A 40512-nucleotide genomic window follows, 5' to 3' on the forward strand; every position below is an offset into this window, starting at 1 on the left:
TCCCCGTCCTACCCCGGCGGACCCGCCCAGCAGTACCCCGCACAGCCGCCGGCGCCGCCCGCGCCCGCCGGTCCGTACGCGCAGCCGCAGCCCGCGCCCGGTCTGGACTGGGGCCAGGCACAGTCCGGCGCCTACGCGTCACCGATGCCGTCCCAGCCCTCGTACGCGCAGCCGGGATACCCGCAGCCGGCCGAGTCGTACGGCCAGGTGCCCGGTTATCCGACGCCGGATCCGTACGCGGTGCCCGGTGCCGCCGCGTCCGCGCCTGCTGCCCCCGCCCACGTGCCGACGCACGCGGCGCCCGCGGCTCCGGTGGCCTACCCGCCCGGCTCCGGCGTCTACCAGCAGCAGCCTCCCGCGCCGCCGTATCAGCAACAGCAGCAGCAACAACCGCAGCAGGGAGTGTCGTACCCGTCGTACGCGCCGCCCCCGCAGCCTCCGTCCTACCCGGCCGAGCCGTCCTACCCGGCCTACACGCCGCAGCCGCCCCAGCCTCAGCAGGCGCAGCCCCCGCAGCCGCCCCAGCCGCCGCAGCCGATCGCGTATCCGCAGCCGCCGTTTCCGCAGGCTCCGGGCGGCCCGCCGATCGCCGCGCCCGCGGGTGGAAGCGCGCGCCCGAACAACGCCTTCGCGCTCACCGGCGCGCTCACCTCGATCGTTCCCGTCGTCGGCCTGGTGTTCTCGATCATCGGCCTGGCGAAGGCGAAGCTGCTCGGCGGCATCGGACGGCGCGTCGCGGTCCTCGGCGTGACGCTGTCGCTGGTCTTCAGCGTCGCGTGGGGCGCCGCCGGGGTCTACATACTCCGGGTCGCGGACTCCCACGGCGCCGATCCCGGCTGTGTCGCGGCGATCGGCGACTATCTGACTTACAGCCAGGAGCTCGGGACGGACGCCGAGGCCATGGGCAAGACCTCCTACGGCACGAAGCAGTTCACCGCCGCGGTCAAGGCCTACGAGTCCGACCTCCAGGTGCTCATCGGCAGGTTCCAGGCCGACGCCGCCCAGGCCGGCCACACCGACGCCCGCACCTCGATCACGTCCCTGGTCGGCGACCTGCAGCAGCTCAAGACCATGATGGGCGACCTGGAGACCGGGAACTTCTCGGACGTCGGCAGCCTCGGCGACATCTCGACGCTCAACGGCAAGCTGCTCAGCGACTACCAGCACACACAGAGCATCTGCAGCGGCTACGCCCACGGCTGACGCCGGGGCCGCGTCCTCGGCCCCGCGATGCTCAGTTCCGCTCGGCCACTAGGCCGTGCTGGTAGGCGAAGCGCACCGCCTGCGCCCGGTCGCGCGCGCCGGTCTTCGCGAAGACGTGGTTGACGTGCGTCTTGACGGTCGCCTCGGAGACGAAAAGCTCCCGGGCGATCTCCGGGTTCGACTTCCCGGCCGCGATCAGCCGCAGCACGTCCACCTCACGCGCGGTCAGACCGTTGGGCGCGCCAACGGTTCCGGCACCGGGTGCGCCGCCGGAACCGGGGCCGGTCGCGCCGGACCCGGGCATCGGCCCGTCCGCGCCCGCGCCGCCCAGCGCCGCGATCAGCTTGCGCTGCACCGCCTCGTCGAGCACCGACTGGCCGTTCGCCGCGGCCTGCACGGCCCGCGCGATCTGGCCGCGGTCCGCGTCCTTGGTCAGGTAGCCGAGCGCACCGGCCCGCAGCGCGCCCTGGATCGAGCCGTCGTCGGCGTACGTCGTGAGCACGACCACGCGCGTACCCGGATGCTCGGCGGCCACCCGCCGGGTCGCGGCGATGCCGTCCATCCCCGGCATGTGCAGGTCCATCAGCACCACGTCCGGAGCGTGCTCGGCCACCAGCTCCAGCGCGTGCGCCCCGTCCCGGGCCTGGCCGACCACCTCGATCCCGGGCGTCAGATCCAGCAGTGTCGCCAATCCCTCGCGCACCGCAGCCTGATCGTCCGCCACCAGAACCCGAATTGACTCGCCCACCATGGAGCCGAGGATATCGGCCGCCGCCGCGGCCGGGCCCATCCGTCCGCGAGTCCGTCCGCGGGGCCGCCGCGCACCGCGTCAGCCGTGCAGACGCAGCGTCACCTGCCAGCCGGTCCGCGCCCGGCCGTCCTCGTCAGGGCCGCCGGCGCCCCCGAACTCCTCGCCCGGCGCGAGCGGTCCGGCCTCGAGGGTGCCCCCGATCAGCTCCGCCCGCTCCTTGAGTCCGGACAGGCCGTATCCGCCGCCTGAGTCGGCCAGTGCCGTCGGCGGGGCGGTGGGCGCGCCGTTGGCCACGCTCAGCTCCACCCGTCCGTCGCCGAACAGCAGCCGGATCCGCACCGGCGCGCCCGGCGCGTGCTTGCGCACGTTGGTCAGCGACTCCTGCGCGGCCCGGTACACCGTCAGGCCCGCGTCGGCGGCCAGCGGGCGCGGCAGACCGCTGATCTTCACCTCGGTGTCCGCGCCGGTGTCGCCCTCGTACGCGTCGGCCAGCGCGTGGAGCAGCTCCGGCATCGGCGGCGCGTCCTCGCGCAGCGCGGCGATGGCCCGCCTGGTCTCGATCAGTCCCTCCCGGGCGATCCGGCGCGACTTGGCGACGTAGTCGTGCGCCTTCGCCACACTGGCTTCGCCGCCCGCCTCGAGCAGCGCGTCCGCCGCCTCGAGCTGTACCGTCAACGCGGCCAGCGAGTGCGCGAGCACGTCGTGGATCTCGCGCGCGATCCGGCTGCGTTCGGCCAGCGCGGCGGCGTGCGCCTGCTCGTGGTTGGCTCGCTCGGTCTCGGCCAGCAACTGCTCCGCGCTCTCCGCGCGCAGGATGTAGGAGCGCCGCCCGACGCCGAGGCCGTACATGCCCGCGAGCATGCTGGCGTAGCCCAGGCCTGTGGTGCCGAAGTGGTGCCAGCCCTGGGTGGCCGCGCTGACCAGCAGCACCGCCTCGAACCAGCCCACCACCAGGGCCGCGCGCAGGGCCGGCCAGCGCACCGAGACGACCACGCTTGCGATGGCCGGGAAGACTGGGCTCACTCCGACGTACTGCGTCAGCACGCCGGTCAGCAGCGCTCCGCCGGTGCCGAGCACGAGCAGTCCGCTCAGCGCCAGGTAGGGAGACCAGCGCCAGGGCATGCCCCAGCCCAGCACCCAGGCGCCCCAGCCCAGCACGCACAGCGCGCTGACCACCCCGGCGAGCAGGCCGATGCCGTGCCAGCCGCCCTGGCCCACGTCGTTGAACTGGATCAGCGCCAACAGCAGCAGGACCACGAAGCGGACCGCGACCTCGGCCGGGCGCCGCTCCTGCGGGCCGCCGGGCAGCCCGCGCGCGCCCGGGAGCATGTCCTGGATCGAGCGCAGGCGGTGGTCCCGGTCCAGCAGATCGCTCCAACGCACGGCCCGCTACCCGACTTCGCCCGAGAAACCTGCCCCCATGCGCCCACCATACCGGGAGGCCTCTATCAGTACGATGATCTGTCGGGCGCCCGCGGCGGCCGGCCTGCGAGTGGGGGCGCTCGGATTCATGCTCAGAGACTAGGACGGCGGGTCGGGCCCGGGATCCACCCCCGGGTGGAGACGCGGGTGGAAATCAGTCGGACGGCAGCCCGCAGTCGAGGTCAGGGCTTGGCCGGCTTGTCCGGCTTCTCGGCCTTGCCCGCGGCGATCTCGGTGCCGGCCGTGTCGGTGTCCGCGTCCGGCGTGCTTGCGCCTGCCGTGCCCGTGTCCGCGGTGTCCGTGCCCGTGTCCGTCGGACCCGTCATGTGCGCCACGTCCACCGCGGACCGGCGCTGCCACGGCATCAGCGGCAGCGCCAGGAAGCCCTCGGCCCTGGCGTAGGCCACCCCGATCCGCGGCAGGTCGGCCGAGCGCGCGTAGAGCACGAAGCGCGGCTCCCAGATCGGGCGGTACTTCGCGTTCGCCCGGTAGAGCGACTCGATCTGCCACCAGCGGGAGAAGAACAGCAGCACACTGCGCCACAGCCGCAGCACCGGCCCGGCGCCCAGCTTCGAGCCGCGCTCGAACACCGCCCGGAACATGGCGAAGTTGAGTGAGACGTGCGCCACCCCGAACGCGGCGGCGTTCTGCAGCAGCTCGATCACCATGAACTCGACCAGGCCGTTGTCGCTGTCCTTGTCCCGGCGCATCAGGTCCAGCGAGAGCCCGTCCTTGCCCCACGGGACGTAGGACAGCAGCGCGCGCAGCCGGCCGTCGGGACCGAAGCACTCGATCATCAGACAGTCGCCGTCGGCCGGGTCGCCCAGCCGGTTGAGCGCCATGGAGAACCCGCGTTCCGGCTGGCCGTAGCGCCAGTGGTCGGCCGCGGCGCCGAGGATCCCCATCTCCTCGACCGGGATGTCCCGGTGCCGCCGGATCCGCGCGGTGTACCCGGAGCGCTTGACCTTGTTCACGGCCTGGCGCACCGTGCGCATCGCCCGTCCGTCCAGGGTGAAGTCGGAGACCTCCACGATCGCCTCGTCGCCGAGTTCGAGCGCGGTCAGCCCATGCCGCGAGTAGATCTCCCCGGCCTGCTCGCTGGCGCCCGCCACCGCCGGGGACCAGGCGTGCTCCGCGGCCTCGCGCAGCCACAGCTCGATCGCGCCCGGCCACGCCTCGGCGTCGCCCAGCGGATCGCCCGAGGCCAGCGACACGCCGCCGACGGCCCGGTAGGCGATCGCGGCCTTGCCGCTCGGCGAGAAGATCACCGACTTGTCCCGGCGCAGCGCGAAGTAGCCCAGCGAATCCGGGTCGGGTTCGCGTGCCAGCAGTTCCCGCAGCTGCTGCTCGTCCTGCTCGGAACGGCGCACCTGGCCGCGCGGCGAGCGGAACAGGGCGTAGACCACGGTCAGGAACAGCACCAGGCTCATCGCGTTGATCAGCACGTCCAGCCAGTGCGGGCTGTTGATGCCGAGCCCGGAGACGTCCTGCTTGTCCACGGTCGCCAGCCGCAGCAGCACGTACTCGATCCGGTCGGCCATCGCGCTGTCGCCGACCGTGCCGAACCAGGTCAGCATGGCCGTGCCGATCGCCGTGGCCACGGCCGCGCCGCAGACCAGCACGGCGAAGGCGGTCTTCGGGTTCGAATCCTCGCCCTTGGCGTAGAAGTCCTTCCTGGCCAGGATCAGCAGGAGCAGCAGGGCCACGGTCACGGCGGTGGCGACCCAGTTCATCCAGTGCGTCCGGTACCCGTTCTCACTCAGCCAGTACGCGTCGGCGACGCAGGTGAAGGCGACCAGCATGGTGGTGCAGACCCAGGCGACGTGCTTGCGCCGCCGCAGCGTGACGGCCAGGAACACCGCGAGCGCGGCCGAGACCAGGCTCGCGGTGAACAGGAACGGGGTGAAGAAGTGCCCGCCGAAGCCGCCGTCGTGTTCGTGCCGGTGCACCTCGCGGCCGATGGTGTAGGAGAGCACGGCGATCAGGTCGACCAGCACCACCAGCCGCAGGTACCAGACCACGATCTTGCCGGGCAGGCTGAGCGGCCCGGGCCCCCGGTTCGCCTCGGCGAACGTCTTCGTCGTGCCCGCTGCCATGCGCTGTTCTTCCGCCTCGTCCGTAGCCCGATCCCCGGCCTCTATCGTGCTCCATCGCGGGGGGATGGAGCCAATCGGCACGCCTCGGATTCGGCACCGGCCGCCCGCGACGCTGACAACCGTTGTCATTATCATATCTCAAGGTACTGTCACTCCTCGGGTACACTCGCCCGTATGGCAGACGGGCACGATGATCACGACGGTCACCACGGGCACGGCCGCGCCGGCCACGGGCACGGCGGCGGGCACGACCACGGCGCCGCGGTGACCGCGCAGACCGACCGCCGCTACCTGCTCTGGGCCCTGGGCCTGATCCTCGGCTACATGGCGGTGGAGGTGGCCGTCGGCATCACGGCGAGCTCGCTCGCGCTGATCTCCGACGCCGGCCACATGCTCACCGACGCCTTCTCGCTGGTGCTCGCCATCGTCGCGATGCGCCTGGCCGCCCGGCCCGCCTACGGCCGCTGGACCTTCGGGTTCAAGCGGGCCGAGATCCTCTCCGCCCAGGCCAACGGCATCACGCTGCTGGTGCTCGTGGGCATCTTCGTCTACGAGGCGATCACCCGCCTCATCAACCCGCCCGCGGTGGACGGCGCCCAGGTCCTCGTCGTCGCCATCGCCGGGATCGCGGTCAACGCCGCGGCCGCGCTGCTGATCAGCCGGGCGAACCGGGACAGCCTCAACGTCGAGGGCGCCTTCCAGCACATCCTCAACGACGCCTGGGCCTTCATCGCCACCGCCCTGTCCGGCCTGGTCGTGCTGCTCACCGGCTTCGACCGGGCCGACGCGCTGGCCTCGCTGGTGGTGGCCGGACTGATGGCGCGGGCGGGCTACGGGCTGGTGCGCGAGTCCTGGAAGATCTTCCTGGAGGCCGCACCCGAGGGCGTGGACCCGGCCGCCGTGGCCGGCGGCATGCGCGGGCTCGACGGCGTGGTCCAGGTGCACGACCTGCACGTGTGGACGATCACCTCGGGCTTCCCCGCGCTCTCGGCGCACGTGCTCGTCTCCCCGGGCCACGACTGCCACAGCGTCCGGCTCGAGCTCGAGGCGCTGGTGCGCAAGGAATACGGCATCGAACACACCACGCTCCAGGTGGACCACACGGCCTCCGACATACTCACCATCGGCCGCGGCGCCCTCGACACCGGCGGCCGCCCGGAGGGTCACTGCACCTGACGGTGCGTGTGCCTGACCGCCCGTGACCGCCCGTGTCGGCACGGTCGCGGAACGCGCCCTTTCGCGGCCCCCGAGCAGGCGGAAACGGTTTTCATGGGAACCTCATTCAATATCAAAGGGGTCAAATTCGACACCGACGTCCCTGGTAGATAACGGAACGGTAACCTTGGCGCCCTGGTCTTGCCCGAATGGGGATCATTGGGAGAAAGTCAGTTCACCGGCCTTGGTCACGAGTTGTCCAGATTCGCCGGTCTGACTTCCGGACCATGAAGGTGGTCCCAGACGGCGACGTCGGGCGGCCAAGGGAGGGCGTGCACGTGATCGAGTTCCCCGAGGACTGGCGCGCGGGTTCTTCGTCCCCCGAACCGGGCGGCCAGCCCGGCGGGTGGCGCGCGGCCGGCGCCACGGCCGAGGCGGAGGTCTGGCTGCGCCGCGAGCTGGCCTTCCTACACCGGGTGGAGCGGCGGATCCTGCGGCGGGAGCGGTGGCGTCGGGAGGCCTGGCGAGGAGTCGTCGTCGCCTGCATACTCGCTGTGTTCAGTCTCTGCTGGTACCTCGCCGCGGTCTCCACCGACGGCTCCTCCAGCGCCTCCTGCTCCGGCAAGGCGACCACGACCGCCTCCACCGCACAGGGCTCCACCGGCAAGAGCGGTTCCACCGGCACGACCGGTTCCACCGGCACGGCAGGTTCCACCGGCAAGAGCTCGGGTACCGCAGCATCCTGCGGCTCCTAGTCCCGTCAGGGTTCGTCCTCGCGACGGATCACCGCGGATCGGTTCCAGCTCCGGTTCCAGTTCCGCAGGGTTCTGCCGCGCCCCCGGAGGGTGCACGGCCGCTCGGGTTGCTCCGTACGGGTGTCCAGGCGGCCGAGTCGTCACTCGTACGGGTGCCTGACAGGACTAGCGGCCCTCGCGTAAGGTCATCGACGTATCGAGAAAAGCTTGTACGAGGCATGATGATCGCAGTGAACGGCTAAACTGACCTCGACTCAGTCCACCTGTCCGGCCCAGGGCGTGGGTCCCCGGACACAGGGCGCGGGCAGCGACCGGCGCCCTGCCGGACACGACAGACAACTGAATCAGGGTGGACGCGAAGGCCCCGCACGGGTGGCATCGGCGTCTCAACGGTATGGCAAGGCCGCTGGGGAAGGCGAACCTCGTCCGTACGCCGTGGAGTAGACGCAGTTGCTATCTAAGGAGTCCGACGTGCCGACCCGTGTCACTCGTGGAGTGCTGTACATCCACTCGGCGCCCCGTGCGCTGTGCCCGCACGTCGAGTGGGCAGTCGCCGGGGTACTCGGCGTGCGCGTGAGCCTGGACTGGACCCGGCAACCCGCTTCGCCGGCGCTCTGGCGCTCCGAGCTGTCCTGGGAAGCCCAGCCCGGCACCGCCACCCGGCTGACCTCTGCCCTGCGCGGCTGGGAGCAGCTGCGCTTCGAGGTCACCGAGGAGCCCTCGCAGGGCGCCGAGGGGGAACGTTACTCCTCCACCCCCGAACTCGGGGTGTTCCACGCGGTGACGGGTGTCCACGGCGACATCATGATCACCGAGGACCGCCTGCGCACCGCCATGCTGCACGCGGCGCGCGGAGCGGACCTGCTGGAGGAGCTGAGCGCGCTGCTCGGCCGCCCCTGGGACGACGAGCTCGAGCCCTTCCGCTGCGCCGGAGACGGCGCGCCCGTGCGCTGGCTCCACCAGGTCGGTTAGGCCGGCCGGCCGACAGCCGCGCCCGTCGGCACGCGGGTCCGGGGCGCGGCGGCTCGCGGCACGTGGCCGCGAGCGACCGCGCTGGCTTCCGGTCCCTCCGGCGCCGTTCGCCGAAGCGGGTCCGGCGTCCGGCCTACTTCACCTTCACGCCCATCCGCTGGCCGCGTTCGGCCAGGGTCTGGGCCGCGGCGGGGGACAGGCCGATGCGTTCGCCCAGTTCGGCGAAGGTCAGCCGGTCGAACCGGCGCGGGTCGGTGAGCTCGGCCGCCGCCAGCGCCTGGTACGCGGCGGCGCGCTCGGCCGCGGCGCGGAACGCCTCGGCCAGTTTCGTGGCTCGTTCGAGCAGCTCGCCGGGGTCGGCGATGTCCTCGAGTCCGAAGAACCGGGCCCGGTCGGGCTCCGGCACGGCAGGGTCGAACAGCAAGGGGACCGGGCTGGACTTGGGCTGCTGCTTCACTCGTCCACAGTCTCACGCCTGAGCGGTCCCGTTCAACGACACGGTGGTGAACGTCCGCGCTCACCGCCCCGCGTCGTCCCGCCCCCGCTCCGACCTGGACCGGCCGAGCCCCGGGGGCGCTCGCCGTGCCTCGCCCGGCGCGCCGTACCGCGGCGCCACCCGCCCCGGGGGCCGCGCCCGGCCCAGCGTCCCGGCCGCCTCGGTTCGCCTCAGCCCTCCCGCATCAGGCGCCGGACCAGGCCGGGGACCTCGTCGGGCGCCCCCAGCATCAGGTCCGCGAGGTCGCCCAGCGGGTCGCCCTCCGCGTTGGCCACGGCCACCCGGACCGCGGTGAAGCGCGGAGTGCGCTCGGCCCGCTCCGCCAGGGCCTCGAAGCCGGGTCGGTCGCCCAGGTCGTCGCCGAAGAACCAGCCGCCCACCAGCTCCGGACGGGCCGCCAGGGCGTCGCGCACCACCGCGCCCTTGTCCCGCTGCACCGGCGGCTTGAGCTCGACCACCATCCGCCCGCGCTGCACCTTGAGCCCGTGTGCCCGGGCGTACTGCTCGACCCACTCGTCCGCCGCGTCGCCCAAGTCGGGCGAGTTACGGAAATGCACCGCGCAGGACAGGCCCTTGTCCTCGATCAGCGCCCCGGGCAGATCACGGGTCGCCTCGAGCACGGCCTCGCGCATCACCTCGCGGTACGGCGCGGCCTCGGGCAGCGTGTGCACGGTGGCGCCGCCGTCGGCGGAGAATTCGAGCCCGTAGAGGCCGTGCAGCTCCGGGACGCCGCTCGGCGCCGCCCCGTCGTCGGAGTCCGCCTCGCCGCCCGGCTCCACGCCGCCGAACTGGCGGGCCAGGAACGACACCGGCCTGGCCGAGACCACGGCGCAGTAGCCGCTGCGCCCGGCCAGTTCAGCGAGGGCCTGCGGCGCGTCCGGCACCGGGCCGACCTTCTCCGGATCCGGGCCGATGGCGCTGAGCGTGCCGTCGAAGTCGAAGAAGAACGCGGTGCGGCGCAGCTGTTCCCTGTTCATCAGACCCCTCATGCTGCGTATGGATCACGGCGGATGCAGCCGGGTCCACGGTATACGCGGGAACGGCGGTACTACGAACCCGCCGCGCCGTCCCCGGCCGTACTACGGGCGTGCGCCGACGTACCTACCCCGGCGCGCCGCCGTTGCACCCCGGCGCCGTGGATCCGGCCGAACCGGGCGAACCGGCCGAACCCCGGTCCGACCGATCCACCCGTCGGCCGGCCCGGCTACCGCCCGGCCTCCATCGCGTCCTGCGGCTTGGGCTTCGGCAGGGTCCGCAGCAGGTTCTGGGCCACCGGGTTGCGGATCAGCTTCGCCGGCGAGGTGCGGCCGCGGCAGAAGTCGGCGAACAGGCGGAAGGCCACCGGAATCAGGGTCACCACGCGGTGGAAGAAGGCCGGGTGGCGCTCGAACAGCGCCAGCATCGAGCGTCCGGCCTGCATCTCCACGCCCAGCATGTGCTCGACCGCCGCGGCGTACCCGGCGTCGGACGCGCCGCCCTCCTGCTCGGTGCGGCCCCGGCGGGCCAGCTCGGCGGCGCTGGTTCCGGCCAGGGCGCCGGAGCGCAGCGCGAACGAGATGCCCTCGCGGGTCCACGGCTCGAGCAGTCCGGCCGCGTCCCCGGCCACCAGCACCCGGCCCCGGCTGAGCGGCGAGCCCTCCTCGCGGCAGCGGGTCAGGTGGCCCGAGTCCGACACGGTGGGGAAGCCCTCGAGCCCGAGCCGCCGGATGAAGTCGCGGTAGTAGGTGCGCGTCGCCTCGCCGTCGCCGCGGGCCGATATGACCCCGACCGTGAGCACGTCGCCCTTCGGGAACACCCAGCCGTAGGACCCGGGCAGCGGCCCCCAGTCCACCAGCACCCGGTTCGCCCAGTGCGCGGCCACGGCCTGCGGCACCTGGATCTCCGCCTCGAGCCCCAGGTCGACCTGCTCGCAGCGCACCCCCACGTAGCGCCCGATCCGGCTGGCCGAGCCGTCCGCGCCCACCACCGCGCGGGCGCGCACACTCGAGCCGTCGGCCAGGTTCAACGTCACCGGAGCGGCGGGTCCAGGTTGGTCCACGGAGCTGACGGTGGCTCCGGTGCGCAGCACCGCTCCGGCCTCCACCGCCGCCTTGGCCAGTGCCAGGTCGAACTCCGCCCGGTTGACCAGAACCAGCAGGTCGCCCGCCTTGTCCCGGCGGGTGCGCTCCTTGGTGCCGTCATGGGTGAAGGTGATCGCGTCGATCCGCTGGCGTACCGGGACGTCGAAGCCCTCCGGCAGCGCGCGGCGGGAGTAGCCGATCAGGCCTCCGCCGCAGGTCTTGTAGCGCGGCAGCTCGGATTTCTCCAGCAGCAGCACGCGCTCGGCCCCGGCCTGCGCGGCGGCGCGCGCTGCGTTGGAGCCGGCGGGTCCGGCCCCGACCACCACCACATCCCACAGGTCGCGGTCCGCCGAGCTGCTGAGGTCCTTCGGTGCTTCGATCACGGGTGAAGGGTAATCGGCCTGCGGCGAGGTGCGCAGCTTGACGACGGACGGTCGGTTAAGGTCACCGACTGTGACGCTTACCCGGGCGGCCGCCGGCGTGTGGCACTACATCCGGCGCGCTCCGGCGACGTTCTGCTGGCTGGTGATCCTGACCATCACCACGTACATCATCAGCCGCGTCAACCCGGCGTTCCGCGACCACTTCCTGCGCCAGCGCTCCACCAACCTGCACGAACTCGGCCGCAACCCGATCAGGGTGCTGGTCAGCAGCGCCATGTGGATCGACGGCGGCGGCCTGTGGATGTACTACCTGCTCTACAACGTCTTCCACGTCCCGGTCGAGCGGATGCTCGGCACCGCGCGCTGGTTCGTGGTGGTGGTCTCGGCGCACGTGGGCGCGACGTACCTGAGCGAGGGCGTCGTCTACTGGGAGGTCAGCCGCGGCTACATGTCCTCTCGCGCGATCTTCACCCTCGACGTGGGGGTCAGCTACGCGCTGGCAGGCGTGCAGGGGGTGCTCGCGTACCTGATCGTGCAGCCGTGGTGCTACCTGTACGCCGGGCTGCTGCTGACGTACTACGGCTACAACCTGGTCGTCAACGACACCTTCACCGACCTCGGCCACTTCAGCGCGCTGCTGATCGGGTTCGCCTGCTTCCCGCTGACCCGGATCACCGACTACCGCTGGGACCCGCTCGCCGTCTACCGGTGGCTGCGCGAGAAGGTGCGCGGGCGCGGCGCGGGCAGGGCCGAGGCCGGAGCGAAAACGCCTGGGTAACGGGCGTATTACGTCACGTACGCTGATCGATGTGACATCTCCCTCCACCTCGAGCCGCGGAATCGGCGTCGCCCTCGGCGCGACGTCCTCCGCCTGTTTCAGTGCGTCCGGCACCTTCGCCAAGGCACTCACGGACGCCGGTCTCAGCCCGCTCGAGGCGGTCTGGCTGCGGGTGGTCGGCGCATGCGTGGTGCTGCTCGCGGTGCTGTTGCGGCTGCGCGGCCCGGCGGCGTTCGCGCCGCTGTGGCGGGACCGCACGATACGCCGTTCGGTGATCGTCTTCGGCCTGGTCGTGGTGGCGTCGTGCCAGGGCCTGTACTTCGTGGCGGCCAGCCGGCTGCCGGTGGGCATCGCCATCCTGCTCGAGTTCACCGGGCCGGTCCTGGTGGTGGGCTACCTGCGGCTGATCCGCCGTCAGCACGTGCGCCCCGCCGCGTATCTCGGCATCGGCCTGGCCATGGTCGGCCTGTGCTGCGTGGTGGAGATCTGGACCGGCGTGCGCCTCGACGCCTTCGGCCTGGTCTGCGGCCTCGGCGCGGCGGCCGGCAACGCGACCTACTTCGTGCTGCTGGACAGGATGACGGGCACCGTCGACGCGCTCAGCCTGACCTCCGGCGGCATGGTCGTGGGCGCGATCGCGCTGGCGCCCCTGGCCACGCCGTGGGACGCCCCCTGGCACCTGCTCGCCCACCCGGTCGCCATCGGCTCGAGCCGGGTGGAGGGCTGGCTGGTCGTGCTGCTGCTGGTGATGATCAGCACCGTGGTCTCGTACGTCATCGGCGGCATGGCCGTCCAGCGCCTGTCCGCCCCCGTCGCCGCCGGCGTCTCCTACGTCGAACCCGTCACCGCCTGCGTCCTCGCCTGGATCCTGCTCGGCGAGCGCCTCAACACCGTCCAGATCACCGGCGGCGTCGTGGTCCTGCTCGGCGCCTACATAGCCCAGAGCGCAGCTCAGGCCCGCCCCGAAGCCCCCGCCGCCACCTGGGTCGAACTCGTCCCCACCAACGCACTCCTTACGTCAGCCCCCGACGAGGCCGAGCCCAGCCACGCCTAACGCAATGGCGTGCGACGTGGTGGCGCCTCGTCACCCTGGCCGCGCTTGTCACCCCCGAACCGCCGGGACCGGCCGGGCGAACGGCGTGTCGCGCGTGGTCAGCATGCCGTGGTCGAAGGCGGCGCGCAGCACGACGTCGAGGACTCGGTCGGCATCGGCCGCGTAGTGGCCCGACGCCCAGGCCATGTTCGCCTCGATGACCGCGGGACGCCGCGCGCCGTCCTCGGATCGCAGGATCCCCACGTCGACCACAACGGCCGAGGGCAGCCTCGCCGCGGTCGCCCGCAGCAGGTCGTCGGCGAAGTCGAGGGCCAGGGCCGTGTCCGCGTTAGCCGGGTCGAGCGGGGCGATGTCCAGGTCGCCGTCGGTGGCGTAGCGGCTGCCGGTGTGGATGGCGCCGTCGAGCACGAACAGCCGGTACTCCACAAGGAACCTGACGACGTCGGAAACGAGCACGGGCAGGTCGTCGTCCACGGCGTCCGGACCGGGCAGCTTCGAGCCGTCGGCGTAGACCTTGGCCGGGAACTGCTTGTCGGCCGGCGGCTTGACGAACACCGGCCGCCTGATCGTGCGCGCCTCGGCGATCGAGGCCAGCCGGACGTCGCGGGCCAGGAACGCCGGGTCGAGCGAGGGCAGGAAGTCCTCCGGCGGCTGAAGCAACGCCAGGTTCAACTCGGCTCCGACCGCATCGGCGAACAGCGGGCCGGCATACAGGTGCGCGGCCCCGTGCCCCCGCAGGTGCTCAGGCACCCGCCACGTCGAGAGCGTCTCAATGCGCAGCCCGCGCCGCGCCGCGGCTTCCGACAGCACACGTGCGGTGTCGTTGAAGCGCGGCGGGAACACCAGAACCGGGAGCGAGGCCATGGCGCCCATCATCGCCAACGAGACCGCTCGGCACCCACTGATTTTGCCGACGCGCCCCGACCAAGGCGGGGTTGATCGGCCGCTACGCGTCGGCGAGCATGACTGCCATGGACACCGAGCAGCAGTGGCGTGTGCAGTTCGACGCAGAGATCACCTTCAGCAACGGCGGCGGCTTGCAGACCCAGGGATTCCGGCTCGACATCGAAGGCACCGAAATCACCGACGACGCCCTGGCCGAGTACCTGGTGCGCCACCTCGGGCTGCTCATGGTCGACCAGGTGCGGATCTCGAACAAGGTCCTGCTGCCCGAGGCGCACAAGGGTTCTCGAGGCGGCCCTTCGCAGGTTGATTGAGCAGCAGACCGCTGCCGAAGCTGCCGAAGCCTCTGACGTTCGAGGGTGGCTCACATCCCTGAATTTTGATCTGCCGGATGGACCTAAAGGCGGGCTGACCTGCGCTCAGCGCTGGGATCCGCCCGTGGTTCGAGGTACATCAGCGCTCCCATGGCGGCCACGTTAAGCAGGATTCCTGCCTGCAGAATGATCTCCGGCGCGAGACCCGTGCCCGGGTCGTTCGAGGCCATGGCCCAGACCAGGGGGACCGTTTGCCCCGCGGTGCCGGCGACGGCCCAGAGCATCCAGAGCGCGGCGAGTCCAAGACGCGTTTCGCGCGTGCGGCCGGCTGACCGCTTCAGCCGGCCGACCCGTACAGACCGCAGCGCAAGCCAGCATGCGCTGCCGGGAAGCAGGAGGGCGACGCCGACATACAGCGCACTGCCCGAGTCGAACCAGCCCGCCCCAGCCCGCGCGCTCGGGACAAGCCTGACGGCGCCGTATCGAGCGAGCCAGCGGGAGACGGCGATGCCGGCGAGGGCGAGCGAGAAAAGCAAGACGAAGCCGTTGGGAACGCTGGTGTGCTCCACCGCCTCGCCCCAGAGTCCCCACCAGGCAAAGAGGCCGACCAGCGCCAAGGCCGTCCACGTGCCCCCGCCCGGGCGGGCAAGAGCTGCGACGGAAGCGTTGTCGTGATCGAGCATGTGATGCCCTCCCCTTGAATCAAGGGAAGAGTACTCGTAAACGCGGCAACGACAGCGGGAGCTTGCCCAACCGCCCCCTTACCGGCAGGTGAGTGGCACGAAAACCACTTGGCGGAGCTTGCGCCCGTCCGTAGCCTCATGTGCCGGTGGCCCGTCGTCTAGCGGCCTAGGATGACCAACGCTCCTTCGGGAGATTGGTAGGCGTGGGTTCGAATCCCGCCGGCGTCACCATCTCGACGCGTGAGCGTTCACTTCTCACGGGCCCACGGCTGGATCGGAAGCATCCTGTGGAACGTATCGAGGCTGAGTTGTTCACGGACGGCGGCAACAACGCCGTCGTACGGCTGCCGGGTCGGCGCTTCCCCGGTGTGCTCGTCCAGGGCGATACGCTCGCGCAGCTTCGAGCCGACTTGGCCGAGGTGCAGGAGGCCATCGCGGCCGGCGATGTCGACGATGCTCGCGAGTCGCTGGCGCTCGTGCTGCACGACGTGGACGGCTTGCTTGAGCGCTACAGCGGAGCTCTGGAAGAGCACGGGCTGCCGCTGCCGTTCTTCAACCACCCTCGTTGACCGTGTCGCGGCGTTCGACACGTCAGGCCACCCCGTCCGGGGTGGCCTGATCTGCGTCTGGGCTAGGTGGGCGCTACTGGGTTCGAACCAGTGACATCTGCCTTGTAAGGGCAGCGCTCTACCGCTGAGCTAAGCGCCCGGGGTGGCCGGTGCAAGGCCCCAGTGTAGCGGCACGGGCACGGGGGTCGGCCACGTGAGTTTCCCGAGTGTCCGGGATGTGGACGGGCGGGGGTCTATATCCGGACTTTGCCCGGGCCCGGGGCCCAGTGCAGGCCCCAGCCGTAGGCGGCGTCGATCTCGCTCTGGTAGCCGCCGAAGTACTTGGTCTCGGTGCGCAGGGCGAACTCGGGGCCGGAGCGCTGGATCAGGACGGCGGCGCAGCTCTTGGCCTTTGTGGTGCCCTGGCCGTCGAGGCGCAGGCCAAGGGCGGGGCCGTTGGTGGGGTAGAGGGTGAGCGCGGCGCCGACCTTGGTCAGGTCGTCCGAGCCGCCGGCGAGCAGGACGAAGATCAGCACGCGCTGGAAGTGGGCGCTGTGGTCCATGTTGACGAACAGGTTCTCGCCGGTGGACGAACCGGTCCGGTCGTCGCGGTCGAGGCGGATGTAGGGGGGCCGGGCGAAGTCGCCGTTGCGCTGGCCGGCGGCCTGGACCACGCCGCGCTGGCCGTCGGTGAACTGGTAGAGGCAGCCGAGGTCGAGGTCCACCTTCGGGCCGCGGGCCACGCCCGGGGCGGGGGTGGGCTCGATCCTGCGGCGGAACGGGCCGCGTCCCGCGCTCTCGTCCGGGCCGGACCAGCGCAGGTTCACCCGCAGCGTGCCGGAGGCCGCGCCGAGGCGCGAGAGCGGTATCTCGCCGGCCGCGGCGCTCAGCCGCACCCGGTCGAACGGCGCCTGACCGCCGGAGTTCCAGTCGATCCCGGACACGCGACCCCACCTTCGGTGATCGAACTCTGCTTCCCCGGCGCGCCGGGCCCAGGTTCAGTATGCCCCGCGCCCGGGCGCGCAGACCCGGATCCGGGCAGAGCGCTGATTCGACGGGGGCGGCACCGAGGCGTGCGTGTGTCGAGCGGTGCGTGTGCCGAGGCGTGCGTGGGTCGAGCGGTGCGCGTGTCTCAGACGTGCGCCGAGCTTCAGACGTGCGCCGAGCTTGAGTACGGCGGCCCCGGGGGGACCCGGAGCCGCCGTGGATGAACAGCCGTGCGCGACCGCCCCTCCACCGCGCGGTGCGGTGGGAAACGGGGAGCGGGCGGGTACGGCCGACGAGCTGGTGCGTTCGCCTCTGTGCTAGCCCGCCGCGCCGGCCAACGCCTCGCGGTAAGCCTCGAGCGGCCTCGCCTCGCTGATCGGGTTGACCAGCGACCAGCGCAGCACACCGTCCGGGTCGATCAGGAAGCTGCCCCGTCCGGCGCAGCCGCGGGCCTCGTCGAACACGCCGTAGGTGCGGGCCGCGCCGCCGTGCGGCCAGAAGTCGGACAGCAGCGCGAAGCCGAAGCCCTCCTGGTCCGCGTAGCCGCGCAGGGCGTGCATCGGGTCGCAGGAGACGGCCACCAACCGCACCCGGTCCCCGTCGAACTCCGCTCCGGCATCGCGCAGTGCGGCGAGCTCGCTGCCGCACACGCTGGAGAAGGCGAACGGGTAGAACACCACCAGCGTCGAGCGGCCGTCCGGCGCCTTACCGCCGACTTCCACCGCGGCCCCGTGCTGGTCCTTGAGCACGAACCGGGGCGCCGGTGCGCCCGCCGACAAGCTCACCGCTTGCCCACCCGGGCCTTGGGTGCCACGAGCCGGGTGCCCGCCCAGTCCCGGCCCGCCGAGACGGAGCTGGTCTGGGTGAGCCCGGCCGTGGGCGCGGCCTCGCCGATGTCGCTCGGTTCGATGTGACCGTCACGCCCCGCCTTCGGGGTGAGCAGCCAGATATGGCCGCCGTCGGCCAGCGAGGTGAGGGCGTCCACCAGGACGTCCACCAGATCGCCGTCATCCTCGCGGTACCAGAGCAGGACGGCGTCGGCGACGTCCTCGTAGTCCTCGTCGAAGAGCTCGCCGCCGGTGACCGCCTCGATCTCGGAGCGCAGCTCCTCGTCGCAGTCCTCGTCGTAGCCGATCTCCTGGACCACCTGACCGGACGTGAACCCGAGGCGGCGTGCCGCCTGGTACTCACCGTCCGTCTCCGCGCGGTCCGCGGTGGCGCTCACGAAGGTGTTCCTCCCCGTCTGGGTGCCGGGCGTCGCGTCCTGCGCGGCCCGGATGCTGTTTTCATCCACCCGGCTAGTCCACACGGGCAACGCCCAGGACGCAAGTACCCCGCACCCGTTGCGCTCACAATGCGGTCACCAACCGGGCCTGGTGTGGATCCGCCGGGCCGATACGGCCACCTGCTGCGGGCTCGAGACGGCCGGGGAGTGGCTCGGCACCGCGGGGCTGAGCGGGGCGTGGACGGGCGCCGGATGGGCGGCGGCCGTCGGATGCTCGACCACGGCGTCCGGGCCCGGGTAGAGCAGTCGGGTGGTCCCGTCGCGGAACTGGACCAGATAGGGCGGCGCGCCGTCGAGGCCGCGCACTTCCAGGATCTCGCCGAGATGTTCGGTGGTGCCGAGGTGGTTGGTGTGGATGTGGAGGGTGTCGCCGATCGCTGCACGCATATGAGCCGCCTCTCGCGCGCGTTGGTTCCATGTACGGGCCGTTCGGGGTGGTGCGTGGTACGTGGTGCGGGGTGATGCCGCGTGGTGCGGGGTGGCGCCGGGTGGTGTCCCGGCTGCCTCCAGTGTCGGGGCACCGGCCGCGGGGCGCGCGCTGCGCGCAGTGACCGGGTGGTCACGCCCTGCCAGAACCCTTCCTCCTAGAAAACATCCCAACCCGGCCATTGCCAACACTTCGCCAACACTTCGCCGTCGACCGGTCCAAAGCCCGCGCGCCGCGGCGGGTTCCGCCGAGGAAACAAGGACGTCCGACAATCGGACTCGACGGGCGTCGAAGCCGCCATTCGGGGTGGCATGTGACCCGATAAGGGTCGGTTACCCCCCGGTAGAGATGACGGGGGCTGCTCGTCCGTACGACCATGGGGAGGAACGAGGTACCGAACAGTAGGACGCACGCGGCGGCCCGATCGCCGACTCGCGCGTTTCGCGATCACTTCTAAGGACGAACGTGGCTAGCGGACGAGAGCGCTTCTCGATCATCAGTGACGGCCTGCCGAGCCAGTTGCCGGACATCGACCAGGCCGAGACCGGCGAATGGATCGACTCCCTGGACGCGGTCGTCAACGAACAGGGGCGTCAGCGTGCCCGCTACCTGATGCTGCGTCTGCTCGAGCGCGCCCGCGAGCACCAGGTGGGTGTTCCCGGCCTGCGCTCGACCGACTTCATCAACACGATCCCGCCCGAGCGCGAGCCGTGGTTCCCCGGCGACGAGGACATCGAGCGCCGCATCCGCGCGTACATCCGCTGGAACGCGGCCATCATGGTCTCCCGGGCGAACCGGCCGGGCATGGGCGTGGGCGGGCACATCGCCACGTACGCCTCGGCCGCCTCGCTCTACGAGGTCGGCTTCAACCACTTCTTCCGCGGCAAGGACCACGGCGAGGCCGGCGACCAGATCTACTTCCAGGGCCACGCCGCCCCCGGCATCTACTCCCGCGCGTTCCTCGAGGGCCGTCTGACCGAGGCGCACCTCGACGGCTTCCGCCAGGAGCACAGCCACACCCCGGGCCTGCCGTCCTACCCGCACCCGCGGCTGATGCCGGACTTCTGGGAGTTCCCCACGGTGTCCATGGGCCTCGGCCCGATCGGCGCGATCTACCAGGCGCGGTACAACAAGTACCTGTACAACCGCGGCCTGTCCGACACCTCGCGCTCGCACGTGTGGGCCTTCCTCGGCGACGGCGAGACGGACGAGCCCGAGTCGCTCGGCGCGCTGTCCATCGCCGCGCGCGAGGAGCTCGACAACCTCACCTTCGTGATCAACTGCAACCTGCAGCGGCTCGACGGCCCGGTGCGCGGCAACGGTAAGATCATCCAGGAGCTCGAGTCCACCTTCCGGGGCGCGGGCTGGAACGTGATCAAGGTCATCTGGGGCCGCGACTGGGACCAGCTGCTGGCCCAGGACGTCGACGGCACCCTGGTGAACAAGATGAACACCACCCCGGACGGCCAGTTCCAGACCTACTCGGTCGAGTCCGGCGCGTACATCCGGGAGAACTTCTTCGGCGGCGACGCCCGCCTGCGCAAGATGGTCGCCGGGATGAACGACGACGACCTGCGCCACCTCTCCCGCGGCGGCCACGACTACCGCAAGGTCTACGCGGCGTTCAAGGCGGCCCGCGAGCACGTGGGCCAGCCCACCGTGATCCTGGCCCACACCATCAAGGGCTGGACGCTGGGCAAGGACTTCGAGGGCCGCAACGCCACGCACCAGATGAAGAAGCTGACCAAGGCCGAGCTCAAGGAGTTCCGCGACCGGCTGCACCTGCCGATCACGGACGAGCAGCTGGCCGCGGACCTGCCGCCGTACTTCCACCCGGGCGCCGACTCGGAGGAAGTGCAGTACATGAAGGAGCGCCGCGCGGCGCTGGGCGGCTACCTGCCCTCGCGCACGGTCAAGCCCAAGGCGCTCAAGCTCCCGGGCGACGCGGTCTACGCGGACCTGAAGAAGGGTTCCGGCAAGCAGTCGGTGGCCACCACCATGGCCTTCGTCCGCCTGCTCAAGGACCTGATGAAGGACAAGGAGATCGGCGCCCACTTCGTGCCGATCATCCCGGACGAGGCGCGCACCTTCGGCATGGACTCGCTCTTCCCGACGGCGAAGATCTACTCGCCGCACGGGCAGACCTACGAGGCCGTGGACCGCGAGCTGCTGCTGTCCTACAAGGAGTCGAAGCAGGGCCAGATCCTGCACGAGGGCATCAGCGAGGCCGGCGCCACCGCGTCCCTGATCGCGGCCGGCACCTCGTACGCGACGCACGGGGTGCAGTCGATCCCGATCTACATCTTCTACTCGATGTTCGGCTTCCAGCGCACCGGCGACCAGTTCTGGCAGTTCGCCGACCAGATGGGCCGTGGCTTCGTGCTCGGCGCCACCGCCGGACGCACCACGCTCGCCGGTGAGGGCCTGCAGCACGCCGACGGCCACTCGCACCTGATCGCCTCGACCAACCCGGCCGTGGTGGCCTACGACCCGGCGTTCGGGTTCGAGATCAGCCACATCGTGCAGGACGGTCTGCGCCGGATGTACGGCTCGAGCGCCGAGCACCCGCACGGCGAGGACGTGTTCTACTACGTCACGCTCTACAACGAGCCGGGCGTCCAGCCCGCCGAGCCGGCCGGGATCGACGTGGACGGCCTGCTCAAGGGCCTCTACCGGTACCAGGTCGCGCCCCAGGGCCCGGCCGACCGCCCGCGCGCGCAGCTGCTCGCCTCCGGTGTGGGCCTGCCCTGGATCCTCAAGGCCCAGCAGCTGCTGGCCGAGGAGTGGGGTGTGGCCGCGGACGTGTGGTCGGCCACCTCGTGGAACGAGCTGCGGCGCGAGGCGCTGGCCGTGGACGAGCACAACTTCCTGCACCCGGAGGAGCCGGCCCGTACCCCGTACGTGACCGAGACCCTCGCCGCCACCGACGGCCCGGTGGTCGCGGTGTCCGACTGGATGCGCGCGGTGCCGGACCAGATCGCCCAGTGGGTGCCGAACGACTACACCTCGCTCGGTGCGGACGGCTTCGGCTTCGCCGACACCCGCGGCGCCGCCCGCCGGTTCTTCCACATCGACGCCGAGTCCGTGGTCGTGGCCACCCTGGCCCAGCTGGCCAAGCGCGGCGAGGTCAAGCGGGACGTGGTGACCGAGGCGATCAACCGCTACAAGCTGCACGACGTCAAGGCGGCCGGCACCGGCCCGACCGGCGGCGAGGGCTGATCCACGGCTGACGGTTAACGGCCAACGCGCCGCGGGCGACGGGTTCCCCTCCGAATCCGTCACCCGCGGCGTTCGCCTTTTTCCACCACAGGGGATCGAAGGTGCCGCGCACGCGGCTACGGACGACGTCCGGCACATCGCGGGCGAGTGAATTCCGGTGGAACTCCAAGGGTTCCCGATATGTCAGGACCATGACGGATCGGCTGCGGTGCGGTCACGGCCGGGCCCGCCCGCACCCGTCCGGTGACGCGGTGTTCTGATGTCAGTCCTCTGTTGACTTGGTCGGCGGCGCCCGCCATTCTGGCGGGATGCTCGACATCCGACTGCTCGAGGGGCTGGTGCTCGCGGTCCTGCTGCCCTTGTGTTTCAGCCGGATCCGCACCTCCGATCCCGCCGCCGCCGCGCTGGCCGGAGCGTACGCGCTCTACACCGTGCTGCCGATATACGGCCGTTGGCAGGCCTGGGTCGCGGTGTGCATGTGCGGGGTGTGTGCAGCGGCTGTTCGCAGACTCCTGGTGTCCAGGGGTTCGGCCCAGACCACGGAACATCAGGAGACTGAGTCGCCGGCCCCGGACCTGCGCGCCCGGGCGACCGGCGCGCTCATCCGCGCCGCGCGCTCGGTGCTGTTCGCGGTGCCGGCCGTCTTCGCCGCGCTGACCCTGGGCGGCACGCCGCTGTGGCGCGAGCTCGGGCGGGCGCTGGAGGACAACCGGCTGGCGGTGACGGTCAACGGCGCGGCGGCGTCGCTCTTCCTCGGCGGCCTGGCCACCGGCCTGATCCTGCGCCGCTTCTCCAGCGTGACGGCCGGGCGGGCCCAGGCCGTGCTGGGCGGCGGGACGCTGCTCGGCTGGCTCGAGCGCTCCCTGTACTTCGCGTTCCTGCTGGCCGGACAGCCCACCGCGGCCGCGTTCGCGCTGACCGCGAAGTCGGCCGCCCGGTTCCCGGCGCTGCAGCGCGACGAGGAGGGCCTGGCCGAGTACTACCTGATCGGCAGCCTCAGCAGCCTGGTCATCGCGGTGGTCTCCGCCCTGCTCACGCGGTTGGCCTTGGGGATGGCAGCCGTTTAGTCGGGTTTTGCAGCATGATGTATGCATGGTTCTTGCCGACCACGTACTCATCCGGCTGCTCGCCGGACTGCGCCTACCTCCGAGTGACTATGTCGTCACAGGAAGTGGACCCCTGCTCGCCTACGGGTTGAAGACAACCGTCCACGATCTGGACCTGGTGGCCCGGGGCGAGGCCTGGGACCGTGCCCTCACGCACGGACAGGTCAGCCTCGCCGCCTCCGGCCTGGGACTTCGGGTGGAGCTCTTCGACGGCTGTATCGAAGTGTTCGACCACTGGCTGGCCGGATCCGGCGACGTCGACGCGATGATCGACGCCGCCGTGCGGGTCGAGGGCATCCCGTTCATGTCGCTGGGCGACACCCTGCGCTGGAAACGCGGTCTTGGCCGGGCCAAGGATCTGGCCGACATCGCGCTGATCGAACACCGCCTGACCGTGCCGGTCCGCTGAGCGGTCCCGTCACCGCGTCGCGCCACTGCGTCCCGCCACCGCGCCCGGCCACCGCGCCGCGTCAGCGTGTCTCGGGAGCCTCGGTGTCCAGGTCCCACTGCATCAGCACGTTCGTCTCGCGGAAGCCGAACGAGGTGTAGAGCGCGCGGGCGACGTCGTTGTGGCCGAAGACGTGCAGGCCGATGGTGGCGGTGCCGTGCTCGCGGGCCCAGCGGACGGTCTCGCGCATCATGGCGCGGCCGTAGCCGCGGTGGCGCTTGGCCTCGTCGACGACGATGTTGTAGATGTACGTCTCGGGGGCGCGGGCGCGGCGGCGCAGCATCAGCCAGAGTGAGCCCACCCGCTCGCCGGTCTCCGCGTCGCGGACGGCGTAGAGATAAGAGTCCTGGCTCTCCCGGCCCTTCGGCAGGGCCAGCATCAGCTCTCCCTTGGCATACTCCAGGGCGTCCTCGGGGGCCCACTTCCCGATCCTGGTCTGCTGCAGCGCGTGATCCCGCACGACCCAGCGGATGAATTCGGCGAACTCCTCCTCGGACATCGGATCCAGGGTGATCGCCGGGGGTCGCATGCCCGGATTCTACGCAACGAAGAGCACGAAGACGCGCGGAACGTATCGCGCGGACGCCGCGTCGAAGCACCATGAAGAGCATGGATGGGATAGGGCGCGCGGTCCTCGGCCTCGCCGTCGTCTTCGCCCTGGCGGGCTGTACCTCGTCGAACTCCGCCAGGTCGGAGCATCCGCACAGTTCGGGGCCGCTGACCGCCGTTCAGATCGCCACGGGCGACGCGAACGGGGTGATCTCCTCGATGTCCGCGATCCACGACGCCGTCCGGCTCGCCAAGGCGCCGGCGGTCTTCGACGGCTCGGGGGCCGGGTACTCTGCCGAGCCCTTCACCCCGCTCGAAGTCGATGGCTGGTACGACGTCGCGGCGCCCTACGCGACGGCGCTGGCCGAGGCCAAGGCGATCCTGGCGCCGGACGACCACGGGCCCGTGTCGGACGGCTACGGACACACACACGGCCTGCAGTTTCTGGAGTTCATGCTCGACCACCTCTACCCGGGCACGCTCGGAAACCGCTGGATCACGGTCACCACCTTCGAGCTCACCGCGCAGACCAGTGAGCTGGAGGTCAGCGTCTCCGAGGGGTACCGGCCGGACAAGCCGGCCGCCGAGCACTTCCCGGCCGGCGGCGTACTCGACGTGGCGTTGTCGCCGGACATCTATCAGGCCAAGCCGACCGCGACCCGCGAGATCACCGATCCGGCGAAGATCGCGCAGATCGCCGGGATCCTCAACGCGCTCCCCACGGTCCCGCTCGAAGCACCGTCCTCCTGCCCGGCCATGGACGCGCAGACCACCGTCGACGTGACTTTGCTCAAGCTGACCTTCCGCGCCACCGCGGGCGGCCCGGCGTTGATCACGGCCACGGTGACCTCGACCTTGAAGAACGAAGAGGGCATCGACGACTGCGATGGCGCGGGAATCGTCCAAGTGACGGTCGGCTCCACCGGCGAGCCCATGCTCGACTCCACCGGGCAGCCGGTGTACGCCCGGATCACCGCCTTGGCAGCGCTGCCGGGCGGGGCCTGAAATGAAGAGCATTGATGTACCGCGGCGCCGCGCGGGTGCGCGCACGTCGGCGGCTACCGCCACCGTCGCCCTCGTGACGGCCGCCGCCGCGTTCGCGCTCGGTGGGTGCACGTCCCCGGCCTCCGACCCGCCGCCCACGCACGTCACGCCCGCCATGACGCCGCTGCAGACCGCCGACGCAGATGCCAATGAATCGATCTCGTCGTTCGGGCGGCTGCCCCACGCGGTGAAACTCTCCGCCACGCCGACCGGGCTCGTCGGGGTCGGTCCGGACAGCGACCAGGTCGTCGAGGGTGAGCCGCTCACCCTCGACCAGTGGTACCGCGTCCCGGTGGGGTACAACGCCGCGCTGGCCGAGGCCGAGGCGCTGCTGCCGAGCTGGGCGGGCAGCGGTGCGACCCCGCACACGACCGAGGGAGTCGGAATTCAGGGCATTGGCGTGCAGCGCGACTTCGGCGGCGCCGCGATCGCGCGCCGGGAGATCCAGCTGGTCGCCTACGCGCTCTCGCCCACGACCAGTGCGGTGCAGGTCGAGGTCACCGACGACTACCGGCCGACCAAGACCGCGGTCGAGGCCTTTCCCACCACGGGGGTGCTCGATGTGGACGTCCGCCCGGCCGTGGGGCCGGCCACGGCCGGGAAGTCCTTCACCGTCACCGACCCGAAGGTGATCGCGCGCGTCGCCGGAATCCTCGACGCCCTGCCGACCGTGCCGATCACCGGAGTCACGGCCTGCCCCGCGATGGGGGTTCCGGCGCGAGGCACCGGCCCGGTGATGTACGAGGTCGAACTCACCTTCCACGCCACCGCGAATGCTCCCGCGGTGGTCTCGGCCACCGTCAAGCAGACCGCGCCGAGCACGCTGGCCTGGGGCGGGTGCGACGGCGACTACGACGCGGTCTGGGTCGCGGTCGGCAAGACCGGGCAGCCCGAACTCGACCCGACCGGGAAGGCCGTGTACGCGCAGGTCATGCAGGCGGTCGGGTACGAGCGCAGCCCCTGACCGGCGCCGACGCGGGTCGTGCCGCGGTCAAGGCCCGGTGAACCCGGGGCGCGACCCGTGGCGTCGGGGCCCGGTTCGGATCTGCGAAAGTAGAGGCGTGGACACCTCGCACGCGCAGACGCAGCCGGACTCCGGAGACGCACCGTCCGAACGGGAGAGCCGGGAGAGCCGGGGCGCGACGGTGCGGCGGCTGGAGAAGGCCACCGGCGCGCTGGCCGCGGCGGCGATCGCGCGGATGGAGGAGAAGTTCGCCTGGTACCGCAACATGCCGCCGGAGAACCGGTCCTGGGTGGGCCTGGTCGCACAGGCGGGTATCGCCGCGTTCACCGAGTGGTTCCGCCACCCCGACCAGCGCTCCGCCGTCTCGGCCGACGTGTTCGGCACCGCGCCGCGCGAACTGACCCGTGCCGTCACGCTGCAGCAGACGGTGCAGATGGTGCGCACCACCATAGAGGTCGTCGAGGACCGGATCGACGCGCTCTCCGAGTCGCCCGAGGAGTCCCGGATCCTGCGCGAGGGGATGCTGCGCTACTCCCGCGAGATCGCCTTCGCCACCGCGCAGATCTACGCGCAGACCGCGGAGCTGCGCGGCGCCTGGGACGCTCGGCTCGAAGCGCTGATCGTCGACGCGGTGCTGCGCGGCGAGGAGGACGACTCGCTGCTCTCGCGTGCCTCGACTCTCGGCTGGGCCGCGCGCACCGACATCACCGTCATGGTCGGGCTGGCTCCGGACGACGAGGCGGAGGCCGTGGTCGACGGCATGCACCGGGCCGGACGGCACCGGCCGGTCTCCGGCTACGAGGGCCCCGGGCTCTCAGTGCTGGCCGGAGTGCAGGGGGACCGGCTGATCGCGATCGTCGGCGGTGTCACCGGGGATCCGGTCACCACGCTGCGCGCGCTGGCCGGACAGTTCGCCCCGGGGCCGGTGGTGATAGGCCCGGTGGTGGCCGAATTGACCGCCGCCTCGCGCTCGGCCGAGGCCGCGTTGTCCGGGCTGCGCGCCGCGGTGGCGTGGCCGGACGCGCCGCGCCCGGTGCTCGCGGACGACCTGCTGCCCGAGCGCGCCGTCGCTGGGGACGAACTGGCCCGCGCGGTGCTGCTGGAGGAGATCTACAGGCCGCTGGCCGAAGCGGGTTCGGCGCTGCTCGAGACGCTCTCGGTCTACCTGGAGCAGGCGGCCAGCCTGGAGGCCGCCGCCCGCATCCTGTTCGTCCACCCCAACACCGTCCGCTACCGGCTCAGACGCGTGACCGACATCACAGGCTTGACGCCCTCGCAGGCGCGCAGCGCCTTCACCCTGCAGATCGCGCTGGTGCTCGGGCGGCTGGCCGAGTCCGGCAAGTCGGCCTAGGCCCCTTGTAGAGATCCCACAAAGTCGGACCTGAGATCTTCGTACCCGTCGTAGGGGGCCGACAGGGCCCGCGCGCGGGATGGTGGAAGGGTGCTCGCATTCGTCGTTCCCGGTCGGGAAACCCGGCGGTGCGCACCCCCGGCTTTCTGACCCGCTCACGAGAAAGTTATTTGGGTGCTCGTACTCGTTGCTCCCGGGCAGGGGGCTCAGACCCCCGGATTCCTCACGCCCTGGCTTGAACTGCCCGGCGTCGCCGACCGGCTGACCTGGTGGTCGGCCGTCGCCGACCTCGACCTGGTGCACTACGGCACCGAGGCCGACGCGGACACCATCCGCGACACCGCCATCGCGCAGCCGCTGCTGGTCGCCTCCGGGCTGGCCGCCGCGCTCGCCCTGTTCCCGCACCCGGCCGAGGCCTTCGGCCAGGTCGGCGCCGCGGCGGGGCACTCGGTCGGCGAGCTCACCGTGGCGGCGGGCACCGGTGCGATCACCGCCGAGTCCGCGATGGCCCTGGTGCGCGAGCGCGGCCGGGCCATGGCCGCGGCCGCCCAGGTCACCGCCACCTCGATGACCGCCGTCCTCGGCGGCGAGGCCGAGGAGGTGCTGGCCAAGATCGCCGAGCACGGCCTGACCCCGGCCAACAACAACGGCCCCGGCCAGATCGTGGCGGCCGGGACGATCGAGCAGCTCGCCGCGTTCCAGGCGGACCCGCCGGCCAAGACGCGGCTGGTGCCGCTGTCGGTGGCGGGCGCCTTCCACACCGAGCACATGGCCCCGGCCGTCGAGCGGATGGGGCAGCTGGCCAAGGGCGTGAGCGCGCGCGACCCGCGGGTGCGCTACATCTCCAACCGGGACGGGCACGTGGTCCACTCCGGCCGCGAGGTGCTCGACCGGATCGTGAACCAGATCGCCAACCCGGTGCGCTGGGACCTGTGCATGGACACCATGCGCGAGCTCGGCGTCACCGGCATCCTCGAACTGCCCCCGGCCGGCACCCTCACCGGCATCGCCAAGCGGGCCCTGAAGGGCGTGGAGACCTTCGCCTTCAAGACCCCGGACCAGCTCGACCAGGCCCGCGCGTTCGTCGCCCGGCACGCCGAGGACTCGGACCCTGCGCCGGCCGCCTCGTCGAACTGGCGGCTGGTGCTCGCCCCGTTCTCTGGCACCGTCCAGCGCGCCGCCGCCGTCGAGGGCAGCGTGCTCGAGCCCGGCGACCACCTGGGCACGGTGGTCTCGCCGCGCGAGGAGCAGAAGCTGGTCGCCGAGCACGGCGGGACCGTGCTCGAATGGCTGGTCGAGGACGGCGCCGCGGTCACCGCGGGCCAGCCGCTCATCCGTATCCACCCCAGAGCCGAGGTCTTCATCTGATGCCGGTCGATATCAAGTCCCCCGCGGGAGCGCCGCACGCCCGCATCCTCGGCGTCGGCGGTTACCGGCCCTCGCGCGTGGTGACGAACGAGCAGATCTGCCAGGTGATCGACTCCACCGACGAGTGGATCACCACCCGCACCGGGATCAAGGAGCGGCGCTGGGCGACCGCCGAGGAGACCGTCGCGGTCATGTCGCTCGCCGCGGCGGGCAAGGCGCTGGCCGCGGCCGGAGTGGAGGCCGAGCAGATCGGCCTGGTCGTCATCTCCACGGTCACGCACCTGGCGCAGACCCCGTCGCTGGCCGCGATGGTGGCCAACGAGCTCGGCGCGCTCAACGCCGCCGCCTTCGACATCTCCGCCGCCTGCGCCGGGTTCTGCCACGGCCTCGCCCTGGCCCAGGACGCGGTGCGCGGCGGTTCGGCCGAGTACGTGCTCGTGATCGGGGTCGAGCGCCTCTCGGACCTGACCGACATGAACGACCGCTCCACCGCCTTCATCTTCGGCGACGGCGCGGGCGCGGCCGTGGTCGGCCCGTCCGAGACCCCGGGCATCGGCCCGGTGGTGTGGGGTGCCGACGGCGCGCAGTACGAGGCGATCGGCCAGACCTTCAACTGGGACGTGCTGCGCGAGCAGACCGATATCGGCTTCCCGGCGCTGCGGATGAACGGCCAGCAGGTCTTCCGCTGGGCCTCGTACCAGATGGTGCCGGTGGCCAAGCGGGCCCTGGAGAAGGCCGGGATCAGCGCCGAGGACCTCGACGCCTTCATCCCGCACCAGGCCAACATGCGTATCACCGACGCGATGATCAAGGCCCTGAAACTGCCCGAGCACGTCCCGGTCGCCCGGGACATCGCCCGTACCGGCAACACCTCGGCGGCCTCGATTCCGCTGGCCATGGAGCGGATGCTGGAGGAGGGCGAGGCCCCGCACGGCGGGGTGGCGCTGCTCATCGGCTTCGGCGCCGGGCTCGTCTACGCGGCGCAGGTGGTCGTGCTGCCGTAGCCGTCCACATTCCGCACACGTGCTGAATGTAGGCTTTCCCAGTCCCTCCGGCCGAGACCGCACGGTAGCGGCCGACACCCGCAGCAACACAGGTTGAACACAGGTTAGGAGCCAGGTCATGGCCACGCAGGAAGAGATCCTCCAGGGGCTCGCCGAGATCGTCAACGAGGTCGCCGGCATCGACGTCGAGGACGTTCAGTCGGACAAGTCCTTCACTGAGGACCTCGACGTCGACTCGCTGACCATGGTCGAGGTCGTCGTCGCTGCCGAGGAGAAGTTCGGTGTCAAGATTCCGGACGAGGAGGTCAAGAACCTCTCGACCGTCGGCGACGCCGTCACCTACATCCAGTCCCACCAGGACTGATCCGCATCACCCGCGCGCAGCCGCCGTGCCTGCCCGGTTCCGTCCGGGCGGTCGGGGCGGCTGCCGCGGCGCCGCCCCGGCGGCCCGACCGGTCGGTTTCGACGAGTAGATTGGCAGAGCAGTGAACAAGACCGTGGTCGTGACCGGCCTCGGCGCGACGACCCCGCTGGGCGGGGACGTGGCGTCAACCTGGGAGTCGTTGCTGGCCGGGGATTCCGGCATCGTCCCGCTGACCGACGACTGGGCCGCCGAACTGCCGGTGCGCATGGCCGGCAAGGTCAGGGTGGAGCCGTCCGAGGTGATGAAGCCGGTCGAGCGCCGGCGCCTTGACCGTTCCGCCCAGTTCGCCCTGATCGCCGCCCGCGAGGCCTGGAAGGACGCCGGGCTCGAGGGCACCGAGGTGGACCACGAGCGGCTCGGAGCCGTGGTGGGCTCCGGCATCGGCGGCGTGACCACCCTGCTCGACAACTACGATCTTCTGCTGTCCAAGGGCGCGCGCGGGGTGAGCCCCCGGGCCGTGCCGATGCTCATGCCCAACAGCCCGGCCGCCTACGTGGGCCTCGAGTTCGGCGCCCGCGCCGGGGTGCACACCCCGGTCTCGGCCTGCGCCACCGGGTCGGAGGCGATCGGCTACGCGATGAACATGATCCGCAGCGGCCGGGCCGACGTCGTGGTCTGCGGCGGCACCGAGGCCGCGATCCACCCGCTGCCGATCTCCGCCTTCGCCAACATGATGGCGATGTCGAAGAACAACGAGGACCCCAAGCACGCCTCGCGCCCGTACGACAAGGGCCGCGACGGCTTCGTGCTGGGCGAGGGCGCGGGCATCCTGGTGCTCGAGTCCGCCGAGCACGCCGCCGCCCGCGGCGCCCGGGTGTACGCGGAGATCGCGGGTGTGGGCATGTCCGCCGACTCGCACGACATCGCGCAGCCCGACCCCACCGGCGAGGGCATCGCCGCCGCGATCCGCAAGGCGGTCGAGGACGCCGGGGCCGAGCCGGGCCAGATCGTGCACCTGAACGCGCACGCCACCTCCACCCCGCTGGGCGACACCGGTGAACTCAGGGCTCTGCGCATGGCGCTGGGCGCGGACGCCGAGCACATCGCCATCTCGGCCACCAAGTCGATGACCGGGCACCTGCTCGGCGGCGCCGGCGGCATCGAGACCGTGTTCACGGTCAAGGCCGTGCACGACCTGGTGGCCCCGCCCACGATCAACATCGTCGAGCTCGACGAGGAAGCCGACCTCGACATCGTGCGCGACGAGCCGCGCAAGCTGCCCGCCGAGACCGAGGCCGGTCCGATCGTGGCGCTCAACAACTCCTTCGGCTTCGGCGGCCACAACGTCGTGCTCGCGGTGCGCCGCGTCTGAGGGCACACGAGGGACCTCGACGGCCGTCGCCGAGCGGCGGCTTCGTGGTCCGGGGCGGGGCCGAGGGGCTCGGCCCGGCGGCCGGCTGAGCGGCCCACGGCCCGGCCCTGACCGACCTGGTCGTCCCCGGCCGGCCGGTGTTCGCCGCCGCCCCCGGCGTGGTGCACGCGGTCGCCGCGGTGCCGATTGCGCGCCTCGGCGACGCTCCGGCGCAGGCGGCACGGCAACATTCCGCTCTAGGACGGAAAATCCGCGACGCCCGGCGGTTGCGCGCTCGACCGGCGCGCGGCCGCGCGGGCGCCGCCACCTGGGGGCTGACTGCACGTCAGACTTGTACAGTGGTCACGATTTCGCTTCCGCCCGGCGCGGAGGCGCGACCGTGGCCACTTCGCGTTTACGGTCCCACCACGACGTAAATCGGCGAAACAGTAGACGGGGGGTAGCGTCTAGGGGTCACAATCGGGTAAAGACTCTAGAAGGAAGGATCAAGCCGGGAGGCTTTTCGGCTCAGGGCGCGGCTGCCGCGCCCCCGCCGTCTGCCGCGAGGGAGGGATACGTCATGTGGGTCGGGTACCGCTCGGTGTTCGGCGTCGACTGGAAGGAGGCAGGGCACGGCGCGCAGATCGGCGCCGACCGCATGGCCGCCTGGCTGCGCGCCGAGGGTTTCGAAGAGCCCTTCGACACCGCGCCGGGACGCTACAAGGTCGGCGGCGGAGCCGTGCTCACGGTCACCGAGGGGGTGGCGCCAGGCCGGTTCAAAGCCGCGAGATATCGGCTTAAAGAGGCCCCCCGGGCCGGTGTGCACTGGTATACCTCGCTGACCTCGGTGTCGCTGTCCCGAAGGCCGGACAAGGAACTCAAGGAGAGCGGTTACTTTCTGATCGAGGTCAGCGCGCGGGCGGAGGACGGGGTCGGCGCGATCGACGAGCGGGTGCGCACCCCGGACCTGACCGGCCTGGTGCTCGACGCGGTCACCGCCTTCGACGGCCCGGCCCGGCTGACCACCTCGCCCCAGGTGCTCGGCGTGCGCGACATCGACGAGCTGATCACGGTGCTGTGCGACCCGGGCCGCAGGCTCCCGGCCATCGTCGCGGTGCCGGGGGAGGGGGAGGACCTCGAGCCGTGGCGGGCCCGGTTCACCGAGGCCACCCGCTACCTGCCCGGCATCGCCTCGCTCTACCTGCTCGACGAGGAGGCCGGGCGAAAACTCAACGGAGACTTCGAATACCACTGGACCATGGCCGCGCTGCGCACCTTCAAGCCCGGGGTGGATCCGGCCAGCCGCGAGGACGCCGAGCGGCACCGGGTGCTCAAGGGCGAGCGGCTCGAGCACGAGATGGACGCGGTGCAGGCGATCCTGACCCACCGGATCAGGGCCGAGGCCGCCGCCGCGCCCCTGCCGCGCCCGCTCGAGGACGTGGCCGACGTGCTCTACGAGTCCGGCGAGGCCCAGCGCGCGGACGCGGCCCGGCTGCGCCGCACCTTCGTGGAGATGGGCGTGGAGCTGGTGCGCCCGGCCGCGGACGAGCGCGACGCGCACCTCGAGGCCGAGCCGAGCCCGTTCGACCTGCTGGCCGACTCCTTCAGCGACTATCCCAACCTGCTGATCACCGCCGAGGCCGGGCCGATGGGCGTGCTGGACCGGCACAAGGACGCCACCACCTTCGCCGGCAAGGCCCGCGAGGCCCTGGCCGCGCTGGACTCCTACGCCGCGCAGCGGCGCTCGGGCAACTGGGAGGGCGGCGGATTCCGGCGCTACTGCGAGGATTCCCGGCACGGCGGCCGGATCTACCCGGCCACCCAGGTCGCCTCGCTCGAGTCCGACACGGTCCGGCAGGACCCACGCCTGGCCGAGCAACGCAGATTCCGGGTGCCACGGCTGATCGATCCCTCCGGCTACGCCGAATTCTGGGCCCATGTGAAGATCGGCAACTCGGGGCAGACGGCTCCACGGCTGCACTACTACGACGACACCTCCGGACCCACCGGAGCTGTCGTCGTCGGCTATATCGGACCGCATCTTCGCAATACCCGATCAAGCTGACCTCGGGTACTGTGAACGTCGACCCACAGTGACGGCCCGCGCACGGCGCAGGCGCACTCGACCGAGGCGGACGGCATGACAGCGCAAGCGAACACGCACGCGTTCGACGATCCCACGGTTCCGCACCCGGCCCGCCGCTACAACTACTGGCTCGGCGGCCGGGAGAACTACCGGGTCGACCGCGCCTCGGGCGACGCGGTGGCCGCCGCCATGCCCACGGTCCGGGTGGGCATCCACGAGAACCGGGCGTTCCTGCGCCGGGCCGTGCGCTTCATGGTCGGCGAGGGGATAAGGCAGCTGATCGACGTCGGCCCGGGCATCCCGGCGCCGGACTGCTCGCACGAGGTGGCCCAGGCCCTCGCCCCGGAGACCCGGGTGCTCTACGTGGACAACGATCCCGTGGTCATCGCCTACTCCCGGGCCCTGCTGCGCAGCGCCGCGCTGCCGCCGGTGGACGAGGACGGGCGGGAGTTCGCGGCCGCGGTGGACCTCGACTTCGGGTCGGCGGACGAGGACGAGGAGGCCGAGGCGCACATCGACACCGCCCCCGGCGTCCTCGGCCTCGACGAGCCGGCCGAGATCGACGAGATCGACGAGATCGAAGTGATCGAAGAGATCGACGAGGTGAACGGCTCCGGCGCGCCCACCGAGACGCGCGGGCTGATCGGGCACGTGCTGGCAGACCTCTGCGAGCCCGAGCGGATACTGGCCAACGCCGAGCTGCGCACGGTCATCGACTTCTCCCAGCCCGTGGGCCTGCTGATGGTGGCGGTGGCGCACTTCTGCGTCAAGGACGAGGAGGTCTTCACCGCGGTCAAGCGGCTGATCGACGTGCTGCCCTCCGGCAGCGTGGTCGCGTTCAGCCACGCCGCCACCGACTACCTCGACCCGCGCACCAAGGGCCGGGTGGACGCGGCCAACCGCGACCACCGCTCGCCCTTCGCATTCCGCTACAGCTTCGAGATCGCCCGCTTCGCCGCCGGGCTCGAGATCCTCGACCCGGGCGTGGTGCCCATCTCGCTGTGGCGGGCCGAGGACGAGGCGCAGCCGCGGCCGAGCGCCGCGGACACCGGCATCGCGGCCTGGGTGGCGCGCAAACCCTGACCCGCACGGTGAATCGGCGCGGCGTCAGGCGGCGCCCTGGGTGCGCCCTGAGCGCCTCACGGACGCCGGGCGGCGTTGGGAGATCAGGGAACGCGCGTGCGGGGGCTCAGGCGGCCTGTGCGGCCGTCGGCCCCGCGGGGGTACGCCGTTCGGGTCACGCCTCGGTCGTGTCTGCAAAGGTTCGCCGGGGCCGCGACGCCCCTTTGAAGACACTCCCTAGGCGGACGGCGGAAGCTGGTTCCACGCCGTCAGCACGCGCACGTCGTGCTCGAAGCCGAGGCGGGAGACCGAGGCGGTGTCCAGCTTCAGCCGGCTGCCGTGTTCCGGCGGCTGCTCGATCCAGCGCGCGGCGAGCACCCGCAGCAGGTGGCCGTGCGCGACCAGGACGACGTCGCCGTCCGGCGCGTCGCCGGTCACCAGCGGCAGCACCCGGGCGATGACGCGGTCACAGCGCTCGCCCACCTGCTCCACCGACTCGCCGGGGAAGCCCGCGGGACCGCCGGGGATCACCCCGTCACGCCACAGGAACCAGCAGGGGCGCTGCGCCTGGATGTGGGCCGAGGTCACGCCCTCGTAGCCGCCGTAATCCCACTCCCACAGGTCCGGGTCGGTGCCGTCGGCGTCCAGGCCGGCGAGTTTGGCGGTGTCCACGGCCCGCTGCGCCGGGCTGGTCCAGCAGGCCGCGATGGTGCGTCCGGCCAGCAGCGCGGCCGCGGCGACGGCCTGCCTGCGCCCCTCGTCGGTCAGCGGGAGGTCGGTGCGCCCGGTGTGCCGCCCGTCCCTGGACCACGCGGTCTCGCCGTGGCGCAGCAGGATGATCTCGCCCATGTCTGCCACCGTAGCGGGTGGCGTCTGTGGGCGCAGTCGGAGAACGCGGATCGGGTCTGGCCCGGATGTGCGAGGCTGTGCACATGCACGATCATGCCGCGGTCGCCGCCGACGAGACGCTCGAGATCGACCCGCCGCTGTGGCGCGCGTTCACCGAGGCCACCGGGTTCATGCCCGAGGACGAGGCCAGGGCCCTGTACGCGGCCGCGGTGGCCGGAGCCGCGGTCGGCGACCTGGTGGAGATCGGCACCTACCAGGGCAAGTCCGCGATCCTGCTCGGCGCGGCCGCGCGCGCGGGCGGGCGGATGCTGCTGAGCGTGGACCACCACCGGGGCTCGGAGGAGCACCAGCCCGGCTGGGAGTACCACGACCCGACGCTGGTGGACCCGGCCGTCGGGCGCATCGACACCCTGCCGTACGCCCGCAGGGCGCTCGCGCTGGCCGGGGTGGAGGAGCACGTGGTGCTGGTGGTGGGACGGTCCGCGCAGGTGGCCCGGCTGTGGCAGGGGCCGGCCGGATTCGTGTTCATCGACGGCGGCCACACCGACGAGGCGGCCCGCGCGGACTACTCCGGGTGGGCGCCGAAGGTGGCGGTGGGCGGCCTGCTCGCGATCCACGACGTCTTCCCCGACCCGGCCGACGGCGGCCAGGCGCCGTACCGGATCTACCTGGGGGCGCTGGACTCCGGCGAGTTCGAGGAGCTGCCCGGGCAGGGTTCGCTCAGGATCCTGCGTCGGGTCTGAGCGGCTGAGCCTGAGCGGCGAGCGGCTGAACGACTGGGCGGTTGGGTGGCCGAACTGCCGAACAGCGGATCTCAGACCTTGATCACGCCGCCGAGGGTCGCGGCCCGGTCGGCCATCTCCGGGCCGGGGCCGTCGTCGAAGTCCTTCTCCTCCGGCGGGATGTCGTCCCGGCGCCAGAGCGGCAGCTGCACCATGCCGGGGTAGATCATGTCGTAGCCGGCCACGACGGACTCGATCTGCCCCAGCGAACGCGGCGTCAGCTCGATCCGCTCCTGGGCCATGATCAGGTCCACCGCCTCGTCGATGTCGTTCTGGCCGACCTCCTCGACGTGCTGGAACGCGATCATGCTGCCCTTGGGCACCCACGCGACCACCTCGGCCAGCGCCGCGCGCGTCTGGTCCAGGTCCCTGATGTAGTCGAGCATGCCCAGCAGCAGCACGCCGATCGGCCGGTTCAGGTCCAGGTGCGTGGTGACCAGCGGGTCGGCCAGCACCAGCTGCGGCTTGCGGAAGTTGCCCTCCACCACGGTCACGTCGCTGTCCGGCCGGCCGACCAGCAGCGCCCGGGCGTGGGCCAGGGTGATCGGGTCGTCGGCCACGTAGACGAAGCGGCAGTTCGGCTGCACCGTGCGGGCGACCTGGTCGTGGCTGTTGGCGATCGAGATCGCCGTGCCCAGCTGCAGGAACTGGGTGATGCCGGACCCCGCGATGTAGCGCACCACCCGGCGGTTGAAGGCCTCGACCGCGCGGGCGCTGATCACCGCGTCCGGCCGGGCGCGCAGCAGCACCTCGACCGCGTCCCGGTCGGCCTGGTAGTTGTCCTTGCCGCCGATGAGGTAGTTGTACATACGGAAGGGGTGGGGCACGGTCGGATCGATGACCGGCGGGTCCCAGTCTCCACCCAGGGACTCGGTCCAGTCGGTGCCAGGCCCGAGCTGGAGCTCCGGTGCGTCGTCGTGTCCGGACATCCCGTCCTCCCGATTCCGGGCGGAGCCGGGCGATTCGCCGGCTGCGCCATGGCCGTCATGATAGGTCGTCAAACGGCCCGAGGGAACGGTTCTTCCGAGCCTTTGCCACCTTGCTACCCACCTGTTTGCGCACGCTGATACGGCTGTGGCCACCGCTGCGTACGTGGTCCGGGCATGCGGCAGCGGCCTGCCCCGCTCCGGCGGTCCAGGAGCGGGGCAGGCCTGTCTCGGGGTGGCGATCAGCCGTGGCGCGGGCGCCTAGGCCAGATCGTCGAACTCGCCGTCCTTGACGCCGGCGAGCATCGCCTGGATCTCGGCCCTGGTGTAGACCAGGGCAGGACCCGAGGCGTCACGGGAGTTGCGCACGGCCACACTGCCGTCGGGCAGCGCGGCGAATTCGACACAGTTGCCCTGGGAGTTGCTGTAGCTGCTCTTGCGCCAGGCGGCGCCGGCGAGCTCGGTCGCCGCGATCCCGTTACGGGGGGTGCTGGACATCGCTGCTCTCCTCATGGATCTTCCGGATCTTCGAGTGCTGTTTCCCTGCTCTTCGACCATAGCGCCGATTCCCTTGCCGATGCACGTGCATCTGCCAAAGAAAGTGCATTTTCACGGAGTCGCGGGGGCGCTCGATCGGCGCTCGGGGCGCGCGTACACGCGCCCGGGGTTGCATATTGGATAATGCATGCGGCGAAGTGCGGACACGCCGAAGCGCGGCCTCGGCGAAAGCCGGCCGCGTTATCTGTGTACTGATGAAGAATGTGAATGGAGTGAAGGGCGGGAACGCCACGACGCCGTCGGGCGCCGGGGTGCGGCGCCGAAGAAGGCGGAGTTCGGCGACACGCCAGGGTGGCGCCAGGTGGCGTTATGTGGCGCGTACGAGGAATCGGGCCCAGACCGCCTTACCGTCGGGCAGGTCCTCCCAGTCCCAGGCGCTGGCCAGCGCCTCCACCAGGATCAGGCCGCGGCCGGACTCGGCGTTGTGGTCGGCCTGCTCCGGCAGCGGCGGCAGCGGGCTCGAATCCACGACCCGGCAGGTCAGCGCGCCGGAAGAGCACTCCAGCTCCAGCAGCACCGGCTGGAGCGCGCCGTCCGCGCCGCAGCCGGTGTGCAGCAGCGCGTTGGTGACCAGTTCGGACACGACCAGGTCGACGTCCTCGGTGAGCGCGTGCAGGTCCCAGGAGGTCAGCACGGTTCTGGCCGCACGCCGCGCCTTGCCGGCGGACTCGGGGACCGGGTCGAACCGGAACATCGCGGTGCGCACGGTATCGGCCGGGTCGGTAGCACCGCAGGTGTCTGCGGAGGTCGCGAGCGCCATGTGGGCATCCGTGGGGAGTGGAGGGACGTGAATCCGAACCTGTACGTGATCTCGGTGCACAGCGCGGGTCGTACGCGTACGCTCGGTCTCGGCGCGATCGTCCGGTGTTGCAAGGGTCGATGCACTTGCCGATGGTTCGCGTGCCGATGCACTTGCATCGTAGCGCCGAAGCGACGGTCTGTACGGCATCTTCGGCAAAGGCTCTTCAAATCGCCGTGACCAGGTGGCAGACTTGCCGTCACGGACAGCGAGGGCGGGAATTCGGGAGTGCGGATGGACGGCGAGGGAGACAACTCCACCGTGCGCCGTATCCTGCTGGGCACGGTGCTGCGCAAATTGCGGCTGAAGAAGCAGATCTCCGCCAAGGAGGCCGGCTACCACATCCGCGGCACCGAGTCGAAGATCAGCCGGATGGAGACCGGGAAGGTCTCGTTCAAGGAGCGCGACGTCGCGGATCTGCTGACCCTGTACGGGGTGAGCGACTCCAGTGAGCGCGAGCAGATCCTCAACCTGGTCAACGAGGCCAACACGCTCGGCTGGTGGCACACCTTCAACGAGTCGCTGCCCAGCTGGTTCGAGGCCTTCGTCGGCCTGGAGACCGCGGCCTCGATCGTGCGCACCTACGAGGTGCAGTACATCCCCGGACTGCTGCAGTGCCGCGAGTACGCGCGGGCCGTGATCGGCAGCAACCGCAGCCTCAGCCGGGAGGAGGTCGAGCGCCGGGTCGAGGTGCGCATCCGCCGTCAGGAGATACTCGACCGTCCCGGCGCGCCGGTGTTCTGGACCGTGCTGGACGAGGCCGCGCTGCGCCGCCCCATCGGCGGCGCGAACTCGATGCAGCCCCAGCTCGAGTACCTGATCGAGCAGACCCAGCGGGCGAACGTCACCATCCAGCTGCTGCCCTTCTCCGTCGGCGCGCACGCGGCCGAGGGCGGCGCCTTCGTGCTGCTGCGCTTCGCCGAACCCGAACTCGCCGACCTGGTCTACCTCGAGCACCTGACCGGGGCCCAGTACCTGGACCGGCCGGAGGACGTGGAGCAGTACTCCCGGGTGATGGACCGCATCTCGGTCGACGCGCTGACCCCCGAGGACACGCTGCGCGCGCTCAAGCACTTCGCGATGGTCGCGCGCCGCTAGAAGTCCGATGAAGATCTTCGTGGTCTGATGTGGCGGGTCGGCGTAGCCGGCCCGCCACTGGCCTGTTCATGCTGGTGTCGGCAGGTTCCAGCGTCCGTTGGTGCGGGTGAGGCCGAGGTTGATGAGGGTGCGTAGGTTCAGGGCGGCGGCGCGGGTGTGGATCCAGGTGTTGTTGGCGATGGTGCCGCGGTAGCGCAGGCGCCGGTTGCCGCCGGCCACCAGCCAGGCGACGGCTCGTTCGACCGGTGGGCGCCAGCGGCGGTAGGCGGCCTGCCAGTCGGGGTCGGTGGCCGCCATGTGGCGGGCGGCGGTCTGCTGGTCGTGGTGGGGGCGGATGGTCAGCACCCGTCCGCGTTTGGCCTTGGTGCAGCGCTCGCGTAGCTCGCATCCGGCGCACAGTTGCTCGAAGACGGCTCTGCGCTGCAGGTTGATTCCGCTGGGCGCTGTGAGGGGGACGGTGTGCCCGGCGGGGCAGGTGACCTGTCCGGCGGTGGTGTCGATGGCGAAGTCGTCGAGGCTGAACCCGCCCGCGACAGCGGTGGTGAGCGGGGCGGGTTTGAAAAACAGGCGGTGTTCGCGCGCGAGGAGCGCGTCGGCGCCGGGCACCTCGCGTGCGACCCGGCGGATCGCGGCGATGATCTGGGTGACGGTGTCCTGGGTGGCGACCGCGTCGTCGAGCACCGTGGAGTCCAACGCCCGACGGGTCTTGCCCTTAAGGACCCCGGTCTCGGCCACCACGGCGCGCACCGCGGTGAAGATCCGCTGCGGATCGGCGGAGCGCGATAGACGGCGGCGGAAGTAGGCCAGCAGCGAGGAGTCGAACGCGGTGTCATACAATCCGAGCCCGCACGCGGCTTTCCAGCGCAGGTCGCAGCGCAGCTCCTGGACCGTCTCGATGTCTGACAGGCCGTGAAGGGCCTGCAGGGTGACCGCCGCCGCCAGGATCTGCGGCGGCATCGAGGGCCGGCCGTTGCGCGAGGGGTACATGTCAGCGAACATCCCCGCCGGGAACAACGCCTCACGATGCTCGGCCAAAAACGCGAACACGCTGGAAGCCGGGATCAGCTCCCGACACGTGACCCACACGTCGGGACCTGCCAGTTCACCCGTCCACTCACCCTGCATGACAGCATTCTGGCCCAACCGCTGCGCGGCCGGGCCAGAACAGAGATCTTCATCGGACTTCTAAAGAGGCTTACGCCTCGGACCGCCGAGCGAAGGGTGGCGTTCGCGTGACGTTGCCGGTCAGCGGGTGGACGCTGCCGAAGGGTGGTGTCTGATTCTCGCGGGAGGTGGTCGGGGTGACCGGTCG

39 protein-coding genes, 2 tRNA genes and 1 pseudogene are annotated in these 40512 nt (G+C 71.4%); 23 read left to right on the top strand and 19 right to left on the bottom strand.

The window, feature by feature from the left end:
- Positions 1-1203: pseudogene (locus KDL01_RS12690) on the top strand (hypothetical protein); the annotation flags it as partial.
- 31 nt (positions 1204-1234) lie between these two features.
- On the opposite strand, the gene KDL01_RS12695 reads toward KDL01_RS12690, so the two are convergent.
- The 3 genes from KDL01_RS12695 to KDL01_RS12705 all read right to left on the bottom strand — a co-directional run bounded on the left by KDL01_RS12695 (position 1235) and on the right by KDL01_RS12705 (position 5472).
- Positions 1235-1954: a response regulator gene (locus KDL01_RS12695; RefSeq protein WP_212528646.1), complete on the bottom strand. Its 720-nt coding sequence runs from the start codon at positions 1952-1954 to the stop codon at positions 1235-1237.
- A 78-nt stretch (positions 1955-2032) separates the two neighbouring features.
- Positions 2033-3337, bottom strand: a complete 1305-nt coding sequence (locus KDL01_RS45215; RefSeq protein WP_212528647.1) for a sensor histidine kinase — start codon at positions 3335-3337, stop codon at positions 2033-2035.
- 221 nt (positions 3338-3558) lie between these two features.
- On the bottom strand, positions 3559-5472 hold the full coding sequence (locus KDL01_RS12705; protein WP_212528648.1) for a phosphatidylglycerol lysyltransferase domain-containing protein: 1914 nt from the start codon (positions 5470-5472) through the stop codon (positions 3559-3561).
- Positions 5473-5646: 174 nt separating this feature from the next.
- On the opposite strand from KDL01_RS12705, the gene KDL01_RS12710 reads away from it, so the two are divergent.
- From KDL01_RS12710 to KDL01_RS12720, 3 genes are all read left to right on the top strand, one after another.
- The gene (locus tag KDL01_RS12710; protein ID WP_212528649.1) at positions 5647-6648 is read left to right on the top strand and encodes a cation diffusion facilitator family transporter; all 1002 of its coding nucleotides are present in this window, start codon (positions 5647-5649) and stop codon (positions 6646-6648) included.
- 266 nt (positions 6649-6914) lie between these two features.
- Complete coding sequence (locus KDL01_RS12715) at positions 6915-7382, top strand: hypothetical protein (protein WP_212528650.1); 468 nt, start codon at positions 6915-6917, stop codon at positions 7380-7382.
- A 471-nt stretch (positions 7383-7853) separates the two neighbouring features.
- Positions 7854-8354, top strand: coding sequence for a DUF3145 domain-containing protein (locus KDL01_RS12720; RefSeq protein ID WP_212528651.1), 501 nt, complete (start codon positions 7854-7856; stop codon positions 8352-8354).
- Positions 8355-8487: 133 nt separating this feature from the next.
- On the opposite strand, the gene KDL01_RS12725 is transcribed toward KDL01_RS12720, so the two are convergent.
- From KDL01_RS12725 to KDL01_RS12735, 3 genes are all read right to left on the bottom strand, one after another.
- The gene (locus KDL01_RS12725) at positions 8488-8811 is read right to left on the bottom strand and encodes a DUF8844 domain-containing protein (protein ID WP_212528652.1); all 324 of its coding nucleotides are present in this window, start codon (positions 8809-8811) and stop codon (positions 8488-8490) included.
- Positions 8812-9020: 209 nt separating this feature from the next.
- Positions 9021-9827: a trehalose-phosphatase gene (otsB, locus tag KDL01_RS12730; RefSeq protein WP_212528653.1), complete on the bottom strand. Its 807-nt coding sequence runs from the start codon at positions 9825-9827 to the stop codon at positions 9021-9023.
- 227 nt (positions 9828-10054) lie between these two features.
- A complete protein-coding gene (locus tag KDL01_RS12735; RefSeq protein WP_212528654.1) occupies positions 10055-11293 on the bottom strand; it encodes a geranylgeranyl reductase family protein in 1239 nt (412 codons plus the stop codon).
- A gap of 70 nt (positions 11294-11363) precedes the next feature.
- Between KDL01_RS12735 and KDL01_RS12740 the strand changes: the two genes are divergently transcribed.
- Positions 11364-12071 carry a rhomboid-like protein gene (locus tag KDL01_RS12740; RefSeq protein WP_212528655.1) on the top strand — a complete coding sequence of 236 codons (708 nt, stop codon included), beginning with the start codon at positions 11364-11366 and terminating at the stop codon, positions 12069-12071.
- 31 nt (positions 12072-12102) lie between these two features.
- The gene (locus KDL01_RS12745; RefSeq protein WP_212528656.1) at positions 12103-13125 is read left to right on the top strand and encodes an EamA family transporter; all 1023 of its coding nucleotides are present in this window, start codon (positions 12103-12105) and stop codon (positions 13123-13125) included.
- A gap of 48 nt (positions 13126-13173) precedes the next feature.
- Here the strand turns inward: KDL01_RS12745 and KDL01_RS12750 are convergent, their stop codons facing one another.
- Positions 13174-13989, bottom strand: coding sequence for an ATP-grasp domain-containing protein (locus KDL01_RS12750; protein ID WP_212528657.1), 816 nt, complete (start codon positions 13987-13989; stop codon positions 13174-13176).
- A gap of 107 nt (positions 13990-14096) precedes the next feature.
- Here KDL01_RS12750 and KDL01_RS12755 point away from each other — a divergent pair, with 107 nt between their 5' ends.
- Positions 14097-14342 carry a hypothetical protein gene (locus KDL01_RS12755; protein WP_212528658.1) on the top strand — a complete coding sequence of 82 codons (246 nt, stop codon included), beginning with the start codon at positions 14097-14099 and terminating at the stop codon, positions 14340-14342.
- A gap of 83 nt (positions 14343-14425) precedes the next feature.
- On the opposite strand, the gene KDL01_RS12760 is transcribed toward KDL01_RS12755, so the two are convergent.
- Positions 14426-15025 carry a hypothetical protein gene (locus KDL01_RS12760; protein ID WP_212528659.1) on the bottom strand — a complete coding sequence of 200 codons (600 nt, stop codon included), beginning with the start codon at positions 15023-15025 and terminating at the stop codon, positions 14426-14428.
- Positions 15026-15173: 148 nt separating this feature from the next.
- On the opposite strand from KDL01_RS12760, the gene KDL01_RS12765 reads away from it, so the two are divergent.
- Together KDL01_RS12765 and KDL01_RS12770 are read left to right on the top strand one after the other, a co-directional pair.
- Positions 15174-15256, top strand: a tRNA-Pro gene (locus tag KDL01_RS12765).
- Positions 15257-15312: 56 nt separating this feature from the next.
- Positions 15313-15594 (top strand): DUF6959 family protein, encoded by a 282-nt coding sequence (locus tag KDL01_RS12770; protein WP_212528660.1) that lies wholly within the window; start codon positions 15313-15315, stop codon positions 15592-15594.
- A 67-nt stretch (positions 15595-15661) separates the two neighbouring features.
- Here KDL01_RS12770 and KDL01_RS12775 read toward each other — a convergent pair.
- The 5 genes from KDL01_RS12775 to KDL01_RS12795 all read right to left on the bottom strand — a co-directional run bounded on the left by KDL01_RS12775 (position 15662) and on the right by KDL01_RS12795 (position 18232).
- Positions 15662-15733: transfer RNA gene (locus KDL01_RS12775), tRNA-Val, on the bottom strand.
- 94 nt (positions 15734-15827) lie between these two features.
- A complete protein-coding gene (locus KDL01_RS12780; RefSeq protein WP_212528661.1) occupies positions 15828-16517 on the bottom strand; it encodes a hypothetical protein in 690 nt (229 codons plus the stop codon).
- A 360-nt stretch (positions 16518-16877) separates the two neighbouring features.
- Positions 16878-17345, bottom strand: a complete 468-nt coding sequence (locus KDL01_RS12785; protein ID WP_212528662.1) for a redoxin domain-containing protein — start codon at positions 17343-17345, stop codon at positions 16878-16880.
- Positions 17342-17785, bottom strand: a complete 444-nt coding sequence (locus KDL01_RS12790) for a DUF3052 domain-containing protein (protein ID WP_212528683.1) — start codon at positions 17783-17785, stop codon at positions 17342-17344. Before KDL01_RS12790 ends, KDL01_RS12785 begins: the two co-directional genes overlap by 4 nt.
- Before the next feature lie 135 nt (positions 17786-17920).
- Positions 17921-18232 (bottom strand): DUF1918 domain-containing protein, encoded by a 312-nt coding sequence (locus tag KDL01_RS12795; protein WP_212528663.1) that lies wholly within the window; start codon positions 18230-18232, stop codon positions 17921-17923.
- Between the two features lie 505 nt (positions 18233-18737).
- Between KDL01_RS12795 and aceE the strand changes: the two genes are divergently transcribed.
- The 3 genes from aceE (at position 18738) to KDL01_RS12810 (ending at position 23006) form a co-directional block, all read left to right on the top strand.
- On the top strand, positions 18738-21491 hold the full coding sequence (aceE, locus tag KDL01_RS12800) for a pyruvate dehydrogenase (acetyl-transferring), homodimeric type (RefSeq protein ID WP_212528664.1): 2754 nt from the start codon (positions 18738-18740) through the stop codon (positions 21489-21491).
- A gap of 308 nt (positions 21492-21799) precedes the next feature.
- The gene (locus KDL01_RS12805) at positions 21800-22558 is read left to right on the top strand and encodes a hypothetical protein (RefSeq protein WP_212528665.1); all 759 of its coding nucleotides are present in this window, start codon (positions 21800-21802) and stop codon (positions 22556-22558) included.
- A 25-nt stretch (positions 22559-22583) separates the two neighbouring features.
- Positions 22584-23006, top strand: a complete 423-nt coding sequence (locus tag KDL01_RS12810; protein WP_212528666.1) for a hypothetical protein — start codon at positions 22584-22586, stop codon at positions 23004-23006.
- A 61-nt stretch (positions 23007-23067) separates the two neighbouring features.
- On the opposite strand, the gene KDL01_RS12815 is transcribed toward KDL01_RS12810, so the two are convergent.
- Positions 23068-23574: a GNAT family N-acetyltransferase gene (locus KDL01_RS12815; protein ID WP_212528667.1), complete on the bottom strand. Its 507-nt coding sequence runs from the start codon at positions 23572-23574 to the stop codon at positions 23068-23070.
- Positions 23575-23654: 80 nt separating this feature from the next.
- Here KDL01_RS12815 and KDL01_RS12820 point away from each other — a divergent pair, with 80 nt between their 5' ends.
- The 9 genes from KDL01_RS12820 (at position 23655) to KDL01_RS12860 (ending at position 34209) form a co-directional block, all read left to right on the top strand.
- Entirely contained in the window at positions 23655-24599 is a 945-nt protein-coding gene (locus KDL01_RS12820; protein WP_212528668.1) for a hypothetical protein, read from the top strand.
- A gap of 73 nt (positions 24600-24672) precedes the next feature.
- Entirely contained in the window at positions 24673-25602 is a 930-nt protein-coding gene (locus KDL01_RS12825) for a hypothetical protein (protein WP_212528669.1), read from the top strand.
- A gap of 97 nt (positions 25603-25699) precedes the next feature.
- Positions 25700-26953, top strand: coding sequence for a PucR family transcriptional regulator (locus tag KDL01_RS12830; RefSeq protein WP_307846278.1), 1254 nt, complete (start codon positions 25700-25702; stop codon positions 26951-26953).
- 174 nt (positions 26954-27127) lie between these two features.
- Entirely contained in the window at positions 27128-28321 is a 1194-nt protein-coding gene (locus KDL01_RS12835) for an acyltransferase domain-containing protein (RefSeq protein ID WP_212528670.1), read from the top strand.
- Positions 28321-29325: a beta-ketoacyl-ACP synthase III gene (locus KDL01_RS12840; RefSeq protein WP_212528671.1), complete on the top strand. Its 1005-nt coding sequence runs from the start codon at positions 28321-28323 to the stop codon at positions 29323-29325. Before KDL01_RS12835 ends, KDL01_RS12840 begins: the two co-directional genes overlap by 1 nt.
- 118 nt (positions 29326-29443) lie before the next feature.
- A complete protein-coding gene (locus tag KDL01_RS12845) occupies positions 29444-29689 on the top strand; it encodes an acyl carrier protein (RefSeq protein WP_212528672.1) in 246 nt (81 codons plus the stop codon).
- 121 nt (positions 29690-29810) lie between these two features.
- Positions 29811-31061, top strand: coding sequence for a beta-ketoacyl-ACP synthase II (fabF, locus tag KDL01_RS12850; protein WP_212528673.1), 1251 nt, complete (start codon positions 29811-29813; stop codon positions 31059-31061).
- A gap of 559 nt (positions 31062-31620) precedes the next feature.
- On the top strand, positions 31621-33105 hold the full coding sequence (locus tag KDL01_RS12855; RefSeq protein ID WP_212528674.1) for a hypothetical protein: 1485 nt from the start codon (positions 31621-31623) through the stop codon (positions 33103-33105).
- Between the two features lie 75 nt (positions 33106-33180).
- Entirely contained in the window at positions 33181-34209 is a 1029-nt protein-coding gene (locus KDL01_RS12860) for an SAM-dependent methyltransferase (protein ID WP_212528675.1), read from the top strand.
- A 216-nt stretch (positions 34210-34425) separates the two neighbouring features.
- Here KDL01_RS12860 and KDL01_RS12865 read toward each other — a convergent pair whose 3' ends face one another.
- Positions 34426-35037 carry a histidine phosphatase family protein gene (locus tag KDL01_RS12865; protein ID WP_212528676.1) on the bottom strand — a complete coding sequence of 204 codons (612 nt, stop codon included), beginning with the start codon at positions 35035-35037 and terminating at the stop codon, positions 34426-34428.
- Between the two features lie 83 nt (positions 35038-35120).
- On the opposite strand from KDL01_RS12865, the gene KDL01_RS12870 reads away from it, so the two are divergent.
- On the top strand, positions 35121-35780 hold the full coding sequence (locus KDL01_RS12870; RefSeq protein WP_212528677.1) for a class I SAM-dependent methyltransferase: 660 nt from the start codon (positions 35121-35123) through the stop codon (positions 35778-35780).
- 71 nt (positions 35781-35851) lie between these two features.
- Here the strand turns inward: KDL01_RS12870 and KDL01_RS12875 are convergent, their stop codons facing one another.
- From KDL01_RS12875 to KDL01_RS12885, 3 genes are all read right to left on the bottom strand, one after another.
- Positions 35852-36748, bottom strand: a complete 897-nt coding sequence (locus KDL01_RS12875) for an SAM-dependent methyltransferase (RefSeq protein ID WP_212528678.1) — start codon at positions 36746-36748, stop codon at positions 35852-35854.
- Between the two features lie 258 nt (positions 36749-37006).
- Positions 37007-37243, bottom strand: coding sequence for a DUF397 domain-containing protein (locus KDL01_RS12880; RefSeq protein WP_212528679.1), 237 nt, complete (start codon positions 37241-37243; stop codon positions 37007-37009).
- Between the two features lie 367 nt (positions 37244-37610).
- On the bottom strand, positions 37611-38063 hold the full coding sequence (locus KDL01_RS12885) for an ATP-binding protein (RefSeq protein ID WP_212528680.1): 453 nt from the start codon (positions 38061-38063) through the stop codon (positions 37611-37613).
- 273 nt (positions 38064-38336) lie between these two features.
- Here KDL01_RS12885 and KDL01_RS12890 point away from each other — a divergent pair, with 273 nt between their 5' ends.
- Positions 38337-39200, top strand: coding sequence for a Sco1979 family transcriptional regulator (locus KDL01_RS12890; RefSeq protein ID WP_212528681.1), 864 nt, complete (start codon positions 38337-38339; stop codon positions 39198-39200).
- 66 nt (positions 39201-39266) lie between these two features.
- Here KDL01_RS12890 and KDL01_RS12895 read toward each other — a convergent pair whose 3' ends face one another.
- Positions 39267-40325, bottom strand: a complete 1059-nt coding sequence (locus KDL01_RS12895; RefSeq protein ID WP_212528682.1) for a transposase — start codon at positions 40323-40325, stop codon at positions 39267-39269.
- Positions 40326-40512: the final 187 nt, after the last annotated feature.

Source organism: Actinospica durhamensis (genome assembly GCF_018139695.1).
Classification (GTDB): domain Bacteria; phylum Actinomycetota; class Actinomycetes; order Streptomycetales; family Catenulisporaceae; genus Actinospica; species Actinospica durhamensis.

What these genes read in the sequence shown, in the direction of transcription:
- KDL01_RS12695 (WP_212528646.1), bottom strand. Translation starts at nt 1,954, where the DNA reads ATGGTGGGCGAGTCAATTCGGGTTCTGGTGGCGGACGATCAGGCTGCG.
- KDL01_RS12705 (WP_212528648.1), bottom strand. Translation starts at nt 5,472, where the DNA reads ATGGCAGCGGGCACGACGAAGACGTTCGCCGAGGCGAACCGGGGGCCC.
- KDL01_RS12710 (WP_212528649.1), top strand. Translation starts at nt 5,647, where the DNA reads ATGGCAGACGGGCACGATGATCACGACGGTCACCACGGGCACGGCCGC.
- KDL01_RS12715 (WP_212528650.1), top strand. Translation starts at nt 6,915, where the DNA reads ATGAAGGTGGTCCCAGACGGCGACGTCGGGCGGCCAAGGGAGGGCGTG.
- otsB (WP_212528653.1), bottom strand. Translation starts at nt 9,827, where the DNA reads ATGAACAGGGAACAGCTGCGCCGCACCGCGTTCTTCTTCGACTTCGAC.
- KDL01_RS12750 (WP_212528657.1), bottom strand. Translation starts at nt 13,989, where the DNA reads ATGGCCTCGCTCCCGGTTCTGGTGTTCCCGCCGCGCTTCAACGACACC.
- KDL01_RS12755 (WP_212528658.1), top strand. Translation starts at nt 14,097, where the DNA reads ATGGACACCGAGCAGCAGTGGCGTGTGCAGTTCGACGCAGAGATCACC.
- KDL01_RS12760 (WP_212528659.1), bottom strand. Translation starts at nt 15,025, where the DNA reads ATGCTCGATCACGACAACGCTTCCGTCGCAGCTCTTGCCCGCCCGGGC.
- KDL01_RS12795 (WP_212528663.1), bottom strand. Translation starts at nt 18,232, where the DNA reads ATGCGTGCAGCGATCGGCGACACCCTCCACATCCACACCAACCACCTC.
- KDL01_RS12805 (WP_212528665.1), top strand. Translation starts at nt 21,800, where the DNA reads ATGCTCGACATCCGACTGCTCGAGGGGCTGGTGCTCGCGGTCCTGCTG.
- KDL01_RS12810 (WP_212528666.1), top strand. Translation starts at nt 22,584, where the DNA reads ATGGTTCTTGCCGACCACGTACTCATCCGGCTGCTCGCCGGACTGCGC.
- KDL01_RS12815 (WP_212528667.1), bottom strand. Translation starts at nt 23,574, where the DNA reads ATGCGACCCCCGGCGATCACCCTGGATCCGATGTCCGAGGAGGAGTTC.
- KDL01_RS12820 (WP_212528668.1), top strand. Translation starts at nt 23,655, where the DNA reads ATGGATGGGATAGGGCGCGCGGTCCTCGGCCTCGCCGTCGTCTTCGCC.
- KDL01_RS12840 (WP_212528671.1), top strand. Translation starts at nt 28,321, where the DNA reads ATGCCGGTCGATATCAAGTCCCCCGCGGGAGCGCCGCACGCCCGCATC.
- KDL01_RS12845 (WP_212528672.1), top strand. Translation starts at nt 29,444, where the DNA reads ATGGCCACGCAGGAAGAGATCCTCCAGGGGCTCGCCGAGATCGTCAAC.
- KDL01_RS12855 (WP_212528674.1), top strand. Translation starts at nt 31,621, where the DNA reads ATGTGGGTCGGGTACCGCTCGGTGTTCGGCGTCGACTGGAAGGAGGCA.
- KDL01_RS12860 (WP_212528675.1), top strand. Translation starts at nt 33,181, where the DNA reads ATGACAGCGCAAGCGAACACGCACGCGTTCGACGATCCCACGGTTCCG.
- KDL01_RS12865 (WP_212528676.1), bottom strand. Translation starts at nt 35,037, where the DNA reads ATGGGCGAGATCATCCTGCTGCGCCACGGCGAGACCGCGTGGTCCAGG.
- KDL01_RS12870 (WP_212528677.1), top strand. Translation starts at nt 35,121, where the DNA reads ATGCACGATCATGCCGCGGTCGCCGCCGACGAGACGCTCGAGATCGAC.
- KDL01_RS12875 (WP_212528678.1), bottom strand. Translation starts at nt 36,748, where the DNA reads ATGTCCGGACACGACGACGCACCGGAGCTCCAGCTCGGGCCTGGCACC.
- KDL01_RS12880 (WP_212528679.1), bottom strand. Translation starts at nt 37,243, where the DNA reads ATGTCCAGCACCCCCCGTAACGGGATCGCGGCGACCGAGCTCGCCGGC.
- KDL01_RS12885 (WP_212528680.1), bottom strand. Translation starts at nt 38,063, where the DNA reads ATGGCGCTCGCGACCTCCGCAGACACCTGCGGTGCTACCGACCCGGCC.
- KDL01_RS12890 (WP_212528681.1), top strand. Translation starts at nt 38,337, where the DNA reads ATGGACGGCGAGGGAGACAACTCCACCGTGCGCCGTATCCTGCTGGGC.
- KDL01_RS12895 (WP_212528682.1), bottom strand. Translation starts at nt 40,325, where the DNA reads ATGCAGGGTGAGTGGACGGGTGAACTGGCAGGTCCCGACGTGTGGGTC.